At 70.8% G+C, this 56,215-nt stretch carries 52 protein-coding genes and 1 riboswitch (2 of these 53 only partly in view); of the genes, 18 read left to right on the forward strand and 34 right to left on the reverse strand.

The features are described 5' to 3' along the window. From GGQ69_RS13125 to GGQ69_RS13135, 3 genes are all read left to right on the forward strand, one after another. A protein-coding gene (locus tag GGQ69_RS13125) for an IclR family transcriptional regulator (protein ID WP_183529230.1) crosses the window boundary here: on the forward strand, positions 1–461 show its 3' portion. The gene continues 301 nt to the left of window position 1, outside the view; the window shows 461 of its 762 coding nt (coding positions 302–762); its start codon lies off the left edge, out of view; the stop codon is at positions 459–461. A gap of 64 nt (positions 462–525) precedes the next feature. After that, a complete protein-coding gene (locus GGQ69_RS13130) occupies positions 526–1,434 on the forward strand; it encodes a shikimate dehydrogenase (RefSeq protein ID WP_183529232.1) in 909 nt (302 codons plus the stop codon). A gap of 157 nt (positions 1,435–1,591) precedes the next feature. Beyond that, complete coding sequence (locus tag GGQ69_RS13135; RefSeq protein ID WP_370577187.1) at positions 1,592–2,914, forward strand: CynX/NimT family MFS transporter; 1,323 nt, start codon at positions 1,592–1,594, stop codon at positions 2,912–2,914. Positions 2,915–3,046: 132 nt separating this feature from the next. On the opposite strand, the gene GGQ69_RS13140 is transcribed toward GGQ69_RS13135, so the two are convergent. From GGQ69_RS13140 to GGQ69_RS13150, 3 genes are all read right to left on the reverse strand, one after another. Then, positions 3,047–4,768, reverse strand: a complete 1,722-nt coding sequence (locus GGQ69_RS13140) for a SulP family inorganic anion transporter (RefSeq protein WP_183529234.1) — start codon at positions 4,766–4,768, stop codon at positions 3,047–3,049. 297 nt (positions 4,769–5,065) lie between these two features. Continuing rightward, on the reverse strand, positions 5,066–6,361 hold the full coding sequence (locus tag GGQ69_RS13145) for a cation:proton antiporter (protein WP_221243766.1): 1,296 nt from the start codon (positions 6,359–6,361) through the stop codon (positions 5,066–5,068). 136 nt (positions 6,362–6,497) lie between these two features. Next, entirely contained in the window at positions 6,498–7,073 is a 576-nt protein-coding gene (locus tag GGQ69_RS13150) for a hypothetical protein (RefSeq protein WP_183529236.1), read from the reverse strand. A 217-nt stretch (positions 7,074–7,290) separates the two neighbouring features. Between GGQ69_RS13150 and GGQ69_RS13155 the strand changes: the two genes are divergently transcribed. Further along, the gene (locus GGQ69_RS13155; protein ID WP_183529238.1) at positions 7,291–7,731 is read left to right on the forward strand and encodes a hypothetical protein; all 441 of its coding nucleotides are present in this window, start codon (positions 7,291–7,293) and stop codon (positions 7,729–7,731) included. Positions 7,732–7,748: 17 nt separating this feature from the next. Continuing rightward, positions 7,749–8,081 carry a carboxymuconolactone decarboxylase family protein gene (locus GGQ69_RS13160; RefSeq protein ID WP_255459709.1) on the forward strand — a complete coding sequence of 111 codons (333 nt, stop codon included), beginning with the start codon at positions 7,749–7,751 and terminating at the stop codon, positions 8,079–8,081. Positions 8,082–8,496: 415 nt separating this feature from the next. Here GGQ69_RS13160 and GGQ69_RS13165 read toward each other — a convergent pair whose 3' ends face one another. The 4 genes from GGQ69_RS13165 to GGQ69_RS13180 all read right to left on the reverse strand — a co-directional run bounded on the left by GGQ69_RS13165 (position 8,497) and on the right by GGQ69_RS13180 (position 12,713). After that, positions 8,497–8,994 carry a hypothetical protein gene (locus GGQ69_RS13165; RefSeq protein WP_183529240.1) on the reverse strand — a complete coding sequence of 166 codons (498 nt, stop codon included), beginning with the start codon at positions 8,992–8,994 and terminating at the stop codon, positions 8,497–8,499. 407 nt (positions 8,995–9,401) lie between these two features. Next, positions 9,402–10,118 (reverse strand): alpha/beta hydrolase, encoded by a 717-nt coding sequence (locus tag GGQ69_RS13170; protein WP_324590059.1) that lies wholly within the window; start codon positions 10,116–10,118, stop codon positions 9,402–9,404. After that, on the reverse strand, positions 10,115–10,864 hold the full coding sequence (locus GGQ69_RS13175) for an alpha/beta fold hydrolase (protein WP_183529242.1): 750 nt from the start codon (positions 10,862–10,864) through the stop codon (positions 10,115–10,117). The genes GGQ69_RS13170 and GGQ69_RS13175 overlap by 4 nt, the downstream gene beginning before the upstream one ends. A gap of 679 nt (positions 10,865–11,543) precedes the next feature. After that, complete coding sequence (locus tag GGQ69_RS13180) at positions 11,544–12,713, reverse strand: glutamate--cysteine ligase (RefSeq protein WP_183529244.1); 1,170 nt, start codon at positions 12,711–12,713, stop codon at positions 11,544–11,546. 356 nt (positions 12,714–13,069) lie between these two features. On the opposite strand from GGQ69_RS13180, the gene GGQ69_RS13185 reads away from it, so the two are divergent. Beyond that, positions 13,070–13,261, forward strand: coding sequence for a CsbD family protein (locus GGQ69_RS13185; RefSeq protein ID WP_010143488.1), 192 nt, complete (start codon positions 13,070–13,072; stop codon positions 13,259–13,261). A 106-nt stretch (positions 13,262–13,367) separates the two neighbouring features. Here the strand turns inward: GGQ69_RS13185 and GGQ69_RS13190 are convergent, their stop codons facing one another. The 11 genes from GGQ69_RS13190 to GGQ69_RS13240 all read right to left on the reverse strand — a co-directional run bounded on the left by GGQ69_RS13190 (position 13,368) and on the right by GGQ69_RS13240 (position 24,599). Continuing rightward, entirely contained in the window at positions 13,368–14,486 is a 1,119-nt protein-coding gene (locus tag GGQ69_RS13190) for an NAD(P)-dependent alcohol dehydrogenase (RefSeq protein ID WP_183529246.1), read from the reverse strand. A gap of 115 nt (positions 14,487–14,601) precedes the next feature. Further along, on the reverse strand, positions 14,602–15,288 hold the full coding sequence (locus GGQ69_RS13195; protein ID WP_183529248.1) for an NUDIX hydrolase: 687 nt from the start codon (positions 15,286–15,288) through the stop codon (positions 14,602–14,604). A gap of 10 nt (positions 15,289–15,298) precedes the next feature. After that, positions 15,299–16,216: a sugar phosphate isomerase/epimerase gene (locus GGQ69_RS13200; protein ID WP_183529250.1), complete on the reverse strand. Its 918-nt coding sequence runs from the start codon at positions 16,214–16,216 to the stop codon at positions 15,299–15,301. Between the two features lie 10 nt (positions 16,217–16,226). Beyond that, entirely contained in the window at positions 16,227–17,006 is a 780-nt protein-coding gene (locus tag GGQ69_RS13205; protein ID WP_183529252.1) for an SDR family NAD(P)-dependent oxidoreductase, read from the reverse strand. A gap of 100 nt (positions 17,007–17,106) precedes the next feature. Continuing rightward, positions 17,107–17,952, reverse strand: a complete 846-nt coding sequence (locus GGQ69_RS13210) for an SDR family NAD(P)-dependent oxidoreductase (RefSeq protein WP_183529261.1) — start codon at positions 17,950–17,952, stop codon at positions 17,107–17,109. 38 nt (positions 17,953–17,990) lie between these two features. After that, positions 17,991–18,983 (reverse strand): sugar ABC transporter substrate-binding protein, encoded by a 993-nt coding sequence (locus GGQ69_RS13215; protein ID WP_183529263.1) that lies wholly within the window; start codon positions 18,981–18,983, stop codon positions 17,991–17,993. A 68-nt stretch (positions 18,984–19,051) separates the two neighbouring features. Next, positions 19,052–20,038: an ABC transporter permease gene (locus GGQ69_RS13220; protein ID WP_255459712.1), complete on the reverse strand. Its 987-nt coding sequence runs from the start codon at positions 20,036–20,038 to the stop codon at positions 19,052–19,054. Between the two features lies 1 nt (position 20,039). After that, positions 20,040–21,572: a sugar ABC transporter ATP-binding protein gene (locus GGQ69_RS13225; RefSeq protein ID WP_183529267.1), complete on the reverse strand. Its 1,533-nt coding sequence runs from the start codon at positions 21,570–21,572 to the stop codon at positions 20,040–20,042. After that, positions 21,569–22,708, reverse strand: a complete 1,140-nt coding sequence (locus GGQ69_RS13230; RefSeq protein ID WP_221243767.1) for a zinc-binding dehydrogenase — start codon at positions 22,706–22,708, stop codon at positions 21,569–21,571. The genes GGQ69_RS13225 and GGQ69_RS13230 overlap by 4 nt, the downstream gene beginning before the upstream one ends. After that, positions 22,705–23,697, reverse strand: a complete 993-nt coding sequence (locus GGQ69_RS13235) for a transketolase family protein (protein WP_183529269.1) — start codon at positions 23,695–23,697, stop codon at positions 22,705–22,707. The genes GGQ69_RS13230 and GGQ69_RS13235 overlap by 4 nt, the downstream gene beginning before the upstream one ends. A 2-nt stretch (positions 23,698–23,699) precedes the next feature. Next, positions 23,700–24,599 carry a transketolase gene (locus tag GGQ69_RS13240; RefSeq protein WP_370577188.1) on the reverse strand — a complete coding sequence of 300 codons (900 nt, stop codon included), beginning with the start codon at positions 24,597–24,599 and terminating at the stop codon, positions 23,700–23,702. A 334-nt stretch (positions 24,600–24,933) separates the two neighbouring features. Between GGQ69_RS13240 and GGQ69_RS13245 the strand changes: the two genes are divergently transcribed. Then, positions 24,934–26,463 carry an aldehyde dehydrogenase family protein gene (locus tag GGQ69_RS13245; RefSeq protein ID WP_183529273.1) on the forward strand — a complete coding sequence of 510 codons (1,530 nt, stop codon included), beginning with the start codon at positions 24,934–24,936 and terminating at the stop codon, positions 26,461–26,463. A gap of 266 nt (positions 26,464–26,729) precedes the next feature. On the opposite strand, the gene GGQ69_RS13250 is transcribed toward GGQ69_RS13245, so the two are convergent. Together GGQ69_RS13250 and GGQ69_RS13255 are read right to left on the reverse strand one after the other, a co-directional pair. Next, positions 26,730–28,058, reverse strand: a complete 1,329-nt coding sequence (locus GGQ69_RS13250; RefSeq protein WP_370577189.1) for an NAD(P)/FAD-dependent oxidoreductase — start codon at positions 28,056–28,058, stop codon at positions 26,730–26,732. Between the two features lie 3 nt (positions 28,059–28,061). Then, positions 28,062–28,391 carry a 2Fe-2S iron-sulfur cluster-binding protein gene (locus tag GGQ69_RS13255; RefSeq protein WP_183529275.1) on the reverse strand — a complete coding sequence of 110 codons (330 nt, stop codon included), beginning with the start codon at positions 28,389–28,391 and terminating at the stop codon, positions 28,062–28,064. Between the two features lie 151 nt (positions 28,392–28,542). On the opposite strand from GGQ69_RS13255, the gene GGQ69_RS13260 reads away from it, so the two are divergent. Continuing rightward, the gene (locus tag GGQ69_RS13260; RefSeq protein WP_183529277.1) at positions 28,543–29,538 is read left to right on the forward strand and encodes a LysR family transcriptional regulator; all 996 of its coding nucleotides are present in this window, start codon (positions 28,543–28,545) and stop codon (positions 29,536–29,538) included. Between the two features lie 70 nt (positions 29,539–29,608). Beyond that, positions 29,609–30,808, forward strand: coding sequence for a cytochrome P450 (locus GGQ69_RS13265; RefSeq protein WP_183529279.1), 1,200 nt, complete (start codon positions 29,609–29,611; stop codon positions 30,806–30,808). A gap of 40 nt (positions 30,809–30,848) precedes the next feature. Here the strand turns inward: GGQ69_RS13265 and dhaL are convergent, their stop codons facing one another. Next, positions 30,849–32,570: a dihydroxyacetone kinase subunit DhaL gene (gene dhaL, locus GGQ69_RS13270; RefSeq protein ID WP_183529281.1), complete on the reverse strand. Its 1,722-nt coding sequence runs from the start codon at positions 32,568–32,570 to the stop codon at positions 30,849–30,851. 48 nt (positions 32,571–32,618) lie between these two features. Here dhaL and GGQ69_RS13275 point away from each other — a divergent pair, with 48 nt between their 5' ends. From GGQ69_RS13275 to GGQ69_RS13300, 6 genes are all read left to right on the forward strand, one after another. Beyond that, complete coding sequence (locus GGQ69_RS13275; RefSeq protein WP_183529283.1) at positions 32,619–33,104, forward strand: MarR family winged helix-turn-helix transcriptional regulator; 486 nt, start codon at positions 32,619–32,621, stop codon at positions 33,102–33,104. A gap of 169 nt (positions 33,105–33,273) precedes the next feature. Continuing rightward, the gene (locus GGQ69_RS13280) at positions 33,274–34,317 is read left to right on the forward strand and encodes an ABC transporter substrate-binding protein (protein WP_183529285.1); all 1,044 of its coding nucleotides are present in this window, start codon (positions 33,274–33,276) and stop codon (positions 34,315–34,317) included. A gap of 132 nt (positions 34,318–34,449) precedes the next feature. After that, positions 34,450–35,658, forward strand: coding sequence for an MFS transporter (locus tag GGQ69_RS13285; protein ID WP_183529287.1), 1,209 nt, complete (start codon positions 34,450–34,452; stop codon positions 35,656–35,658). Positions 35,659–35,791: 133 nt separating this feature from the next. Next, the gene (locus tag GGQ69_RS13290) at positions 35,792–36,928 is read left to right on the forward strand and encodes a serine hydrolase (RefSeq protein WP_221243808.1); all 1,137 of its coding nucleotides are present in this window, start codon (positions 35,792–35,794) and stop codon (positions 36,926–36,928) included. Positions 36,929–36,932: 4 nt separating this feature from the next. Further along, on the forward strand, positions 36,933–38,036 hold the full coding sequence (locus GGQ69_RS13295; RefSeq protein WP_183529290.1) for an FAD-dependent oxidoreductase: 1,104 nt from the start codon (positions 36,933–36,935) through the stop codon (positions 38,034–38,036). A 112-nt stretch (positions 38,037–38,148) separates the two neighbouring features. After that, entirely contained in the window at positions 38,149–38,448 is a 300-nt protein-coding gene (locus GGQ69_RS13300; RefSeq protein WP_183529292.1) for a hypothetical protein, read from the forward strand. Between the two features lie 71 nt (positions 38,449–38,519). On the opposite strand, the gene cycA is transcribed toward GGQ69_RS13300, so the two are convergent. The 3 genes from cycA to GGQ69_RS13315 all read right to left on the reverse strand — a co-directional run bounded on the left by cycA (position 38,520) and on the right by GGQ69_RS13315 (position 41,681). Beyond that, positions 38,520–39,992 (reverse strand): D-serine/D-alanine/glycine transporter, encoded by a 1,473-nt coding sequence (gene cycA / locus GGQ69_RS13305; RefSeq protein ID WP_183529294.1) that lies wholly within the window; start codon positions 39,990–39,992, stop codon positions 38,520–38,522. A gap of 104 nt (positions 39,993–40,096) precedes the next feature. Beyond that, positions 40,097–41,527, reverse strand: coding sequence for an L-serine ammonia-lyase (locus GGQ69_RS13310; RefSeq protein ID WP_183529297.1), 1,431 nt, complete (start codon positions 41,525–41,527; stop codon positions 40,097–40,099). A gap of 16 nt (positions 41,528–41,543) precedes the next feature. After that, on the reverse strand, positions 41,544–41,681 hold the full coding sequence (locus GGQ69_RS13315) for a hypothetical protein (protein ID WP_183529299.1): 138 nt from the start codon (positions 41,679–41,681) through the stop codon (positions 41,544–41,546). Positions 41,682–41,830: 149 nt separating this feature from the next. Next, positions 41,831–41,930, reverse strand: a riboswitch (glycine riboswitch). Between the two features lie 135 nt (positions 41,931–42,065). Here GGQ69_RS13315 and GGQ69_RS13320 point away from each other — a divergent pair. After that, positions 42,066–42,677 (forward strand): septum formation family protein, encoded by a 612-nt coding sequence (locus GGQ69_RS13320; RefSeq protein WP_183529301.1) that lies wholly within the window; start codon positions 42,066–42,068, stop codon positions 42,675–42,677. A 102-nt stretch (positions 42,678–42,779) separates the two neighbouring features. Here GGQ69_RS13320 and GGQ69_RS13325 read toward each other — a convergent pair whose 3' ends face one another. The 10 genes from GGQ69_RS13325 to GGQ69_RS13370 all read right to left on the reverse strand — a co-directional run bounded on the left by GGQ69_RS13325 (position 42,780) and on the right by GGQ69_RS13370 (position 53,499). Next, positions 42,780–44,495, reverse strand: coding sequence for an MDR family MFS transporter (locus GGQ69_RS13325; RefSeq protein ID WP_183529303.1), 1,716 nt, complete (start codon positions 44,493–44,495; stop codon positions 42,780–42,782). Beyond that, positions 44,492–45,115: a TetR/AcrR family transcriptional regulator gene (locus GGQ69_RS16275; protein ID WP_221243768.1), complete on the reverse strand. Its 624-nt coding sequence runs from the start codon at positions 45,113–45,115 to the stop codon at positions 44,492–44,494. The genes GGQ69_RS13325 and GGQ69_RS16275 overlap by 4 nt, the downstream gene beginning before the upstream one ends. A gap of 176 nt (positions 45,116–45,291) precedes the next feature. After that, positions 45,292–46,743 carry a 2-hydroxycarboxylate transporter family protein gene (locus GGQ69_RS13335; RefSeq protein ID WP_183529305.1) on the reverse strand — a complete coding sequence of 484 codons (1,452 nt, stop codon included), beginning with the start codon at positions 46,741–46,743 and terminating at the stop codon, positions 45,292–45,294. 78 nt (positions 46,744–46,821) lie between these two features. Continuing rightward, entirely contained in the window at positions 46,822–47,697 is an 876-nt protein-coding gene (locus tag GGQ69_RS13340) for a hydroxymethylglutaryl-CoA lyase (protein WP_183529307.1), read from the reverse strand. After that, on the reverse strand, positions 47,697–48,941 hold the full coding sequence (locus GGQ69_RS13345; RefSeq protein WP_183529309.1) for a CaiB/BaiF CoA-transferase family protein: 1,245 nt from the start codon (positions 48,939–48,941) through the stop codon (positions 47,697–47,699). Before GGQ69_RS13345 ends, GGQ69_RS13340 begins: the two co-directional genes overlap by 1 nt. Before the next feature lie 272 nt (positions 48,942–49,213). Further along, positions 49,214–49,870: an IclR family transcriptional regulator gene (locus tag GGQ69_RS13350; protein WP_183529311.1), complete on the reverse strand. Its 657-nt coding sequence runs from the start codon at positions 49,868–49,870 to the stop codon at positions 49,214–49,216. A gap of 37 nt (positions 49,871–49,907) precedes the next feature. After that, positions 49,908–51,686 (reverse strand): thiamine pyrophosphate-binding protein, encoded by a 1,779-nt coding sequence (locus tag GGQ69_RS13355; RefSeq protein ID WP_183529313.1) that lies wholly within the window; start codon positions 51,684–51,686, stop codon positions 49,908–49,910. A 145-nt stretch (positions 51,687–51,831) separates the two neighbouring features. Beyond that, positions 51,832–52,311 (reverse strand): Lrp/AsnC family transcriptional regulator, encoded by a 480-nt coding sequence (locus GGQ69_RS13360; RefSeq protein WP_183529315.1) that lies wholly within the window; start codon positions 52,309–52,311, stop codon positions 51,832–51,834. Positions 52,312–52,353: 42 nt separating this feature from the next. Then, positions 52,354–52,815: a thioredoxin gene (trxA, locus tag GGQ69_RS13365; RefSeq protein WP_183529317.1), complete on the reverse strand. Its 462-nt coding sequence runs from the start codon at positions 52,813–52,815 to the stop codon at positions 52,354–52,356. A 207-nt stretch (positions 52,816–53,022) separates the two neighbouring features. After that, the gene (locus tag GGQ69_RS13370) at positions 53,023–53,499 is read right to left on the reverse strand and encodes a MarR family winged helix-turn-helix transcriptional regulator (RefSeq protein ID WP_183529319.1); all 477 of its coding nucleotides are present in this window, start codon (positions 53,497–53,499) and stop codon (positions 53,023–53,025) included. Between the two features lie 108 nt (positions 53,500–53,607). On the opposite strand from GGQ69_RS13370, the gene GGQ69_RS13375 reads away from it, so the two are divergent. Beyond that, entirely contained in the window at positions 53,608–55,554 is a 1,947-nt protein-coding gene (locus GGQ69_RS13375; protein ID WP_183529321.1) for an ABC transporter ATP-binding protein, read from the forward strand. 214 nt (positions 55,555–55,768) lie between these two features. Further along, positions 55,769–56,215, forward strand: partial view of an SDR family oxidoreductase gene (locus GGQ69_RS13380; protein WP_183529323.1) — the 5' portion only. 315 nt of this gene lie beyond the right edge of the window; only the first 447 of its 762 coding nucleotides appear in the window; its start codon is at positions 55,769–55,771; its stop codon lies off the right edge, out of view.

Consider the following 56,215-nt stretch of genomic DNA (forward strand, 5'->3'; position numbering starts at 1 on the left):
GCTCGGTGCTGCACGTCCTGGACGGCGACCGCAGCCTGACCGCCATCAAGGTGGACGGACCCCAGTTCCGCACGACCACCGACCCGGGAGACCGGGCACCGCTGCACACCATCGCCTCGGGCAAGGTCCTGCTCGCCTTCGCCGACCCCGCCACCAGGGACCACCTGCTCGAGACCATTGATCTCACCCCGCGCACCGAGCACTCGGTCACCGACCGCGAGGAATTGCGCCGCCAGATCGAACAGGTCCGCCAGCAGGGCTGGGCCGGGCAGTCCGAGGAGAACGATGTGGGCATGGCCGGCATCGCCGTGCCCGTGCTCTCCCCCGCCCACCGGCTGATCGGCGCGGTCACCCTGGCCGCCCCGATCTTCCGCACCACCCTGGACGGGCTGAAGGAACACCTGTCCGCCCTGTGCCAGGCCGCGGACCGGCTGGCCGCCGAACTGCCCGCCCGCCCCTGAACGACCCGTGGCCACAGCCACGATTCACCGACAGCCGCCTGCACCGCCCCCTCCGAGGAGTTCCATGAGCACCACGTCCGAGTCCTACCTGGTGGGTCTGATCGGGTCCGGCATCACCGCCAGCACCTCCCCCGCCCTGCACGAGGCTGAGGCCCGCCACCACGGCCTGCACTACCTCTACCGCCCCATCGACCTGGACCTCATCGGCCGCCCGGCCCAGGACGTCGGCGAGTTGCTGGCCGCCGGCCGCGACCTGGGCTTCAACGCCTTCAACATCACCCACCCCTGCAAGCAACTCGTCCTGCCCCACCTCGACGAAGTCTCCCCCGAGGCCGCCGCCCTGAAGGCGGTCAACACCGTGCTCATCCGCGACGGGCGGTTCATCGGCCACAACACCGACCAGTCCGGTTTTGCCGCCGGACTGGCCACCGAACTGTCCGACGCCCCCAAGGACACGGTGGTCCAGCTCGGCACCGGCGGGGCCGGCTCCGCGGTGGCCGCCGCGCTGTTGGGCGAGGGCGTGCAGCACCTGTACCTGATCGACGTCGCCCCCGCCCGCGCCACCGAACTCGCCCACGCCATGAGTGCCATGTTCCCCGGCCAGACCGTGGACGCCGCCACCACCGCGGACCTGCCCGGACTGGTCCGGGCCGCCGACGGCATCGTCAACGCAACCCCGGTGGGCATGCACCACCACCCCGGCGCCCCCATCGACACCGGGTTACTCGATGGCACCCAGTGGGTGGCGGAGGTGATCTACCTGCCGGTGGACACCGACCTCATCGTGGCCGCCCGCGCCGCCGGCTGCCGCGTCCTCGACGGTGGGCACATGGCCGTCGGTCAGGCCGTAGACGCCTTCCGGCTCATCACCGGCATCGAACCCGACCGGCCCCGGATGCGCGCCCATTTCCTGGAGATACTCAAGACCCGGCCCAGCGTGGCCCAGAACCGAACACTTCAAGCCCAGCCGTAGATCCCCGCGGCGCGCCAGGATCTCCTCGCCCCGCAGATCCGGCCGGCCACCATGGCCGGGCTCGCCACGCTCCCAGCGGGACAGGCGCCCGCGGACTGGCACACTGACAAGGGCACGCGCGGCGTGATGGTCCGGTTCGGGACCAGTCCAGCGCCCGGTGCCCACAGCCCCGAAGGAGACCGCCACGAACCGCTCGCCAGCACTGCGCCCCGCCCTGCCCTGGGTCATCGCGGGCATCGTCGTCCTCGCCCTGAACCTGCGCGCCCCCATCATCGCGCCGACCGCGGTGCTCGGTCCGATCCAGGCCGACACCTCACTCAACGCCGTCGGCGCCGGCCTGCTGACCGGCCTGCCGGTCCTGATCTTCGCCCTGGCCACCCCGCTGGCCACCCGATGGATCCGCCGCTTCGGCCCCGAGGCGGTCGTCCTGCTCTGCCTGTCCGGTGTGCTCGCGGGCACCGTCATCCGCTCCACGGGTCCGGCCTGGGTGGTGCTGGCCGGGACGGCGGTCATCGGCGTCGCGATCACCCTGGGCAACATCGCCGTGCCGGTGATCATCCGGCGGGACGTGCCCTGGCGCCAGGTGTCCCTGGCCACCGGCGCGTACTCGGCGGCCATGAACGTGGGTTCCATGCTCACGTTGTTGGTCACAGCGCCCCTGGCCGAGGCCGTGGGCTGGCGCTGGGCGATCGCGGCCTGGGCGGTCCTCACCGCCATCGGGCTGGTCTACTGGCTGTGGTGGTCCCGGCGCCTGCGCACCCGGGCCACCGCTGCCCCGGAGCCTGGCCCCACCGACGCCTCCCCGGTCACCTCCGCGGACGGCGTCCGGGACACCCCGACGCCGGCAGGCGCCTCCGCCACCGGTTCCACCCCGGCCACGGGGGCGGTTCCGGGCCCGGGCGCCGGCCGGCCCCGCTTCCGGCTGATCATCGTCCTGCTCACCGTGGCCTTTTGCGGGCAGTCCGGGGCCTACTACGCCACCACCACCTGGCTGCCGACCCTGCTGAGTGATGCCATGGGGTTGGCCGCGGGAGCCTCGGGGGCCACGGCGTCGCTGTTCCAGGTGGCGGCGATCGTGGGGGCCTTCGGGGTGCCGGTGCTCACGCTCCGGGCCCGTGGGCTCTGGGTCCCGGTGGCCGTGATGGGAGTGCTCTGGATCATCCTGCCACTGGGCCTGCTCCTGGCCCCGGAGGCCTACGTGCTGTGGTCCATCATCGGCGGCATCGCCCAGGGCGGTGGGTTCACCGCCATCTTCTCCATCATCGCCCGGGTGGCCGTCACCGATGCAGAGGCCGCCTCCGGTTCGGCGTGGGTGCAGACCGGTGGGTACCTGGTCGCCACGATCACCCCGCCCCTGGCCGGCTGGCTTAACGCGACCTCTGGTGGCTGGACCGCTCCCCTGCTGCTGGTGCTGGTCCTGACCGTCATGTTCTGCACCGGCGGTCTCCTGGCTGCGCGGCTGGCCCAGCGACCATCGTGAACTCGGCGGGCACACGCACACCTCCCGAGTTCCCTGCCGCCGACTCCTGACCGGCAGCGATCGTGCCAGTTCCCTAGAACTGGGACCGTCTCCGCATGAGGAACCGCAAGGCCGGAGCCGTGATGACGCCACCTAGCCGGTGCCGCCGTCGCGGTCCCGTCGTGCGGCCGCCCGCTGCGCCTCGACGGCCCGGTGGATGTTGCCGTGGATCCTGTCCGCCCCGATGGCCTCGATCACGCCGTCGCGGTCCAGGACCCCCCGGGCTGCCGGCCTGAGCCGGGTCAGCCGCAGGATGACGCCCGCGTCACGGGTGAGGGCCACGATGTCCGCCATCTTGGCCGAGCCCTGGGAGTCGACGAAATTGATCCCCCCGCAGTCGAGCACGATCCCGGTCAGGCCAGGACTCTCATGGATGATCTCGCGCAGCCGGTCCTCGAGGGCGTCGGCCGTGGCGAAGAACAGACCCCCGTCCAACCGGAGCACGGCCACGTCGGCGAGCACCTCGTCGCCGGGGTGCTCATCGGCCTCCCGGAAGACCCGCGTGCCCGGTTCACGCCCCAGGATCGGCATCGCCGGGTGCGTGGCCACCGCGATGAGCCAGATCAGTGAGAGCCCGATGCCGATGAGCACGCCCGCCAGCACGCCGACGAGCACGGTGGCGAAGATCGCCGCCACAGCGATCCAGAAGTCGACCTTCTGCACGCGGGCCAGCCGCCGCATCTCCGGCACGTCCATCATGCCCATCACGACGGCCTCGATGATCAGCGCCGCCAGCACGGGCTTGGGCAGGATCGAGAACAGCGGTGCCAGGATCAACAGCGTGAGCAGGACCGTGGCCCCCGAGGTGAGGGAGGCCAGGCCGGTCTTCGCCCCGGAATGGTCGTTCAGGGAACTCGCTGACAGGCTGGTCGAGACCGGCATGCCCCGGAACAGGCCTGCGGCCATGTTGGCCAACGACTGCGCCAAGGACTCCTGGTTGATGTTGATCTGGTAATGATGCCTGGCGGCAAAGGTCCGCGCGTCACCGGCCGTCTGGGAGAAACCGATCAGGACCAGTGCCACGGCCGCGATTGCCGTGGTGCCCGCGTGGTCCCCCATCAATCGGACGTCCGGGACCTGCAGCGAGGGCAGTCCCCGGGGAACGTCGCCGACCAACGCCACTCCCCGTGCGCCGAGGTCGAGCACCGCCGCCGCGAGCAGTCCGCCCACCACGAGCACCAGGGCGCCGGGAACCCGGGGCACGACGGCCTTGAGTCCGAAGACGACGGCGAGGGCGAGTCCGCCCACGACCACCGTCGTCGGGTGTGCCTCGCCCAGCGTGCCCACCCAGGACCGCAGTTCCTGGAGCGGGTTGGACCCGGTGACGTCCGTCCCGGTGAGCTTGGGGAGTTCTCCGATCACGACGTCGATCGCCGCGCCGAAGAGGAAACCCGTGACCACCGCCTTGGACAGGAACTGCGCGATCCAGCCGATTCGCAGCACGGCCAGGACCAGGAACACCAGTCCGGATGCCAGCGTGATACCGGCGACGAACGAGGCGGTATCGACCTCACCGGTGATGCCGGCCGCGAGCACGGCGCTGGCGGCCACCGCCGCCAGGCCTGAACTGGGACCCATCGAGATCTGCCGGCAGCTGCCGAAGATCCCGTAGACCAGCGCTCCGGCGGCGGCCGCGTACAGCCCGTTCTGCAGCGGGACCCCGGCGATGCCTGCATAGCCCAGGTTCTTGGGGACGATCAGGGCGGCGACGGTCACTCCGGCGATCAGATCGCCGCGCAGCCACGCGCGGTCGTAGGTGCGGAGTTGGCCGATGATGGGGACCCGGCCGGGGCGTTGTCCTGGTGCCCTCGCCATGGGCCAGTCTTACCGCACGTCCCACCGCCTGCGCCACAGTCCCGGTGCCGACGGTGCCTCGGTTACCACCGGCCCCTGAATCACGCCGGATGGGGTTCGTCAGGGTCCGCGCCGTGCGCCTAGAGATGGCCGGTTCGCTCCTCGCGGACTCACGGTCATCACGTTCGATCGAGAACGGATGGTGGCCAGCCGGCCGGGTCGGCCAGTGCGGTGTCCCTCTGCGGGATGGACGGTTGGTCGTCGGTGGGCGCGCAGGCTGATGAACCGTCCGCTCATCGTGCCGGTCCTTCCGCCCGTCTAGCGGTGGAGACCCAGGCGCCGTCGGGACGCGGGCGCAACCTGCACGTGTTCCGGTGCATTCGCCGACAACCCGGCGGCCCAGGTCCCGTAGCGGATCGCCAGTGGACCGGCGCTGAGGCCGTGCGCCACGATCGAGACCAGCACCGTGACCGCCGCGACGTCCAGCACATGGTCCGCCAGGCCGGTCGTCCCGAGGGACTGCAGGGCCACCAGCGCGAAGATGACCGTGGCGAGTCCACGGGGACCGAACCAGCCGACGAAGACGATCGTGGCCGGCGACCAGCGCGAGCCCACCATGGCCACGGCCACCGGCACCATGCGAGCCACCGTCAGCGCGCCCAGCGCCACCAGGACGGTTTCCGTCGTCATGCGCGCCAGCGCCGGGCCGACCATGGCGGCACCGAACAGGAGCCACACCACCTGGGAGGCCAGGACTCCGAGCGTCTCGGTGAAGGCCAGTTCCTCTTCGGCGGCCCGCATGCCGGTGGCCGTGGTGAACGCGAGCCCGCCGAGGAAGGCGGCAACGAACCCGTTGGCCTCGATCGAGGTGGCCCCGAAGTAACAGACCGACGCCAAGGTGAGCACGGCCACCTGCACGGACAGCGGTGAGGTCCACTCCCGGCGGCGGCACCACCGCAGCACCAGCCCACCACCGAACCCCACACCAGCCCCGACGGCGACGCCCACCCCCAGGGAGTAGACCGCCCGTACCTGCCAGCTCTCCCCACCGGCGATGCCGGCCTGGGAGGCGGTGACCGCGATCAGTACGGAGACGACCGGCGTGGCCAGCCCGTCGTTGAGCCCACTCTCCATGCCGAGGATCCGCCGCACCCGGACCGGCACGCGTTCATCGCTCACGACGGCGGCTCCGAGCGCGGCGTCCGTGGGGGCCAGGATCGCCGCGACCAGGGCGGCGGCCACCCAGCCCCGCTCAGGGAAGACCGTGATGACCAGCACCGTTCCCGTGATGATGGTCAGCGGCAGGCCGATGCCCAGCAAACGCAACACGGGCCCCAGATCCCCACCGACCTTCCGCGGGCTCAGGCGCGCCGCGTCACAGAACAACAGCAGGGAGAGGGTGACCTCGGCGACGACGAGGAACCAGTGTGCCTGCGGGTCCACCGCCACCAGGCCGAACCCGGCGCTGCCCACCAGCACCCCGACCGCGACGAAGACCATGGCCGCGGTGATGCCGACGCGCTCGAGCCACCGGCAGATGAGCGCATAGACCATGACCGTCCCGACCAGCAGCAGCGGAAGACCGGCGCCCGCAGCACCGGAACCATCACCCACCGCGCACCTCCGAGGCCGCTGTCGTCTGGCCTCCTGGAGGCCCTGTCGCCACCCCGTCTCCGAAGTGTTCAGCACACCCACATCTTGACCCTGAACACGCCGCGATAACAGCAACGGGGATCGACCAATGCCAGCGTTAGATGAGCCTGGAGTGGGTCCGCCTCCGGTGCAGCAGTTGGCCCCATGGCGATGATGAGGTGGCATCGGACAGGGGCCCTGGCACCGACTGGGCGAGGACGGCCCAGGCGATCTCGACGGGCACCGCCGACGGCGGGGTGAGTGACTCCAGATCGACCGTGTGGATGTGGTGCTCACGACCGTTGGTGACGGTGATCAGTGCCGTTGCTCCGGACCGTTCGATCCTTTGATAGCGCCACGGTGTCTTGGCCGGTGGATGGTTACGCGTCAGGCTGGCAAGATCGCCGCAGTACTGGCCCAGATCTCGCAACAACTGGACCCATCGGTGGTGCCTGAGGCGTTCTTGGACGTCCGCGGACCAGGGATCCGGGGATGAGAGGTCATCCGGGCAACCTGCGTGCAAGGCGTCGGCGATGGCCTGTCGAGCGGCGGGAAGCCGGAACGTGCGGACTCCGGCGGGTGTGCTCACCTGCACGTGCTCCCGGTCAAGGAAATCCACGCAGTCACACAGCGGCTTTGCCCGCGCGTCCTCAACGGCGGACAACTCGCCCAAAAAGATACCGATCTGGCCCACAGCCGCTCTTTCCGACTGGGCTCGCCACGTCACTGTGGCTGTTGGGCCCGCCGCGTGCCACGGCACCCGGCGGGCGTGAACCGCACTGTGCTCTGATGCGCGTCATTCTAGATCGCCGGGAACGGGCGAGGCCTGGTTTTCACCCGCTGGGGAGGAGGTGCCGCGCCGGCTGCGCGCCCATAGTGGACGGGACCATTCCAGCGGGCAGGAGGCCGAGATGAACACCACCACGCCGACATCGGACGCCGCGGGCACCACCTTGACCAGGCACCCTCCGGAGAGCTCAGGATGGGTGGGGTGGCTGGTCTTCGCCGCGGTCCTGATGATCCTGCTCGGGGCCTTCCATGCGATCCAGGGACTCATCGCCCTGTTCAACTCCGAGTACTACCTCGTGGGCCCCCAGGGGCTCTCGATTCACCTGGACTACACCACCTGGGGATGGGTCCACCTGATCGCCGGGACCGTGGTCCTGGTCGCCGGCATCGGAGTCCTCGCGGGACAGTTCTGGGCGCGGCTCGTCGGCATCCTGCTGGCCGTGGTCAGCGCGCTGGGCAGCTTCGCGTTCATCGCCGCCTATCCGGTGTGGAGCTGCATCCTGATCGCCCTGGACGTCCTCATCATCTACGCCCTGGCCGTGCACGGCCGGGAGATTCGCTAGTCCGTCTGAACGGAGACATGACCATGGCCAACGACGAGAACCCCGTCATCGACACCCTCGCCGAGATCACCGCCGCGTCCATCGACCACTGCGATCTCGCTCCCCGCGAGCTGATGCTGGCGCGGATCGCGGTACTCGCCGCCGTCGACGCCCCGCCCGCCTCCTACCTGCTCAATGCCGGTGAAGCCCTAGACGTGGGCATCACCCTGGAGGATGTCCAGGGGATCCTCGTCGCCGTGGCCCCGATCATCGGCACCCCGCGGGTCGTCGCGGCAGCCACCCACCTCTTCGAGGCGCTCGGTTTCGCCATCGGTCTTGAGGCGCAGGCCGAGACCGCAGGCAATGAGTAAACACCCGGGCGTCCACGGTCGGCAGACGGGACCTCACCGATCTCACCGGAGGGCCTCTTGAGGTACCCGGTCCGTCAGTTCCTTGCCGGGCGCCGTCGGAGGACGACCACTCCCCGTGAAGGGCATCGTCGTGGCACCGTCTTGCGCCGACGCGGGTACCCGGGTCCTCCTGGTCGTCCCTTGACGTCCACCACCGCGGTCCGGTGATCCGTGTCCGCCTGACGTGACCGGCTCCTGTCACACCGCACCGAGGCAGGATCCTTTCCCTGGTCGCTCGTGCAGCAGAACGGAGACGGTGGTTGCAGGGCCCGGCCGGTCCATGACGAAGACGATGAACGCGCCCAGGGCGATGACACCGATCCGCAGCGGTCGACCGGCCCCGGCCACTCCCAGCGCGGATTCTGGCCGGGTGCGGCTAGCAGGTGATATCGCGCCGAAGGTTCTGCAGCGCTGCACGCACGTCGTCTGCCTCGTCCCGGAGGGACACGATGGCCTCGGGCACGGCGCTGTCATCCGGGACCGCGGCGACCGCGGCACGGAGCTCACTGACGCTGGCCTCGAGCTCTGCCACGCGGTCCTGGGCAAGATCCCGCGCGTCCCTCACCAGGGCGTCGAAGGACGCGGTCACCTTCTCCCGCGCCATACGGATCTGCTCGAGACTGGACTCGGGCTTCAGGGTGGCCCGGAACTCGACGAGGGCATCAGCGAAACGGTCCGCGGACGCGCAGGCCTGCGAAACCCCCTCTGACGGGTCTGGGCTTTCCGGCGCGGGCGTGCTCTCCTGGGCGGTCGAACTTGCCGGTGCAGGTGTACTTTCCTGTGGGCCCCCGCCGGTACATGCCGCCACGGCCAACAACAACGTGGTAGCGCCGATAGCCACAACGCCTGTGGCCGATGAGCTCTTGAAGTGCATGGTGGCCTCCTCCAGGCCCGTCCTGGGCCGATCCGCTCCTGGGGCACCACGGGAGGGCCAGGAGTCTGGTGACTGAAGCATGCTGTGCGGTGGGCCCGCGCGCCTCACCCCCGGCAGATGAGATGTGGCTCGAGGCCCCTCCGGGCGATACACAGTCCTGGTTGACGCCAGATTCTCCGGCCTGGCCCGCACCACCGCAGCAGGCCCAGAAGGCTGACCCCCACCTTCGCCATCATCGGCGCCAGACACCGTATCGCTGGAGCCTCCGGCCAACCGCCGCGCGCAGCCGATGGACCCCACCGGCACGAATATTCACACCGCGCTCAGGGTCGGAACGCGCGGCGAGGCCCCCGTCGTCCAGTGCGGCATTCTCGTGCGACCTCGACCCTGCTGCCCGTGATTCGGCCCTAGGGACTGGAATCCTCCGGTTCAGCCAATGCCTGCAGCAGGATCTCCGGCAGCGAGGGATCGTTGAGGGTGCGGAAGTGCCCTTCCGAATCCAGCTTGATGTTCCTGGCACCGGGCAAATGACTCCCGACGGGGATATGCGGGTCGAACGTGCTGAACACCGAGGTGATGCGGTGGTTGATGGACCGGTCTTCGGACAGCGCACGCAGGCCGCGGTTGCGCGGCGAGAATGCCCGGATGCTCGGGTCCAGGAACAGTCCGGCGTAGACGGATCCGGAAAACGGGCTGTTCACGGCGACCATGTGCCGGATCCGCCCGGCCGACGTGGACGACAGCATCACGTGCTTGCCGACCAGACCGCCTTTGCTGTGCGCCACGATCGTCACGTCGCGCAGGTCGGCCTCCCGAAGGTAACCGGCGACCAGCGCGGCCATCCGACCCAGCTCGCCGCGGTTGTAGCCCAAGGTGCGGACCACGTGGACCGGGTGCCCGGCCGCATGCAGCGTCCGGGCTATCCGGTGCATGAACTGCCAATTCTCGTAGACTCCGGGGATCAGAAGCACCGGCCGGTCGGCGCGCGGTGCCTGCTGGTAGGGTGCCGGGTCGGTGCGGAACAGCACGCCATCCACCTGCCTGAGGCCCGCGTGGCAGTAGTCCAGTAGCCACCACCAACCGCGGACCGGCAGCCGGGCAGCGGCCTTTGCGACGCGCTTCACGATCTGGCTGCCAGGTCAAGGCAATGCCGGGCCACGGCTACCGGGCTGCGGTACATCACGGCATGGGCCTCGCCGGGTATCTCCGTCATGACCGCCGCCGTGCCGGCAGCCGCCAGCTCGGCCAGCCACGACCGGGGGGCGATGGGGTCGTGTTCGCCCCGCACCAGAACGATCGGGACGCATACCAGCGGTAGCCGTTCCTCCAACCGGTAGTCGATCATGTACGCCGCATTGGCGTAGTACCAGCGGCGCCCGCAGCGGAGATAGTCACCGGCCGCCGTCCAGGCCACCTGGGGCGGCTCCCAGAGGGTGTCCTGGATCAGGCGCCGTCGCTGCATGCGGAGGGTCCGCTCCCGGCTGTTGATAGAGGGCCCGAGCAGCACCAGCGACCGGACCGCGGCCGGATCCGCCAGGGCCATTTCGACTCCGGTCAGACACCCCATGGAATGTCCGACGACGATGAACCGGCCCCCGTGTAGCTGCCGCAGCGCCTGCGCGGCCAACCGGCCGGTTTCCCGGATCGGCAACGCCTGCACCGGGCGCCGTGCAGCACCGAAGCCGGGCAGGTGCATGGCGTGCACCGTTGCCGTGGCCGCTAGTTCCCGGGCCAGGGGAACAAAATACCGTGGGGACATCCCGATTCCGGGCACCAATACGAAGCAATCGGACCCCGAACCCCGGGTCTCGATCATGAATTCGGTGCCTTCCACCTGAAGGCACCGCCGTTCCACATCGCTGATGCGCACACTGCCTTCCTTTGCCTGCCGCATAGGCGAATAAGGGCCTATTTTACCGCCGCTGCCGCGAAATAGGCCTCGCCCTTTCCGCGCGATCGAGGCGCTGATATGTATCGCGTCGCGGTGAGCCAGGCACGGGGAACGACATGGCCGGATCCCTCTAGCCGACTCCAGGGTGGCCATCGCGGTTCAAGCTGGGCATGACCCCTCCCGCAGTGATCTCCGGTCACTTGAGGCGTGATGGGTGCATGTGCCGACCGGATGCCTGCACCGGCCTGTATCGAGGATCGGTGGACTCGTACCGCACGGGTGGAGCATGGGCCGGCTGGGCATCGACCCGGCCTGATTCCCGCCGCCGCGCAGGGATTCACAGCACCCCTGAACTAGAACCGCAGGGGGTTGATGTGCCCATAATCACTGACGATCCGCAGAGCGCGGAGAACGGAGGAACACCATGCGTGGTAGCAGTCTTGTCTGGACCATCGTCGGCATCCTGGTGGCCATCGCCCTGATCATCTGGATCGTCTCGGCTCTGTAGAGCCCAGTTCTCCACGCCAGCCTCCCTTGTGGGCTGCGCGGTGCCGGAGGAGCCGGAGACGATGACGCCGGCGTGCCCTCAGGGCGGTGAAGCCCGCCCCGGGGCCGGCGGTGACTTGGACGCGGACCAGCAGGCCCCGCTCCTCGGGCCCTACGACACGGCGGCCGGTGTCCCCTGTGGGGTGTCGTCCTCCGGGCGGGGCAGGACGAGCGACTCCGAGAGGCCGGGCGGGGCCTGGTGGGTCGCGGCCAGGGCGGCGGTCATGACGTCGCCGAGGCTGTGCCGTTCGGCGTAGACCTCACGTTGGTACTGGGAACCGGTGCCCTCGCGCAGGATCTTCGCGACCCCGGCCTCGATCACCGACCGCTCCCCGTACTCGGCCAGCACCGGACCCACGACGTGGAGCAGGCGGATCATGACGTCTCCGGCGGGTGCGGGGGTGCCGGTGGCCGGATCGATCAACTCTCCGGCGGTCCCGTTGCGGCTGGCCTGCCAGGACCAGGCCCGCAGCAGCGCGGCCGGCACGGGCATGGCCGGGGACCCGTCGGCCCAGGCGCGGGCGACCGTCTCCACCAGGGCACGGGTGAGGGCGGCGATCACCGCGGCATGATGCGCGTCCAGGCAGACGTCGGCCACCCGGATCGCCACGGTCGAGTGGTGCTCGGACAGGCGGGCGTCGAAGTAGAGCATGTCAGCGTCCACCGGCACCTGGGTGTCCAACAGGGCCGACCGGTAGCGGTCGTAGGCGTCCGGGGAGCCGAAGACATCGGTGGGCCCGGCGGTGGGCCACCGGGACCACACCTGGTAGCGGTACGAGGCGAACCCGGTGTCGTCCCCGTGCCAGAACGGGGAGTTCGCGCTCAGGGCCAGCAGGGTCGGCAGCCAGACGCGGATCCGGTCCAGCACCGCCACGCCCTCGGCGCGGGAGTCGACGCCCACGTGGATATGGAAGCCGTTGGTGAGCTGTTCGGCCACGGTGAGACCGAACTTGGTGGCGATCCTGCGGTGGCGCAGTCCCGGCACCGGGTGCGGGGAGACCGGACCCAGCGCCGTGGGCAGGGCCACCACGCGTCCGCCCACCCGGGCGGCGGCCCGCTCCGCCAGTGCGCGCCCGGCGCGGATGGAGGCCAGCTGCCCGGCCAGGGTGGTCTGGGGCGGGGAAATGACCTCGAGCTGTTCCTCGTGCAGTTCCTCGCTCACCTGGTGACCGGTAGGCGCCGGCTCGTCCTGCAGGGCGGCGGCCCAGTCCCCGGCCGGCAACGGTTCGCCGGTGCCGGCATCCACCAGCAAGAGTTCTTCTTCCACCCCGAAGGTGCGCATGAGGGTCTCCTCGTCCGTCCTGCCCCTCGTCCCTCACTACGGAGGGTGCGGAGCAAGCGGCACACCCACGGGCGAACCCAGCACTCTACGTGTACTAACTACATGTTCACTGGGAGGACCAGGCCTCCATGCCGGGCCCTGGGGATCAGGGAGAACTGGGCGCCGCGCCTGTTCCCCGCTCCGCCCCCGCTGCATCGCCTGACGGCGGGCCGGCCGTGCGTGACCCCGGGTCGAGCGGGCCCCAGCCGTCCAGGCGTGTGTGTTCGCCATGGAGGAAACCACCGGCCGGAGGGTTCCCCGTGGACACGCAGGGACATAGGGTGAGAGGACTTGATCGCCGACAGAAGGGAGTGCCCATGGGACTCGGAGACAAGATCAGCAACGCGACCGACAAGGTTGTTGGAGGTGCCAAGGACAAGATTGGCGATGCCACCGACAACCCCGACCTGCAGGCAGAGGGCAAGGCCCAGAACGCCGAGGGCCACGCCAAGCAGGCTGGCGAGAACGTCAAGGACGCCGCCAAGGACCTCAAGGACGGCCTGAAGTAGACCGGCACACCCTCTGAACCAGCGGCTGCGGCCCCGGAACCCGTCATGGGTCCGGGGCCGCAGTGCGTTCTGGCGGAGGAGTCCTCCGTGGGCGGTCCCTCCCCTGTCAGGCCTGGCCGATACGCAGCACGGGCTTGATGGTGGTGCCGGACTTGCTGTCCGCGAAGGCGTCCTCCACCTGGTCGAAGCCGTAGAACTGCACGAGCTCGTCGAACGGGAACCGGCCCTGCTGGTAGAGCGCGATCAGTGCGGGGATGAGTTCCTGGGAGGTGCCCGAGCCGCCGAGCGTGCCGACCACGCGCTTGCCCCACAGCGCGCCGAGGTGGTCCAGGCTGAAGCGGGCCCCGGCCGGGGCGCCACCGATGAGGATGAGCGTGCCGAGCATGCCCACGGCCTCGGCGGCCTCCTCGATGACGGGGATGACACCCGTGCAGTCCAGGGCGTAGTCGGCCGGGCCGCCGCAGATCTCCCGGACGCGCTCCAGGGCGTTCTCGTGCAACGAGTTGATGACGTGGGTGGCACCGTAGCGGGTGGCCAGCTCGAGCCGGGAGTCGTGCAGGTCGATCGCGATGATGGTGGTGGCCGGGGTGTTCCGGGCGGCCATGACGGCGGCCAGCCCGACGGCGCCTGCCCCGTAGACCACGAGCGACTCCCCCGCCCGCGGCCGGGCGGTGTTCAGGACGGCCCCGGCACCAGTGGTGATGCCGCAGGCCAGCACCCCGACCAGGTCCAGCGGCACGTCCTTGTCCACCGTCACCAGGGCGTTGGCGTTGGCCAGTGAGTAGGTGGCGAAGGAGGACTGGCCGAAGAAGTGACCGGAGAGCGAGGAGCCGTCCGCGCGGGTGTAGGCGGAGGTGCCGGCCTGGGGCCCGACGAACCGCCGGCCGCTGACCACGGCCGGGCCGAGCAGCTCGCAATAGCGGTGCTCGCCGCGGCGGCAGTTGCGGCACTGCCCGCAGTAGGGCCAGCCCATGATGACGTGGTCACCCACCGCCACGGAGGTGACGCCCTCGCCCACAGCCTCCACCACGCCGGATCCCTCGTGGCCGAGGACGCCCGGCAGTGGCAGCGGCATGTCACCGGCCTGGGTGATCGCGTCCGTGTGGCAGACGCCCGAGGCCACCACCCGCACCAGGGCCTCGCCCGGACCGGGCTGCTGCAGCTCCAGTTCCTCCTTGGTGAAGGGGGCATTGGTCTCCTCGACGACGAGGGCTTCGATCTTCATGGGGAACTCCTGTGTTCTCGTGGGTCGCAGGGCGCCGCAGCCGAGAGCTGCGGGGTCATGGGGCCGGGACCGTCCGCGTCCGGGATGGACGTCTCCGCTCCGTACCGTAGGCCGTTCAGGCCATGATGGGCACGGGATGGTAGCCGTCCGGACGCCGGCGGTAGACGCGGGCCGGCCGGCCCAGCCCGCTGCCGCCGGGCGGCATGGCCCGGATGTCCAGGGCCTCCAGCTGGGGTTCCATGGCCCGGCGGAAGGTGTCCTTCTGGTGCGGGGCCCCCGCGACGGCGTCGTGGACCTGACGCAGCTGGGTCATGGTGAACTCGTCGTCCAGCAGGCACCACGGGTCCGGTGTCTGGCCGTACTCCCACCGCACCATCCGCACGCCCCAGCCGATGATCTCGTCGTGGCTGAACGGCAGCCCGTGCACCTGGTCCACCGCCCGCAACTGTCCGTGGCCGTGCTCCAGGGCCAGTTCCAGGGCGGCCAGCGGCACCACGTCCAGGTGGGTGACCGTCAGGACCCAGCCCCGGTCATCGCGCTCCGGATCGTCGAAGACGTGCAACTGCCGCGGCGAGCGCCCCCGGACGTGCATCCTGGTCTCCAGGCACCTCAGCACGGCATCGCCCAGGCGTTCGCGCTCGCGCAGCATGGTGCCCGGCAGCATCCACTCCCCGGCATGGCGGCCCTCGTCCCGGCGGCGCAGGACGACCTTGAGCTCCCCGTCGGCCACCGTCAGCAGGACCACGTCCGCGGCCACCGAGGGCCGGGGGTAGGACAGCAGGTCATCACGCTCGGGCACCATGCCTCCCAATCTAGCCAGAGCGGTGGCAATTCCCGGTCCCGGTACGGGCGGCGTCGCGGGCGAAGAGAACAGCGGCATCATGGACGAACTCCTCTCCCGTGGCGAACGTGGTGTCCCAGATCCTCAGTGCGTCGGCCACCGGTTCCTGCATGAGGGACCGGCTGAACCCCTCCACCCCGAAACGCCCGGTGTAGCCCAGGGACAGGGTGTCCTCGAGCACGCGGGCCAGGTCCAGGCTGCCGGTCGAGAGCAGTCCGCGGGAGGACTGGCCGAACTCCAGGTACCCCAGGTACGGCAGGGCGTGGGCGACGGCCCCCACCAGGTCGGCCTCCTCGATGGCCATGTGGAAGGTGTCCAGGTGGATCCTCAGGTGGCGCGAACCGGACAGCTCCACGAAGCGCACGGCCTGGGCGGCGGTGTTGAGCACGGAGGTCTCGTAGCGGTTCACGACCTCGAAGGTCATCATGATCCCCGCGGCGGCGGCCTCCTCCGCCACGTCCCCGACGAGTTCGGCGACGCGCGCCACGTCGGCCCCGGAGGGCCGGGACGCCGCGTCCCCGTGCACCCCGTAGGGCACCCCGTTCAGCTGGTCCCCGCCCATCCTCGCGGTCAGGTCCACGAAGCGCCGCAACTGCTCGAAACCCCGGCGCCGGACGTGCGGGTCCTCGGACCCGACGTTCGCCTCCGGGGACTGGACGGCCATGGTGATGGGGGCCAGTCCGGCGTCGCCGATCCGCCGGGCCAGGTCCGCCACGCCCCGGCTGGACGGGTCCACCGGGCCCAGCACCACGCGCCGGTAGCCGGCGTCGCGCAGCACCGGCAGGCTGCGGGCGAACTCGGGGCTGAACGGGTCCGTGGTGAAGGCCGCACTCTGGCAGGCCAGGTCCACCGCCAGTCCCGGGCGGCCCTGGACCTCGGCCGTGGCCATGGCCGACACCTCAGAACACCGGGAGTTCGAAGCGGTGCTTGAACACGGAGTAGCCGTCGTCCACGTGCACCACGGTGCCGTTCATGGCGTTGGAGTCCTCCGAGAACAGGAACGCCACCACGTTGGCGATCTCCTCCGGTTCCGTCATCGTGTCCCGGAGCTGCTCCGAGGCGAACAGCTCCCGCAGGTGCTGCGGGAACTGCTGGATGATGGCGGTGTTGGCACGCCCGGGGGTGATGGCCAGGACGCGGGTGCCGTGCTCGGCCAGCTCGTAGGCGGCGGAGCGGGTGAAGGAGATGACCGCCGCCTTGGCCGCGCTGTAGGAGAAGGAGAGCTCGGCGGCCTGCTCACCGTAGATGGAGGACGTGTTGACGATGACCCCGCCGCCGCCCTGTCTCACGAACTGGCGGGCCGCGGCGAGGATCCCGTAGTAGACCCCGTCCTGGTCGATCCGGATCATCGGGTGGTAGTCCCGTTCCGGGTCATGGTCCAGCAGCGGCCTACCGCCGGCGATGCCCGCGTTGTTGAAGATCCCGTCCAGGCGGCCGAAGGCGTCCACCGCGGACTGGACCGCCTGCTCGACGGCGGCGAAGTCCGAGACGTCCACCGCCACGGCGCGGGCCCGGCCGCCCTTGGCCGTGACCTCGTCGGCCACCTGCTGGGCACCCTCCAGGTTCAGGTCGGCCACGATCACGCTGGCGCCCTTCTCGGCGCAGCGGAGGACGGTGGCCCGCCCGATGCCGCTGGCGCCGCCGGTGATCAGCAGGACTTTGTCGTGCAGGGTGGTCATGGGTTCTCCTTGGATGGCGAGGGGTGGATGCGTTGGGTCCGGTGGGAGTGCCGCCGTGGCAGGGCACCCCCACCGGTGTCAGGGGTCGCGCCGGGCGCGATCAGAACATGGTGTGGGACAGGGCCAGCGCCCCGCCGTCCACGGCCAGGACGGCGCCGGTGACGAAGGAGTTGCCGGGGGCCACGAGGAACAGCATCGGGGCCTGGATCTCCCCCATGGTGCCCATGCGGGCCAGCGGGATGGTCTCCTCCCACATCCGCTCCCCGGCCTCGTCCAGGACGGCGTCCCCGCCGATCCGGGTCCCCTTGAAGGGGCCGGGGGCGATCACGTTCACGCGGATGCCCCGCGGGGCCAGTTCCAGTGCCGCCTGACGGGCCAGGTTGATGATCCCGGCCTTCGTGGCCCCGTAGGCGTAGGAGACCATGGGGTCCGTCCGCAGTCCCGCGGTGGAGGACGTCACCAGGATCCGGCCGCCCTCGGGCAGCACGCGGGCCGCGGCCCGGACGGTCTCGAACGTGCCGTGGAGGTTGGTGGCCACCACGTTGCGCCACTCCTCGTCCGTGTACCGGCCGATGGCTCCCTCCTCGGTCCGGTAGCTGCCGCCCCCGGCGATGCCGGCATTGGCCACCACCACGGTCGGCCGGCCCACCTCGGCCACGACCCGCTCCAGGACCTGTTCGAAGGCCCCGGCCTCGGCCAGGTCGGCCGCGTAGGCGTGGGCGGTCCCCCCGGTGGCGGTGATCGCCTCCCGGACCTCGTCCAGCCGGGACTGGTCCCGGCCCAGCACGACCACCGTGGCGCCCGCGTCCGCGTAGATCTCGGCGGCCGCCCGCCCGATGCCGCTCGAGGCTCCGGTGACCACGACGACGTCGTCGTGCATCGAGAACAGCTCGAGGATCCGGTCGGTCCCGGTGGCGGGGCGTGAACCCTGGTCAGTGGTGGTCATGAGAGGCCTTTCTCGTCGGAGGTGGTGGTTGGCGGGGTTCACATGGACGGGGTGAAGTCGTCCGCGTTGCCACGGTCGATCAGCTCGCCCTCGACCTCCACGAAGTTCTCCTGCGGCAGGGTGCCGTCGGCGCGGTAGGCCTCGATGTCCTCCACCACGCGGTCCACCACGGAGAACCAGTCCTGGTGCACGGAGGCGTAGAACGGCCCGTCCTTCTTGATCTCCTCGACGGCCACGCCGAGGGCGTCCACCCCGGTGACGTAGATGTCGTCCCGGCCGGCCTCGCTGATGGCCTGCGCGGCGCCGAGGGCGGCGTGGTCCCAGCCGACCCAGACGCCGTCCAGGCCCTCCGGGTTGGCCTGGAGGAAGTCGGTGACGAACTTCAGGGCCTCCTCCTGGGAGGTGGCCGGGTTCAGTGCCTGCTTCATCTCGCCGCCGGCGATGTTGGCGCCGGCCTCCTCGAGCATGTCCATGGCCAGGTTGCTGCGGGTCATGATCCCGATGTGCGGGTCATGGCCGATGACCATGACGTCCTTGCCCTGCAGACCGCCCATGGCCTCGTCCAGGGCGCCCACCGTGAGTTCGGCGAGCTGGTCCTGGTCGAAGGTCACGTCCTCCACGAAGTCCTCGTTGGGCTCCACGCCGCCGTCGATCGAGAAGATCGGGATCTCGGCGCCCTCGGCGGCGTTGACGAGCGGGGCGATCTGCCGGGGGTCGGGGAACCCGGCCAGGATGACGTCCGCCCCCTGGGTGATGGCGGACTGCATGTCCGAGTTGATCTTGTCGTAGTCGAAATCGCTGGTGTACAGGGTGACGTCCCAGCCCTTGGCCTTGCCCTCCTCGACGAACTTGTCGAGGGTCAGCTTGCCGCCCGGGGTGCCGTAGCCGGCGGTGAAGGCGGCGACCTTGAAGACGCCGTCGTCAGCGGCGCCGCCGGTGCCGGCAGCGGCGTTGGGGTCGTCGGAGCATCCGGTCAGCGCCAGCAGGCCGGCGGCGAGGAGTCCTGCAGTGATCGTCAGTCGGGTACGCATGGTGTTCTCCGTGGGGATGGGGCCGCGCGGGAGCGGCCGGTGGGGGGTGGGGATGGGGAGGGGCCCGGTCAGGCGTTCTTGGACTTCAGCGAGGACGTGAGCACCGCGGCGATGATGATGATGCCGGTGAGGACCTGCTGGATGTAGGTGTTGACGCCCACGATGTTCAGGCCGTTCTGCAGGACGCCGATGATCCCGACACCCACGAGGGTGCCGCCGATGTTGGCCTGCCCGGACTTGAGCAGGGTCATGCCGAGGAAGGCCGCCGCGACCGCGAGCATCATGTAGTCGTTGGCGCTGGTGGAGCTGGCGCTGGAGAGCCGGCTCACCAGGATGATGCCACCCAGGGCCGAGGCGAAACCGGCGACGGTGAAGGCCAGCAGGACGTTGAGGCGGACGTTCACGCCGGACAGCCTGGCCACCTCGGAGTTGCCGCCCACGGCGTACCAGCGCCGGCCCACCGTGGTGTACCGGAGGATGACCCAGATGACGGCGGCCACGATCAGGGCGAAGAACACGGGCATCGGGATGCCGGCGAGACGGGTCTGGCCGATCCAGTTGAAGGACTCGGGCATGCCGTACAGCGTGGTGCCGTCCGTGACGATGAACGCCAGCCCGCCCACCGTGGTCATCGTGGCCAGCGTGGCCACGATCGCCGAGATCCCCAGGTAGGCGACGAGGATGCCGTTGACGATGCCGACCAGGGTCCCGACGAGGACGCCCACGACGATCGCCATGGAGACGGGCATCCCGTTGATCATCAGTGCGGACGCCGTGGCGCCCGCGAGCGTGGCCGTGGTGCCCACGGACAGGTCGAAGTGGCCGGTGACCATCACGACCGTCTGGGCCGCGGCGATGATCGTCAGGATGGCCACCTGGGCGAGGATGTTCGTCATGTTCCCGAAGCTCAGGAACGCGGCGGGGCGCAGGATGCCGAAGACGACGATGAGCGCGACCAGGGCGATGATCGTCCCGCCCTGCCACAGCATCTGGGACATCTGCGTCTTGTCCTGCGGGACCTCGACGGCGGGGACGGTGTCAGTGGTCTGGGCCATCTCAGGCCTTCCTTCCATAGCAATAGGAGAGGAGGAGTTCCTCGTCGGCGCCCGCTGCGGGCACCTCTCCGGAGACCCGCCCCTCGTGCATGATGAGGATCCGGTCGGACAGCCCGATGAGTTCGGGCAGTTCGGAGCTCACCGCGATGATGGTGGTGCCGGCCGCCGCGAGGGCGCGGATGAGCCGGTAGATCTCCGCCTTGGTCCCCACGTCGATGCCTCGCGTGGGTTCGTCCAGGAGCAGGACCCTCGGATGGCGGGCCAGCATCTTGGCCAGGACGACCTTCTGCTGGTTCCCGCCGGAGAGCAGGCCGACCTGCTGGCGCGGACCGCGGGTCTTGATGCGCAGGTCGGCGATGCCCTCGCGGGCCAGCCTGGCGATGCCGCTGGCGGAGACCCAGCCGGCGTTGCTGACCCGGGAGAGGTTCGCGATGGCGATGTTGTCCTGGATCGTGGCCCCCAGCGAGACGCCCTGGCTGCGCCGTTCCTCCGGCACCAGGGCGATGCCGTGCTCCAGGGCCCGGCCCACGCCCCGCGAACCGGCAAGCTCCCGGCCCTCCACGGCGATGGTTCCTTCCGTGCGCCTCTGGTCTCCGGCGAGCAACCGCATCAGCTCGCTGCGGCCGGAGCCGGCCAGCCCGCCGATGCCGAGCACCTCACCCGCGTGGGCCGAGAAGGACAGGTCCTTCACCTTGTTCCCGTGCAGCCCGGTCACCTCGAGGACCACGCGGTCCGTGGCCGTGCCCCGCTCGGGGAACAGGTCCTCGGCCGAGCGGCCGACCATGGTGGAGATGACCTCGTCGATCGTCATCTCCGCCACGTCCCTGGTCACGATGGTCTGACCGTTGCGCATGATGGTCACGCGGTCGCAGAGCTCGAAGACCTCCTCGAGGCGGTGGGAGACGTAGACGATCCCCACGCCGTCCGCGCGCAGGGCGCGGAGTACGGCGAAGAGGTCCCTGATCTCGGTGTCCGTCAGGGCGGCGGTCGGCTCGTCGAGGATCAGCACGCGGGCGTCCGCGGCCAGGGCCCGGGCCACCGAGACCATGGTCTGCTGCACCGGGGAGAGCCGCCCGGCCAGCCGGCGCAACGGGATGTGCCCCTGGTTGAGGCGGTCCAACTGCCGGCGGGCCTCCCGGTAGAGCCGGTTCCAGCTGATGAGGCCGCCGGAGCTCGGGGTCCGTTCGCCCAGCAGGATGTTCTCGGCCACGCTGATGGTCGGCACGATCGAGGTCTCCTGGTACAGGGCGACCACGCCGGAGTGGTGAGCGTCCCGGACCCCGGAGAACCGGACCTCCTCACCGGCGGACTCGATCCGGCCGTCATCGGGCTGGTGCACCCCGGTCAGGACCTTGATCAGCGTGGACTTGCCGGCCCCGTTCTCGCCCAGCAGGGCGTGGATCTCCCCGGGCCGAACCTCCAGGCGGGCCTCCGTGAGCGCGGCGACGCCCTCGAAGTGCTTGGAGATCCCCTCCGCGCGCAGGGCCAGTCGCTCCGCCTGGGGGACGACGGGGTCTGCCGTGGCGGTGCTCATCGGCCCTCCACCTGGTCGTCGGAGGGATCGGCGAGGTCGTTGCAGCGGATGACGACCTTCGGATACCGGCCGCTCAGGTGCACCTGGAAGGCCTCGGCGGCCTGCTCGAGATCGATCACGGACTCCAGGAAGGGGTCCAGGTCCAGTTCGTCCAGCAGGCGCACGGCCCGGGGGAACGTGTACGGGGAGACGAACACCCCGGTCAGGGTGAGCTCCTTGCGGTACAGGTGGTCGGAGAGGTTCAGGGGCAGCTCGTAGTCCTCGGGGTACATGGCCCCGTAGACCACCGTCCCGCCCGGTGCGGCGATGTCCAGGAGCCCGGCCACCGCGTGGCGGGAGCCCGAGGCGTCGATCACGACGTCGAACCCCGCCCCCGCGGTGATCTCCCGGGCGCGCTCGGGGAGGGACTCGGCGGTCGGGTCGACCACGTGGCGCGCCCCGAAGCGCCCGGCGAGCTCGCGCCGCTCGGCGATCGGCTCGATCATCGTCAGCGAGGTGGCCCCGTAGCGGTGCATCAGCTGCAGGGCCAGCTGGCCGATCGGCCCGCCCCCGCAGATCGCCACGCGGTCCCCCGGGCGGATCCGGGTCTTGTCCGCGATCCGCACGGCCACCGACGTCGGCTCCAGCAGGCAGCCCTTCAGCAGCGAGACCCCGTCCGGCAGCCGGTAGACCTGGGACTCGTGCCAGACGACCGATCGGGCCATGCCCGGGCGGTTGTACTCGCCGAGGTTCTCGCAGAACTGCTGGCGTCCGTCCTGGCAGGGCGGGCAGGTCCCGCAGAACCGGATGAAGTTGCCGGACACCCGGTCCCCCACGGCCAGGTCCGTGCGGCGCACCGCAGAACCGATCTCGGCGATGACGCCGGAGATCTCGTGGCCCAGTCCGATCGGCACCTCGGTGCCGAAGAACCCCTCGGCCAGGTGGGGGTCCGAACCGCAGATCGCCGCGTAGGCGACGGTGATGCGCACGTCCTCCGGGCCGACCTCGTCCGCGGGGAAGGCGACGACGCCGATCTCCCCGCGCCGGCCGGCGTCGGGATCCCGCAGGCTGCCGATCCTCGTGACGGCGACCGTCTCCACCTCCCGCGGCGCGGTGGCCGCCCCGGCGGCGCCGGTCATGCTCGAGGTGGTGGTCATGACGCCCCGCCCTTCGCACCGGCGACCGCGAGGGCCGCGTCCACCGTGGCCGTCAGGCCGTAGCCGTGCTTGTCCCGCAGCTCGGTGTCCTCACCGAAGCCGGCGAACACCTGCGGGATGCCGAGCCGCCGGAAGCCCTCGAGCCGGACGCCGCGGTCCACGAGGACGTCGGAGATCCGCGAGGCCAGGCCGCCGTAGGCCAGGTGGTCCTCGACCACCACGAACCGGCCAGTCTCCTCTGCGCAGCGCAGGACGAGGTCCTCGTCGATCGGCTTGAGGGTGAACATGTCCACCACGCGGGCGTCGAGCCCGTGCTCGGCGGCGAGGACCTCGGCCGCCTCCAGGGCCTGGGACACGGTCTCACCGTGGGCGAAGATCGTCAGGTCGCCACCCTCCCGGGCCGTGATGCCCTTGCCGATCTCGATCCGCACGCTGCCGGGCTCGTAGACCACCTTGTCCTTCTTGCCGACGGCGAGGCGGATGTACAGGGGGCCGGTCATGTCCATGGACTGGCGCAGCACCTCGCCGACCATGAGCGGGTCGCCGATGGAGGTGACGGTCATGTTCACCAGGGAGGTCATCAGGCCCAGGTCCTCCACGGCGTAGTGCGTGGAGCCGCCGTTGCCGACGAGGCCGCCGTGCGTGCCGACGATCTTCACCGGCAGGTTGGGATAGCAGATGTCCGAGCGCACCTGTTCGAGGGCGCGCATGCTCAGGAACGGGAGCATGCCGGAGACCACGGGGATGTTGCCCTCCGCGGCCAGGCCCGCCGCGATGCCGACGCAGGCCTGCTCGGACAGCCCGACGTCCACGAACCGGTCCGGGTAGGTGTCCCGGAACTCCACGAGGGTGGCCCCGATGTCCGGGGTGAGCACCCACAGGTTGTCATGGTCCTGCCCGAGCTCCTTGAGCGTCTGGCCGATGACCGTGCGCGAGGAGAGCAGGTCCCCGAAGGTGAACGAGGTTATCTGTTCGGTGGTGGCCGCCATGGTCATGCCGCCTTTCGTCCGTCGGCCAGCGAGGCCAGGGCCCGCTGCAGGTCCTTGTCGTTGAGCGAGCCGGCATGCCAGGCCAGGTTCCGCTCCATGAAGTCCACGCCCTTGCCCTTGACGGTCTCGCAGATGACCACCGTGGGGGTGTCCGAGTCCGGGTCCGGGAGGGCGTCGAAGGCCTCGACCAGTGCGCCCATGTCATGCCCGTCGACCTCGATCACGTTCCAGCCGAAGGCCCGCCACTTGTCCGGGTACGGCTCGAGCCTCACGCGCTCCTCGGAGAAGCTGGTCATCAGCTGGCGGTTGCGGTCGATGAAGGCCACGAGGTTGCCCAGGTCGTTGCTGCGCGCGGCCAGGGCGGCCTCCCACACGGACCCCTCCCCGGTCTCGCCGTCCCCCATCAGGGTGAAGACCCGGTGCGCCATGGCGTTGCGCCGCCCGTGCAGGGCCATCCCGGTGGCCAGCGGCAGGCCGTGGCCCAGGGAGCCGGTGGAGACCTCCACCCCCGGCAACTGCACCTTGCAGGGGTGCATGCCGTAGGCGGAGTCGAGCCGGCCGTAGGTCCGGACGATCTCCTCGTAGTCGAAGAAGCCGCGGATGGCCATGGCGATGTACATGCAGACGGCGGCATGGCCCTTGCTCAGCACGAACCGGTCGCGCTCCGGGTTCCGCAGGTCCTGCGGGTCGACGTGCATGCCGTACTGGAACAACAACGTGAATATGTCCGCCGAGGAAAGGTCTCCTCCGATGTGGACGGCACCGTCGTATTCTCCGCAGAGAAGAAGCAATTTCTCCCGCAGCTCATACGCCTTGTCTTCGAGTTCGGTGACGCTGAGAGCAGGACGAGTGATCGTCTGTGGCATTTGATCCCCCAAGGGAATTCGATATTCCAGCGACATCGCTGAAACGTGATCTATGTCACCGAGGAGACTACGGGCCGCGCACTCCTGAGACAAGAGGCAATTCACTCAATTCTGCGCAATCTCTCTGACCGCCGTCCGACCAGCGAATTCACGCGCTTCGTCGTGAGCACCCCCGCAGCACGCCGGCCTCCCGCCCTCCCGCCCTTGACGTGACCCAGCTCACCTTGGTTCACTATCGAGAGAGTGATTTAGCCGCTGCCTGCGCGCACCGCTCCGCCGGGACGTTGTCTCATGAGGAATCCCGGTTCTGATCAGTAACTATTCGTTTATCGCCAGTCCCCCTGCCTATTCCTGTCCCGAAAGAGGCGCCATGACCGACACCAGCACCAGCCCTCATCCCGCGGCATCGACCGAGGCCCCGGTCCGCACCCCGCTGTTCTACGGCGGCCGGGAGCATCCGGCGGAGCGCACGCTGACGATCACCAACCCGGCCCGTCCGTCCGAGGTGGTCGGCGAGGCCGCCGCCGCCACCCGGGAGCAGGCCCTGGAGGCCGTGGCCGCGGCGAAGGCCGCCTTCCCGGCCTGGGCCGGTCTCTCCGCCGAAGAACGCGCGGCACACCTGGCCGGGGCCGCGGACGCGATCATGCAGGACTCCGAGACCGAGGCCGCGATCCTGTCCGCCGAGAACGGCAAGGTCGTCGGCGAGTCCACCTTCGACCTGATGGGACTGGTCCAGCGCACCGAGCTCGCCTGCGGCCTGGTCGAGGAGGTCGACGCCGTCGAGACCCTGCCCGGCCCGCCCACCGAGGTGCTCGTCTCCCACAAGCCCATGGGCGTGGTGACCATCATCGTCCCGTTCAACTGGCCCATCGCCATCCTCGGCGCCTCGCTGCCTTACGCCCTGATGGCCGGGAACACCGTGGTGGTCAAGCCGCCGCCCTCCTGCCCGCTGGCCACCACCCGCGCCGTGCAGCGCATGGCCGAGCGGTTGCCGGCCGGGGTGCTCAACGTGGTCACCGGCGAGGACGCCGAGATCGGCGAGGCCCTGGTCTCCAACGAGGACGTGGCCAAGGTCTGCTTCACCGGCTCCGTGCGCGGCGGCAAGCGCATCATGGCCATGGCCGCCGAGTCCCTGACCAATGTCACCCTGGAGCTGGGCGGCAACGACGCGGTGCTGATCCTGCCCGACGCCGAGTTCACCGAGCAGGGCCTGGACCTGCTGTTCATGGGGATCTTCGGCACCACGGGCCAGGTGTGCATGAACGCCAAGCGCATCTACGTCCACTCCTCCAAGCGGGACGAGTTGGTCGCCGAGCTCACCCGGCGCCTGGAGCAGGTGCAGATCGGGCCGGCCTCGGACCCGGCCACCACCATGGGCCCGTTCCACCAGAGGGCCCAGCTGCAGTTCGTCACCGAGCTGGTCCAGGAGGCCAAGGACGCCGGCGCCGACGTCCGCGAGTTCGGGCAGCTGCCCGGGGGCGACTGGGCGGAGGGCAACTTCATGCGCCCCTCGCTCGTCCTGGACCCGGACCCGTCCCTGCGCGTGGTCACCGAGGAGCAGTTCGGCCCGACCATCCCGATCATCACCTTCGAGGACGTGGAGGAGGGCATCCGGATGGTCAACGACACGCAGTACGGCCTGTGCAACTCCGTGTGGACCTCCAACGAGGACACCGCCCGCGAGGTCGGCGCCCGGCTGCAGGCCGGCTACGTCTTCCACAACACCCACGGGCCGGCCCTGCTGGACCAGCGCGCCCCCTTCGGCGGCATCAAGCAGTCCGGCATCGGCCGCGAGATGGGCACCATCGGACTCCGCAACTTCCAGGAACCGCACGCCCTCGGGCTCCTCAAGGCCGGCGGCCCTGCCCCGGACGCGGACGAGGCCCCGCCGGCCGCCTGAGGCCAGAGGCCCTACGGCACACACGTGCGGCGCCGGTCATCGCCCCTCGCCGGGGGCAGTGGCCGGCGCCGCCGTGTGTGCCAGAGCAGCGAAACGTACCCGGAGCGTTCTCTCGGCTTCCCGATGAAGCCTCTGTCATCGCTGAGAGGACATCGCACCTTGCGCACCCGCCCGGACCAGTCCTCTCAGTGATGACGGATGGGTACACGATGCCGTACCGCGTCCGGGCCTCGGGGTGCTCATGACCAGGTGCCCGCATCCGGGGCTCAGGCGGGAACCGGTGCGGTGGCGTGTTCCTTCCAGGCGGCCCGGAGGCTGAATCCCTCGGCCAGGGCCTGCTCACGGGTGATCGTGATGCCCCGGGCGAGGATCTTGCGGGCCGCGAGGTGGTCGCCGGGCATGTTCACCGACTCCACCGCGGCCAGGATCCCGTCCCGGAAACAGAACACCGAGAACGTCGCGGCCTCGGGGTCCCCGACCACCACGGTCTCGTCTTCCGGGCGGACGATGTTGGCCATCTGCAACCGGAACGGCCCCTGGGTGGACCAGAACCACGGCAGTTCGGTGTACGGGCTCTCCTCGCCGAGGATGACCCGGGCCACGTGCCGGGCCTGGTCGGTGGCGTTCTGCACCGACTCCAGCCTGAACGGGCTCCCGGCCTGCACGCAGGGGAAGTTCGCACAGTCCCCGATCGCGTACACATCCCGGTCCCGGGTGCGCAGGTGTGCATCGACCACGATCCCGTTGTCGGTCTCCAGCCCGGCCGCCGCCGCCAGCCCGTCGTTGGGCTGGACCCCGACGCCGGCCACCACCAGGTCGGCCGGGTACCGGTCCCCCGTGGTCGAGACGGCGACGGCCACCCGGCCATCGCCCCCGGCCTCGAAGGACTCGATGCCCTCCCCCAGACGCAGGTCGATACCCAGGCCCCGGTGCGCGCCGGCGAACCAGTCCCCGAGCACGGGGGTGAGCGCCCGGCCCATCGGACGCGGGGCGAACTCCAGGACGGTGACGTGACAGCCGCGCTCCAGGGCCGCCGTCGCGAACTCCAGGCCGATGAACCCGGCGCCGATCACCACGACGTCCCGCGCGGCGCCCAGGGCTGCCCCCAGGGCCTGGGCATCGGCCACGGTGCGCAGCCCGTGAATCCCCGGCAGCTCAACACCCGGCGTGGTCAACTGACGATTGCGGGCACCAGTGGCGAACACCAGGGACTGGTAGCGCAGCTCGGTGCCGTCCGCCATGTGCACGGTCTTGGTCACCCGGTCCACGGCCGTGGCGGTGACCCCGGCGAGCAGGGTGATCCCCCGCTCCGCGCAGAACCCCGGGCCACGCAGCGGCAACGGCTCCGCCGGCGTACCCTCCGGGCGGGGCCTGAGGTAGTCCTTGGACAGCGGCGGCCGCTGATAGGGCAGTCCCGGCTCCTCCGCCACGATCGTCACCGAGCCTTCGAACCCCTCGTCCCGCAGCGACGCCGCGGCCTGCAGGCCGGCCTGGCCACCGCCGATGATGACCACACCGGGGGTGTCCGCAGCGGTGCCGACCCGGGGGGCGGCCGAGGAGGTCTCGTTCACGTGTCCGTTCAGCGTCTCGGTCACGGCTCAGACCTGCTCGTCCGGAACGTCGACCTCAATACACTCCAGGCCAGGGGTGCCGACCTCGATCTGGCACCCCAGCCGGCTACGCCGGGCATCGCGCTCGGCGGCCGTGACCTCGAGCATCTCCTCCTCGTCCTCCCCGATCTCCGGGAGCGCGTCCACGTAGTCCTCGTGGACGTAGACGTGACAGGTGGCGCACATCGCCTGGCCGCCGCACTCCCCCACGATCCCGGGCACATCGTTCCTCAAGGCCGCCTGCATGATGCGGGCCGGCTTCTCCAGCTCGACGACCTGGGTCTGGCCGTCGGCCTGGTGATACGTGATGGTGGGCATGCCGCCTCCTGGAGGGCGCGGACCCGTCCGGGCAGTGCACGGGCGGCCGCGGGGATTGATGGGCCTTTCGCTCCATCGTCCGCTGGACAGCACATCGCGACAACAGGAAAGATCAGGGAATCATCATCGGTTGAGTCGATAAAGGATGACCGTGCCCCTCCCCTTCACCCTGCGACAGCTCGAGGTCTTCGACGCCGTCGTCCGCGCCGGTTCGCTGTCCGCGGCCGCACGGGAGCTGACGACGGCCCAGTCGTCGGTGTCCGCCGCCGTCGACGAGCTCGAGCGGCAGATCGGCCAGCACCTGCTGGTCCGCCGCAGGGCCCACGGCGTGTGGCCGACGGCGGCCGGGCGTCAACTGCATCGTGAGGCCCGCGCCATCCTGCGGGCGGCAGACGAGGCCGGCCGCGTCCTGCAGGAGAGGGACGGCCACCTGCGCGGTCCCCTCACCGTGGGCATCTACCAGACCCTGGCGCCCTACATCCTGCCGACGATCCTGGGGGACTTCGCGGCGGAACATCCCGGTGTGGAGCTGTCCTTCGAGGAGGTGCGACACGCAGACCTCCTGGCGGGCCTGACGGCGGGGACCATCGACGTGGGTTTCACCTACCTTCTGGAGACACCCGAGGGCATCAGCCACCAACCGGTGCTCACCCGACCCACCCATGTCCTGCTCCCGGCAGGGCACCGGTTGGCGGGCCGGCAGGAACTGACGAAGGCCGACATCGCCGAGGAACCGCTGATCCTGCTCGGCGATGCCCCGAGCATGCTCAACACCCGGCGCGTCCTGGAACTGACGGAGAACGACCCGAGGATCGCCTGGGTGACCTCGTCCCTGCCGCTGACCCGGGCACTGGTCGGCAAGGGGCTCGGTATCTCCGTCCTCGTCCAACCCGACGCCTCACCGTGGACCGTGGACGGTCACGAGGTCGTGGAGATCCCCCTCGTCGACGCGGAACGGGTCACGGTGTACATGACCTGGCTCGCCCCGGCGGAACGCCGCCGCCCGCCACGCCGCGTCACCGAACTGGTGAACTTCCTGCACGCCTCCCTCGAGCCCCGCATCCAGGCGATCGCCACCCGGCGTGAGGCCGCGACGACGCTCCTGCGAGCGGACGCGGCTCCCACGGAGCCCGAAGACGTTGCCTGACGGAGTGAGCCGTGCAACACTGAGTTGCAATTGCAACTTGAAGTGATCGCCCGGCTGAAAGAGAAGACCCATGACCGCCATCGCGGGAGGCACCCCGACCCTGGACGTGGACCCGTTCTCCGTCGCCTCGCTGAAGGACCCCTTCCCCGTGGAGGACGTCATTCGGGAGGCCGGCCCCCTGGTGTGGCTGGAGTCCCACGGCGTCTGGGCCACGGGACGGGCCGAACTGGTGCAGGAGATCTTCGAGAACCACGAGGTCTTCATCTCCTCCCACGGCACCGGGCTGACCAATACCGCGCGGGAACAGAACTGGCGTACCGCGAGCGCGATCCTGGAACAGGACCGGCCCCAGCACACCGTGACCCGCAAGGTCATGAACTCCGTGCTGTCCCTGAAGGTGGTGAAGCAGCTCCAGGAGGAGTTCCAGGCCGCCGCCTTCGACGTGGTGGACGAGGTCTGCAGCCGCGGTGAGTTCGATGCCGTCACGGACCTGGCAGAGGCGTACCCCCTCCGGGTGCTGCCGGACGCCGTCGGGCTGGCACCGGAGGGGCGGCAGCACCTGCTGACGTACGCCAACCTCAACTTCCAGGCCATGGGACCGAAGGATGCCCTGTACGAGGAGGCCGTGGCCCAGGCCAGCGAGGCGAAGGAGTACGTCGACTGGCAGATGCGCCGGGAGAACATCGACGAGTCCAGGCTCGCCGGCAGGATCTTCGCCGCCGCCGACGCGGGCACGATCACCGAGGAGTCGGCCGGGCTGCTGGTCCGCACCTTCCTGTCCGCGGGGCTGGACACCACGATGCTCGGGATCGGCAACGCCCTGCTGGCCCTGTCCCGCACCCCGGCGGCGTGGGAGGCCTTCTCGGCGGACCCGTCGAAGGCTCGCGCAGTCTTCGAGGAGACCCTGCGCTATCACGCCCCCAGCCCCTACATCGGTCGCACGGTGGGCATCCGCACGGAGCTCGGCGGCGTGGTGCTCGAGCCGGAGCAGAAGGTCATCAACTGCGTCAGCGCGGCCAACCGGGATCCCCGCGCGTGGGACCGGCCCACCGAGTTCGACATCACCCGGGACGTCCGGGGCCACGCGGCCTTCGGATACGGGATCCACGCGTGCGTGGGCCAGATGATGGCCCGGATGGAGGCCGAGAGCCTGCTGAGGGCCTTCGCCACACGAGTCCGGTCCTTCGAGCTCACCGGTGAACCGGTGCCGAAGGTCAACCACTGGCTGCGCGGTTACACCTCTCTCCCGATGCGCGCGACGCTGAGGTGACCCGCACCCACCGGACTCCATAGACGGGTCCGGTGGGCGGTCATGAGGGACGCGCGGAGGGCTCCACGTCCACCGTCGCGTCCACCGTCGCGGCGGCCTGCGCCGCGGCCGCCAGCCAGAGGTGCACGGCCCAGGCGCCCGGGTCCACGTGTCCCCTGACCCGGTCCCCCGCATAACTGGACCGACCCATCCGCGGCGCCATGTCCGCCGTCGCCTCGGCCCCGGACCGGGCAGCCTCCGCGGACGCCCGGAGCGCCGTCGCCAGCGGCTGGTCGGCGGCATCGGCCAGGGCCCCGGCCGCCGGCGCCAGGGCATCCAGCATGGTCCGGTCCCCGGGCCTCGCCCCACCGAGGTCCTGGATCCCCTCCAGCCCCCGGGTCAGCGCCCGGGCCCAGTCCCCGGCCTGCGGTTCCTCGATGCCGTGCAGCGCCTCGGAGGCTTTGAGCAGGAAGACCGCGTACAGGGGTCCCGACGTGCCCCCGATGCTCCTACGGGCCAGTGCTGAGATCCGGCGCAACAATCGGTCCGGACGGGCCGGCAGGGCCGCGCCCTCCTCACGCACCGTCCGGGCGCCACGCTCGAGGCTATGGCCGAGGTCGCCGTCGCCCACCTGCTGGTCCATGGCGGTCAGTTCGGGTTCCGCACGCTCGAGCGCCTCCAGGACCGCCTCCAGGATGAAGCGCCCCGGACCGGACAGCTCCGACCCCTCGCGGGCAGCGGACTCCGCCACCGGTGCCGCGAGGCTCGGGGACTGGTTGATCTCGCCCGATCCCGTGGGCCAGGCAGCGGTCCGGACGGGTGCGTCCAGGTACCCCAGCAGGTCCTCGTCCACGGCCACCACGGACAGTGAGACCCCGGGCATCTCCATGGCAGTGAGGAACGCCCCGGACCAGGCCCTGGCCACGGTGACACCCCGGGCCTGGAGCCAGGACAGCGCGGCGTCGGTGACCACGGACACCTCCATGGCCGAGCTGCCGCCCAGGTTGTTGACCAGCAGGGCCACGGGCTGCCCCTCGGCCGCCCGCCCGGCGGCCAGGCAGGCCGTCAGCAGGCGGTCCACGGTTTCCGAGGCGGAGGACACCCCGGACCGCTCCACGCCCTGCTCACCGTGGATGCCGAGGCCCCACTCGACCTCCTCCCCGCCGAGCTCGAAACTGGGCGTGCCGGCGGCCGGGACCGTACACGAGCCGAGGGCCACGCCCATGGTGGCGAGGCCCCCAGAGGCCCTCTGCGCGGCGTCGGCCACGGCGTCCAGGCCCAGTCCCGCCGCGGCGGCCGCCCCGGCGACCTTGTGCACGAGGACCGTGCCGGCGATCCCGCGGTGACCCGCATGGTCCACCGACTCGCCCAGTGCCACGTCGTCGGCCACGACCACCATCCGGACGTCGATGCCGTCGGCCCGGGCGATCTCCGCCGCCAGACCGAAGTTCAACCGGTCCCCGGTGTAGTTCTTGACCACGAGCAGGACCCCGGCGCCGGAATCCACGGCGCGGATTCCCACGAGGACGTCGTCCACCGAAGGTGACGTGAACACCTCGCCGGACACGGCCCCGGTGAGCATGCCGGGACCCACGAACCCGGCGTGGGCCGGTTCGTGGCCCGCCCCGCCGCCGGAGAGGACCGCCACGGTCCCACGCCCGGCAGCCCCCGCGTCCACCACGGTCCGGGTGCCCTCCAGGAGGCGCAGGTGCGGGTTCAACCGCACCAGCCCGGACAGCGACTCGACGACGACGGAGCGCGGATTGTTGATGAGCTTCTTCATGGTGCCCTTCGGTCTGGAACGGTTCTCACTGGTGGTTGGATGGGCCACATGCCCTCCGAACCGATTCGCACCCCTCTCGATCACACGATCGACCGGGAGACGTTCACCCCGGCCTACCTGTCCCTGGTGGACAACGCCCACGTCTGGGGTGGATCCCGCATCTACAACGAGCGCTTCGGTGTCACCTCCCCGGACTTCGCCATCCTGTCCACCCTGTCCAACCGCCCGGGGTGCCAGGCAGTGGACGTCTCGGAACAGGTCGCCCTGGACAAGTCGGTGGTCAGCCGTCGGCTCCAGCGACTGAGGGACAAGGACCTCATCTGCTGGGAGCAGGATGGCCCCCGCCGCCGCCTGTACCTGACCGCCAAGGGCGCGGAGGTCCATGACGCGGTCCTGCCCGTCGCCCTCGAGCGGGCCGACCTGATGGTCCACGGGTTCACCACCGAGGAACGGGCACAACTGCAGTCGTTCCTGCGCCGGATGTACGAGAACATCCCGCTCATGAACAACCCGCCGTCGCTGCACGGTTCCTGAACTGCGCCTCCTTCCCTGAACAGGCTTCCTCCTCGCCCCCGCAGCCAAGGCCCGCGGAGCCGACGTCACGGTGAGGGGTACTTGTCGAATCGTATGTGAGGTGCGACACTCGTTGCAATTGCAACTCAAGTTGTGACGCCCCTTGCTGTGACCCTGAAGGCAGGTAGCCATGAAGAGAACCCACGTCGCGCTCGCCACGGTGGCCGCGTCCATGCTGTTGCTCACCGGTTGCGGTTCCGGCAGCCCCTCCGGGGCAGCGACGTCCTCCAGCGCCGCGGCCGGGGCGGACGCTCCTACCGCCTCCCAGGCCGGTTCATCGGACACCCCCGACGGCGACCTGCAGACCGTCCACGTGGCCGCCGTCCCCGTGGTCGACGTGGCGGCCATCTATTTGGGCGAGGAGAAGGGCTTCTTCGCCGAGAAGGGGATGACGATCGACATCCAGTTCACCCCGGGCAGCTCGGTCTCCATCCCGGCCCTGCTGCAGGATCAGTACGACGTCGTCTACACCGGCAGCGTCAATGCCTTCCAGGCCCGGGAGAAGGGCCTGCCCGTCATCGCCGTCGCCGAGGGCGGGCGGACCACGGGTGAGCCCGGAGCAGACCACGGGGGCATCGTCGTCCCCGAGGACTCCACGATCGAGGACGCCGGGGACCTGGAGGGCAGGTCCGTGGCCGTGAACGCCGTGAAGGGCCTGCACGAGGCGGCCATCAGGCAGTCCGTCAAGAAGGCCGGTGGCGACCCGGACACGGTGAACTTCCTGGAGCTCCCGCTGCCGGACATGCAACCGGCCATGGAACGCGGCGACGTGGACGCCATCTCGACCTCGGAGCCCTTCCTCGGCAACGCCAAGGATGCCGGCCACCGATTGATCGCCGACCCGTACATCGACGTGGACCCCGAGTTCGTGACGGCGGTCTACCTCACCTCGGAGCAGAAGTGGGCGGAGGACCCCCAGTTCGTCAAGGATTTCGTTGAGGTCGTCAAGAGATCCCAGGAGTACGCCACCGAGAACCCGGAGGAGTTCCGCACCGAGCTGTCCAACTTCACGGAGATCGATCCGGCCACGGCGAAGACGATGATCCTGACGAAGTTCGGCTGGGGTTTCCCGGACCAGGCCATGGAACGCGGCGCCCAGGCCACCGAGGAGGCCGGGATCATCGCCGATGCGGACAAGGGCCTGGAGGGACTCGTGGTGGACGTGCAGGAGTAGGCCCCACCTGGTCGAAGCCATGGAACTGCACGAGCTCATCGAAGGAGAACCAGCCCTGTTGGTAGAGCGTGGTCCACGCCGGGACGAGATCCTGCGAGGTGCCCGAACGGCCATCGCGTACCTTGGCCTGTTGTGACCCCTCCCCTTCCGCGCTCCGCACCGCAGCCCGGCCCGGCGGACCACGACGCCGGCCCCCGCCCCATCCGGCCGCCGGCCGGCGTCGCCCTGGCCTCCTTCACCTCCAGCTTCGACCGCTTCGCGGTCTCCCCGCTGCTGGTGGTGCTCGCCACGGACCTGGGCGCCTCCCTCGCCCAGGCCCTGGCGGTGGCCGGCGTCTACTTCCTGGCCTACGGGTTCACGCAACCGGTGTGGGGCACCCTGTCCGACCGGTTCGGCCGGATGCGGCTGATGCGCGTGGCGCTGCTCGGCGCCGCGGTCACCGGGATCCTCTCGGCCCTGGCGCCGAACCTCGCCCTGCTGATCATGGCCCGCGCCCTGACCGGGGTCTTCTTCGGCGGGATCATCCCCACCGCCATCACGTACATCGGGGACACCGTCCCCGGCCCGCACCGGCACGGCGCGCTGGCGGACAACATGTCCGCGGTCGCCGTCGGCACCGCGCTGGCCACCGCCGCGGCCGGCTTCATCGGCGAGACCGTGGGCTGGCGGCTGATGTTCGCGATCCCGCCCGTGCTCGCGCTGTTCTGCCTGCTCGCGCTGCGCGGCCGGCCCGACCCCGGCCTCGCGGAACCCACCGGGCTGTGGCGCGCGATCACCACGGCGCTGTCCGACCGGTGGATGCTGCTGATCATGGTCCTGGTGTTCACCGAGGGCGCCGTGGTGCTCGGCATCCTCACCCTGCTCGCCCCCGCCCTGCAGGACCAGGGCCTGGACGCGACCACCGCCGGACTGGCCGTGGCCAGCTACGGCCTGTCCACCCTGGTCTCGAGCCGGCTCGTCCGCCCGTTGGCCCGGCGCCTGTCCCGGCCGGTGATCATGGCCCTCGGCGGGGCGGGGCTGGTGGCCGGGTACGCCGCCGTCGCCGTCCACGTCTCGGTGGGCACCGTGGTGACCGCCGCCCTGCTGCTCGGCTGGACGTGGGCGCTGCTGCACACCTCCCTGCAGGCCTGGGCCACCGAGGTGCTGCCCGCCCTGCGCGGCACCGCCGTCGCGTTGTTCGCCGCCTCCCTGTTCGCCGGCAGCGCCGTGGGCACCCTGGCCGCCGGTCCCTTCGCGGACGCGGGCCAGTGGTCCGGGCTGTTCGGCGTCACCGCTTCCGTCGCCGCGGTGCTCGTGGTGGCCGCCGTGACCGGGCGGCGAGCACACCTGCGCTCGCCCTGAGGCCTTCCGGCCCGTCCGCGGCGGTCGGTACGCTCCTCGGACGCGGAGCGCACGTCAAAAGCGCGCGGGGACGGAGGAGACCATAACCGGGACCACCGACACGGCCGGGACCGCCGCACCCCTCGAGGAGTTCCTGCAACGGCTCGTCGAGGACGGAACGGTGCCCGGGGCCCTCCTCGTCGTCAGCGGCGCCGGCACATCCTGGGAGGGCTCCACGGTGGTGTGCGCCGGATCCATGGCCGAGGACGGCCCACCCATGCGCCCGGATGCGCTCATGCGCATCCAGTCCATGACCAAGCCCCTCACCGCCGCGGCGACCCTCATCGCGGTGCAGGAGGGCGAGCTCTCCCTGGAGGACCCCGTCCTGCGGTGGCTGCCCGAACTGGCCGAGCGCACGGTGCTGCGGGCCCACGATGCCGAGCTGTCCGACGTCGTGCCCGCGGACCGCGAGATCACCGTGCGGGACCTGCTGGTCAACGGCGGCGGTTACGGCATGGAGATGACGGACTCTCCCCTGGCCCGGCGCATGGTGGACCTGGGGGTCTCCGCCAGCCCGGACCAGACGGTGGACGTGGGCGCCGACGAATGGCTGCGGTGCCTGGCCACCCTGCCGCTGGCGCACCAGCCCGGGGAGGGCTTCCGCTACCACCACGGCTTCAGCGTGCTCGGCATCCTGCTGCAGCGGATGGCCGGCGTGGCACTCCAGGACCACCTGGACCGCGTGCTCTTCTCACCCCTGGGGATGGAGGACACCTCCCTGTGGGTGCCGCCGGAGAAGGCCTCCCGCCTGCCGGCCGCCTTCCGCCGCGTGGACGGGGAGCTGCGGGAGACCGAACCGCTCGGCGGGGGTTTCTACGTGGGCGAGCCGGCCTTCGACACCGCCCACGGCGAGCTCGTCTCCACGGCCCGGGACTACCTGCGGTTCGCGCGCATGCTCGCCGACGGTGGACGGCATGCGGGACACCGGTTCCTGGACGCCGCGCTCGTGGCCGAGATGACCCGCGACCAGGTGGCCCCGCAGGCCAAGACCCCCGAGAGCATGATCACCGGGTTCTGGGACACGACCGGGTGGGGATACGGCATCTCCGTGGAGACCTCCGGGGACCATCCCGGGCGCCTGGGCTGGTCCGGCGGCCAGGGCACGACCTTCCTCATCGATCCGGACGGCACGATCGTCATCTTCCTCAGCCAGGTCGAGGCAGACGCGAGGATGGGCGCCGTGTTCCAGGCGGTGCACGGACTGGCGGCGGGTCCGGGACTGCCACACTGAGCGCATGAACACCGCCACGATCGTCGGCGCGGGCATCGCCGGACTGGCCACCGCCACCGCCCTGCACCACGCCGGGTGGCACGTCACCGTCCTGGAACGCGAACGGTCCCTCTCCACGGCCGGGACCCAGCTGGGCATCTGGCCCGGCGCCTGGCGCACCCTGGTCTCCCTCGGCGTCGCCGAGCGGCTGGCCCCGGCGGCCGGCAGCGGCCCGGCGGGCCCCGGCGTCGGGACCTCCGGCGAGGCGACCGACGGGATCTCCAGCGGCGTCTCCGGCGGCCGGATCCTGCGTCCCGACGGCACCGTCCTGGCCCAGGTCAGTCTCCGCGGCCGGGGCCCCGGCCTGCACCTGGTCCCGCGGATGACCCTCCTCGAGGCACTGCTCGCCGGGCTGCCCAAGGGCACCGTGCGCTTCTCCACCCCCGTGGGCCCTGACGCCCCCGCCCCGCCGGCGGACGTCGTCGTGGGCGCGGACGGGATCAACAGCGCCGTGCGCGCCGCGGCGTTCCCGGCAGCCCGCGTGTCCGACGCCGGCCTGGTCGCCTTCCGCGGCGTGGCTCCGGTGCCCAGCGGGGGCGCCGACGAGACGTGGGGTGCGGAACTGCTGTTCGGGACCAGCCCGTTCCCCGGCGGCGGCACCAACTGGTACGCGTGCCTGCCGCTGGAGCGGGCCGGCTCCCGGGCCCAGGACCCGCTGACCGTGCTGCGCCGGGAGTTCGCCGGCTGGCACGCCGGCGTGCAACGGGTGCTCGACGCCGTCTCCCCCGCGTCGATCGACCGCCGCCGGCTGAAGTGGTCGCAACCGATGCCCTCCTACGTCTCGGCCGGCACGGTGCTGGTGGGCGACGCCGCGCACGCGATGCTGCCGCACCTGGGCCGCGGGGGTGGGGAGGCGCTGACCGACGGACTGGTGCTGGCCGAGTCCCTGGTGGACGCCCAGACCGTCGCCGAGGGCCTGCGCCGCTATGACACCGCCCGGCGCGCACCGACCCAGCGGATCGTGCGGGCCTCGGCACTGATGGCCCGGGTCAGCAACCGGACCCGCCACACCGGGGCCCGGGACCTGGCCGTGCGGGCGTTGGGCACCCTGGTGACGCTGCGCGGCTGAGCCCTGTCCCGCGTGGCGTGCGTCCCTGGGTTCGGTGACGCCTCCCCTGTTGCGAGAGCGCCCGGAGCGGGACACTGGAGGCGTCCCTGTGCCCTGCGGACGAAAGAGGCCGATGTTTCCCGCGCTCGTGGTCCTTCTGCTGATCCTGTTCGTCGCCGTGGGCGCCTCGCTGCTGACGTGGTCGAGCATGCGCGACGTCCGGGAGGAGAGGGCCGCGATCGAGCGGCGCGGCCAGCTGGACCGGCGTGAACGCACCCTGGCCGCCGTCGCCCTCTACGAGCAGGCCGATCGCATGGAGGCGGAGGCCAGGGCCCTGGAGGAGGCCGGGTTCAGCGCGGCCCGGCAGGCCCTGGACAGCGCCGCCGAGATGCGGGCCCTGGCCCGGCGCCTGGAACCGGGTCCCGAGGACTGACGGCCGAACGCCCCCGGGGGCGTCCCGGGGGCGTTCGGTCTCCGCCGGCCGTCGCGGGCCGTCGTGCGGGCTCAGCGCATCGGGGTGGGTTCCCGCGTGGCCTGCTCCTTCAGGAAGGCCTCCCGGTGCTCCTTCTCCAGCATGACCTTGGCGTCGTGCTCGGCGCGCAGCTCGCCGTGCTTGGGGTTGCGGCGCAGGACGAGGTACCCGATGCCCAGGGCGATGAACCATATAGGCGTGAAGAGCAGCGCGGCCAGGGTGTCCGGCTGGGTGGTCAGGGCCCAGATCACGAAGCCGAAGAACGCCAGCACCACGAAGGGCATGAACGATGCCCCCGGCATCTTGAACGAGCTCGCCTGGTGCAGGTGGGGGCGGCGGAACCGGTACACGATGTAGCTGACCATGATGATGGACCACACGAACATGAAGCACAGCGCGGAGATCGTCGTGACCAGGGTGAAGGCCTCCGACACGCCGGCTCCGGCATAGAGCAGGACCACGCCCCCGAGCAGGAACACGCAGGAGAACAGCAGGGCGTTGCGCGGCACGTGCCGCTTGGAGAGCCGGCCGAACTGCCGGGGTGCCTCGCCGGTCTGCGCCAGGCCGTAGACCATGCGGGACGTGGAGTAGATGCCGGCGTTGGCCGAGGAGGCGGCGGAGGTCAGCACGATGAAGTTCACCACGCCGGCGGCACCGGCCAGTCCGGCCAGGGCGAACATGGCCACGAAGGGAGACTCGTCGGCGCTGTAGGTGGTCCAGGGCCGGACGGCCATGAAGATGATCAGCGCGCCGACGTAGAACAGCAGGATGCGGATCGGGATGGAGTTGATCGCCCGGGGCAGGTTCTTCTCCGGGTCCTTGGTCTCGGCGGCCGCGGTCCCCACGAGCTCGATGCCGACGAAGGCGAAGACGGCGATCTGGAACCCGGCGACGAAGCCCATGAAGCCGGTGGGGAACATGCCGCCGTGCGTCCAGATGTTGTCGAAGCTGGCCTGGACGCCATCGTTCTCGAACCCGGTGATGATCATGACCAGGCCGATGACGATCAGGGCCACGATCGCCACGATCTTGATCAGGGCGAACCAGAACTCGGTCTCGCCGAAGGCCTTCACCGTGGGCAGGTTCAGGCCCAGCAGCAACGCGATGCAGGCGATCGCGGGGATCCACAGGGGCAGGTCGGGCCACCAGAAGGAGACGTAGTAGGCGATGGCGACGACGTCCGCGATCCCGGTGACGACCCAGCAGAACCAGTAGGTCCACCCGGTGAAGAACGCGGCCCAGGGCCCGAGAAGGTCACCGGCGAAGTCGGCGAAGTTCTTGTAGTCCGTGTTGCTCAGCAGCAGCTCGCCCATGGCGCGCATGACGAAGAACAGCATGAAGCCGATGATCATGTAGACGAAGATCACCGAGGGCCCGGCCACCGAGATGGTCTTCCCCGAGCCCATGAACAGGCCGGTGCCGATGGCTCCGCCGATGGCGATCAGCTGGATGTGCCGGTTGGACAGTGCCCGTTCGAGATGGGGCGACTGAGGGGTTTCGCTCATGATGGAGCCTCTTCCCAGGTGTGATCTGCGGGTGGGGTTGGGATGGCTCCGGGTCGGTGATCCGGAGTCGTGACCGGCGCGCGAGGCCCCGGACGTGTGACGCGTCAGCAGGCGACGACGTTGACGGCCAGTCCTCCGAGGGCCGTCTCCTTGTACTTGTGACTCATGTCCTTACCAGTCTCGCGCATGGTGACGATGACCTCGTCCAGGCTGACCCGGTGGGTGCCGTCACCCCACATCGCCATCTTGGCCGCGTTGATCGCCTTGGCCGCGGCGATCGCGTTGCGCTCGATGCAGGGGATCTGCACGAGTCCGCCGATGGGGTCACAGGTCAGGCCCAGGTTGTGCTCCATGGCGATCTCCGCGGCGTTCTCCACGTGGGCGGGCGAACCGCCGAGGACCTCCGCCAGGCCGGCGGCCGCCATGGAGGAGGCCGAACCGACCTCACCCTGGCAGCCCACCTCGGCGCCCGAGATGGAGGCCTGCTCCTTGTACAGCACGCCCACCGCCGCGGCGGCCAGGAGGAACCGGGTGACGATCTGCTCCCGCGCGACGCGGAGCGCCTCGGGCCCCTGGGCGGCCGCGTCGAGGGCCGCCGGGGAGTAGTGGGTGGCGTAGAACAGCACCGCCGGGATGATGCCGGCGGCCCCGTTGGTGGGGGCGGTGACGACCCGGCCGCCCGAGGCGTTCTCCTCGTTGACCGCCAGCGCGACCAGGTTGACCCACTCCTGCCAGAACTTCGGGTCCCGGTCCGGGTCCTCTTCACGCAGGCGACGGTGCCACTCCGGGGCCCGGCGTGCGACGTTCAGTCCGCCCGGCAGCAGGCCGGTGCGCCGCAGGCTCGAGTCCTTGCACTCCTCCATCACGGTCCAGATGTGCAGCAGCCCGGCGCGGATCTCGTCCTCGGTGCGCCGGGTCCGCTCGTTGGCCAGCATCACCTCGCTGATGTCCATCCCGGTGGCGTGGCAGTGCTCGAGCAGTTGCTGGGCGGTGCTGAACGGGTGGGGCACCGTGGCCCCGGACCCATCCTGCTGGTCCCCGCCGGCGTCCTCCTCACCCTCCTGGACGATGAAGCCGCCACCCACGGAGAACCAGGTCTCGTCCGCCAGGACGGAGCCCTCGGCGTCCAGCGCCTGGAACCGCATGCCGTTGGTGTGCCGGTCGAGCACGGTCAGCGGGTGCTGCACCATGTCCTTCACCCCGTAGGGCAGGTCCTTGCCCGCCCCGAGGGCGGAGCACAGGCGCAGGGTGCCGGTGGAGTCGATGTCGGCCAGACGCTCCTCAACCTGGTCGGGCAGGATGAGCTCCGGGTCGTAGCCCTCCAGCCCGAGCAGGATCGCGGTGAAGGTGCCGTGTCCGCGACCGGTGGCCGCGAGGGATCCGTAGATGTCCAACCGCAGGTCGGCGGTGCGTTCCAGGAGATCCCCGGCGACCAGGGTCTCGGCGAACCGGCGCGCGGCCCGCATGGGGCCGACGGTGTGCGAACTGGAGGGACCGATGCCGACGGTGAACAGGTCGAAGACGCTGATGCTCATGGTGTTGTCCCGGGCCTCAGCGCCCGGCTCCGATCGGGTCGAGGTCCGGGTGGGCGGCAGTCACGGCCGCGTACCGGCCCGGACCGACCGCACGGTCGGTGAGGGTGGCGTCGGGCAGGTCGAGGGCATCCGGAAGAACGGGGGTGATCGGCATGAGGGAACTCCAGGCTTCTGCGCGGTGTCCCCGCGCGGTCCGTGTGTTCCTCCCCGATCTGTAGCTCGGCCTGAGAGTTTCCATCCCACCCGGGCGGGACTTGCTCCTTCGGCGAACGCGGAGGATGCCGCGCTACTTTCCAGATGTGCCTCGATGCGGCGGTACGGGGGCCTGAGAGTTTCCTGGGGAGGATTTGCTCCTACGGCGCCCGACCGGTGCTGCTGGACGGGACTCTCCCGCCGCACTCAACGGCTCTTCGGTTGTGACTGCGCTCACACCTTAGCGGTGTGCCGCGTTCCTGGCAACACGGCCGTGACGTTCACCCACGACGTCACCGTACCGCGATCCGGCATCCGGGCCCTGATCTGGCCGTATGCTCCCTCCATGACATCGCCGCGGCGTGGGCCGCTTCCGTGGCCCGGCCTGGCCGCCCTCGCCGCCGGACTGGCTGCTGCATCACTGGCCCTCACCGGCTGTACCGCCGTTCCCGACGAGGTGGACGAGTTCGCCCGCGGGTTCGGCGTGGAGATCAACCCGGATCGCACCGACATCACCGGCCTGGCCGTCGGGGACTGCTTCAACGGGTTCGAGGACGTGGGCAACGCCGTGACCACCGTGGACTGCGCCGAGGAACACGACTCCGAGTTGCTCCACGTGGTCACCGTGCCCGAGTCCGTGGCCGAGTTCCCCGGCGAGGACCGGGAACACCTCTGGCTCGAGCCCGAGGATGAGTGCCTGGGGACGGTGTTCGAGGACTACGTCGGGGAGCCGTACGAGTCCTCAGGCTGGGACGTGTACACGTTCCGGCCCACGGAGCGGGCCTGGGCCGAGGGTGACCGCACCGTCCAGTGCGTGGTCTACAGCCTGGAGGGCGGGTCCTGGACGGGCAGCCCCTCCACGGGTGACGCCGAGGTCATCCCCTTCGTGGGGCCGGACGATGCGCCCTTCGAGGCACCGGACGCCACGCCCCCGGACGCCGACCCCGTCGAGGGCTGACCCGCTCACCGCACGGCGACCGGAGCCGGCCCACCGACCGCGCGAGCGGTCGACGGTTGCGCGGCCGGCGGACGACGTCGCGGGCGGTCGCCGACGGCGGTACTACCGGGACCGCAGGGCGGGCGCGTGGCTCCGTTCGGGCGCGGAGTCGCCCGCGGGCTCATGGCTCGAGCCGGGCATGACGATCGAGAGGCTGCCCGTGGCCAGCGGTTCGGACTCCACCGTCCGCTCGATCCGGGTGGCCAGCGGCTTCTCCGTGACGAACACCAGCAGGACGGCGGCGATCAGGCCCAGCGGCGCGATCCACAGGAAGATCGGGGTCAGGGCGTCCGAGTATGCGGTGATCACCAGGTCGTGCAGCGGATCCGGCAGCGCGGACACCGCGGCCGGGGTCAATGACTCCGCACTGCCCATCTGGCCCGCGCCCGCCGAGGGCAGCCGCTCGACCAGCAGTCCGGCCAGCCGCGAGGCGAACAGGCTGCCGACCAGGGAGGAGCCCAGGGTGGCGCCGATCTGGCGGAAGTAGTTGTTGGAGGCCGTGGCGGTGCCCACCATGGTGACCGGGAAGGTGTTCTGCACGATCAGCACGAGGTTCTGCATGGACAGGCCGAGGCCCATCCCCAGCAGTGCCATGTAACCGCACGCCATCCAGAGGGGCTGGTGCGGGTCCATCAGGGACAGCAGGACCAGGGCGACGGCGATGACCAGCGCACCCACCACGGGGTACCACTTGTACTTGCCGTACCGGGAGATCAGCGCCCCGGACGCCGTCGAGGTGAGCAGCATGGCGCCCATCATGGGGATCATCGCCAGGCCGGCGACGGAGGCGTCCAGGCCGAAGGACATCTGCAGGTACGTGGGCATGTACCCGAGGGCGCCGAACATGGCCACGCCGATGAACAGGCCGGCCACGGTGGTCAGCACGAAGTTGGTCTCGCGGAACAGGGACATCGGGATCAGGGGCTCGGCGGTGCGCCGTTCGACCAGCACGAAGACGACACCGGCCACGACCGTCACGGCGATCAGGCCCAGGATGACCGGGTCGGACCACGCGTAGGTGCCGCCGCCCCAGGTGGTGACCAGCACAAGGGCGGTGGTGGCGACGGCGATCAGAGACATCCCGTACCAGTCCAGGGTCGGGCGACCGTGCCGGTGGCGGGGCAGCTTGAGGAAGAAGATCGCGGCCAGCAGGGCCAGCACGCCGATCGGGATGTTGATCCAGAAGGCCCAGCGCCAGCCGGGTCCGTCCGTGAACCACCCGCCGAGCAGGGGTCCCACCACGGAGGCCAGGGCGAACACCCCGCCCATGACGCCCATGTACTTGCCGCGTTCCCGGGCGGGGACCACGTCGGCGATGGCCGCCTGGGCCAGGATCATCAGTCCACCGCCGCCGATGCCCTGGATGACGCGGGACAGGATCAGCATGCCCATGTCCCCGGCCAGGCCGCCGACCACGGAGCCGAGCATGAACAGGCTGATCGCGGCGATGAGCAGCGGCCTGCGGCCGATCTGGTCACCGACCTTGCCGTAGATGGGCATGACGATGGTGGTGGCCAGGATGTAGGCGGTGATGACCCACACCATCTGGCTCACCCCGTTGAGCTCGCCCACGATCGTGGGCAGGGCCGTGGCGAAGACCGTCTGGTTCAGGGCGGCCAGCAGCATCGCCAGCATGAGGCCGACGAAGAGCGGGACGAGCGTCCCCGGGGGGATCGTCGAACCGGCCTCGGCCCGGTTCGGGGCCGCACCGGAGGCGCTGGCCTCCGTCGGAGCGGTGGCGGTGGGACTTCGACGGCGGTCGCGGGGGGTCTGGGTCATGAAAGCTTCCTGTAGAGGTCTTGGAACAGTTCGATCGCGTCGAGGACGGCCTCCGGCTCCAGCTGTCCGGTGGGCAGCGGGCCCTGGGCCATGATCGCGTAGCGCAACGGGGTGCCCGCCGCGGTGGTCAGCATCCGGGCGGTGTCCTCGACCCCGTGCCCGTGCAGTCCCTGCGACCACTCGGGATGGCCGGCCATCGCCGCGGCGAGCGCGCGCTGGACGAGGTCCTCACACTCCAGGGACAGCTCCCGGCGCCGGATGAGCAGGTGCGGGAACTTGGCGAACAACCGGCCCCGGCGCTCGACGTCCCCCTCGGCGTAGGCGCTGCGGCTGACGCCGAGCATCAGCTCCGTGGTGCGGCGCAACAGGCCGTCCCCGTCCAGGAATCCCTCGGGCAGTTCCGGGGGCTGGGGGCTGCGGACGCCGAGGATGGCGTCCTCCTTGGTGGGGAAGTAGTTGAAGAAGGTCCGCTGGGACACTCCGGCCTCGCTGGCGATGGCCTCGACGGTCACGCAGGGGATGTCCTCGTCCAGGGCCAGTCCGGCGGCCGCGTCGTGGATGAGATTCCACGTCTCGAGCTTTTTGCGCTCGCGCAGGGAGAGGGTATCCGCAGGGGTCATGGATCATATTTTTGCACGACTGCATGTTGTGCACAACTGCAGTGACCTGGCCCACGCTGCCCGCCACGGTGCGCACGCGGACCCCTCCGACGGCCGAACGCCAAAGGATGACCCGGAACACCCCGCATCGGGGCGTTCCGGGTCATCCTTTGACCTCTGGACACTCGGGGTGAGGGTCAGCCGACCAGCAGCGGCACCATCAGCGAAGTGACGAACAGCACCAGGGTGCCGCCGATGCGGTTGGTGATGGCCGCGAACGGCATGAGGTGCATGCGCTCGGAGGCGCTGAGGACGGAGACGTCGCCGGATCCGCCGGTGTCCGCCATGACCAGGCCGGGCACGATCGCCGACTCCACGAAGTTGAACTTCACCAGCCAGCCGATGACGCCGGCGGAGAGCCCGGCCACGAGCACGCACAGGAACGTCAGGACGATGAAGGACGGGTCGGCCAGGGAGACGAGGACCTCGTCGATCTTGATGTAGGTCAGGGAGACGCCCACGAGCAGGGCCGGGACCAGGACAGCGTTGATCAGCTCTCCCCAGTCGGTGGCGGAGGCCTCGAGGTCCTTCGGCAGCCACCCGGTCAGCTTCAGGACCACCATGATGATGATCGCCCAGGCGTAGGGATGCAGGAACTCCAGGTACGCGCCCAGCAATTCACCGACCACGAAGATCACGGCGGCGAACAGCAGGCCCTTGCCGAGCGCGATGTACGTGGAGGTATCGGCCTTCTTCGGCATCGTCAGCTCGCCGCGCGGGCCCTGGACGCGCATCAGGTCACCGTTGCCGGTGAAGCCGACGAAGAGGGTGGGCCGGTTCTTGCCGATGCCGTTGAGCAGCCCTGCGATGATGATGCAGAAGACATTGGCCAGCACGACGGCGGACATCAGGTCGCCCATGAACGCGGAGGCGTCCTGGCCGGTGCGGGAGGCGTACATCTCGGACATGGGCAGGGCGCCCAGGCCCAGGCCGCCGGCCATGATCGGCGCGGCCACCAGCAGGATGCCCTCGATGAACCCCTTGCCGAACAGCAGGGACACCAGCCCGATCACCACGAACGTGGCCACCATAGTGCCCACCACGGGCACGGCGAACCGCGGGCCGGCCTTGACCAGCAGTGCGCGCGGCATGCCGAGGATGGAACCGGCGATGATCGCCATGACGAAGAAGTCCAGGAAACCCTGCTCGTCGATGAAGGTGCTGGCCACGGTGATGATCGGTTCCGGGATGGCGCCGAGGTAGGCCAGCGTGGCGGGGGCGAAGGTGCAGAGGATGGTCGGCAGGCCGTAGTCCCGGATCAGGGGGACCCGGTTGCCGAGCCAGATGAACAGCCCGCCCAGCAGGATGGTCACCGCGAAGCCGGAGAGCATGGACGGTGCCAGTACCCCGGTGGTGGCGGCCGTGAGCACGACGCCGGCCATCACCAGGTAGACCGCGATCGGCACGCTGGCGATCCGCTTCCACCCGGCGCCCGTGTAGTGGACGCCCGGGCGGCCGTCGACGTCCTTGGCGACAGGGTGGCCCAGGCCGCCCTCGGACGCGGGATCGGTCCCGGCAGTGAGCTCCTGCTCGATCGCCTCGCGATCGCCGTGAGACCCCGTGGTCTCGTCGGTGGAGGTGGTGGACATGGCAGTCCCTTTCGTCAGGTGGGGGTGAGAATAGCGGGCCCCTGAGAGCCCGGGGGCCCGGGATGCCCGGGGTGAAGGTCAGGCGTGGGAGGGCTCGGCGAGCCGGGGGGCCGTGGCGAGAAGGTTCCGGGCCAGGGCGGTCGCCTCGGCCAGCGCGGCCTCGTCGATCCCGGTCAGGTGCCCGGCGGCGTGCAGGTGGCGGACCAGCTCCCCCGTGGAGAGGTTGCCGGCCGCGCCCGGGGCGAAGGGGCAGCCGCCGTACCCTCCGAGGGCGGCGTCGAAGCGGGTGATCCCGCGCTCGATCGCGGCGTCCACGGTGGCCAGGGCCTGGCCGTGGGCGTTGTGCAGGTGCAGGTAGTAGGTCAGTTCGGGCTCGGCCGCCAGCACGTGGTCGAGGCTGGCGATCAGCTCATCCGTGGGCGTGGTGCCCAGGGTGTCCGCCAGGCCGATGTCCGTCACGCCCATGGCCTTGAAGGACCGGACCATCCACAGCAGGTGCTCCGGATCGATCGCCCCCTCGAACGGGCAGGTGAACGCGGTCGAGATGCCGGCGAAGAAGTCGACGCCCGGGTGGGCCGCCACCTGTTCCCCCAGTCCCGCCAGGGCCTCCTCGATGCCCTGCCCGGCGTTGGCCGAGGAATGCGCCTGGCTGGCGGAGGTGACGATCTGCACGTGCCGCGCGCCGGCCGCCACCGCCCGCTCCACGCCCCGGCCGTTGAGCGCCAGGACGGTGAGCTCCGCCGTCGTGCCCTCCTGCAGGGACTGCAGGACCCCCTCGGCGCCGGCCATCTGCGGGACGCGCCGGGGGTTGACGAAGGAGGCGACCTCCATCCGCCGCACGCCGGCGGCCGCGATGGCCTCGCCGATCTCGACGCGCCGTGCGGGAGTCAGGGTGACGGGCTCGTCCTGGAGGCCGTCGCGCAGGAAGACGTCCGTGACCTGGATGGCGGTCATCAGCGCACCGCCTCGGCACCGGAGGCGGACACGGCGGCGATCTGGTCGTCGTCGAACCCTGCGACCTCGCGCAGCACCTGCTCGGTGTGCTCACCCAGGTCCGGGCCGATCCAGGCCACCCGCCCGTCGTGACCCGGGATCTTGGGGACCACGCCGGGGAAGCGGATCAGCTCGGGCTCGTCCTCAATGACGACTTCGTGCGTCTCGATCATCCCGCGGGCGATGTAGTGCTCGTCCTGGGCGATGGACGGGGCGTCGTAGACCGGGCCGGCCGGCACGCCCTGCTCGCTCAGCACGTCCAGGACCTCCTTGAGCGGGCGGGCGCCGGTCCACTCGGAGATGACGCCGTTGAGCTCCTCCTCGCGGTCGCCGCGGGCCTCGGTGGTCGTCAGGGACGCGTCCTCGGCCAGGTCCTCGCGGCCCACGGCACGCATGAGGCGCTTGAACACGGAGTTGGAGTTGCCGCCGATGACCACCTCGAGACCGTCCCCGGTCGGGTAGGAACCGGTCGGCACCACACCGGGGAGGCGCCCGCCGGTGCGCTGGCGGACCATGCCGTAGGCGTCGTAGTCCGGAACGAGGGATTCCAGCAGGCTGAACACGCCCTCATACAGGGCCACGTCCACGACCTGCCGGCCACGGGTGTCCCCACCGCGGGCCTTCTGGAGCATGAGCATCAGGGCGCCGATGACACCGTAGAGTCCGGCGACGGTGTCCCCCATGGAGGCGGCGGCACGGCCGGCCGGGCGGTCCGGCTCCCCGGTGATGTAGCGCAGGCCGGCGAAGGACTCGGCCGAGCTGCCGAAGCCGGCCCGGTCCTTGTAGGGACCGGTCTGGCCGTAGCCGGAGATCCGGACCATCACCAGGTCCGGGTTCCTGGCCATCAGCTCGTCCGGGCCCAGCCCCCACTTCTCCAGGGTGCCCGGGCGGAAGTTCTCGATCACGACATCGGCGCTCGCCGCCATCCTCAGCACGGCCTCGCGGCCGAGCTCGCTGCGCAGGTCCAGGGCGACGGACTTCTTGTTGCGGCCCATGGTGCGGAACAGCATGGACGTCTGCCCGCGGGTCTTGCGCCAGTCGCGCAGCTCGTCGCCGCCGGCGGGGCGCTCGATCTTGATGACCTCGGCCCCGAAGTCGCCGAAGAGGCGGGCGGCGAACGGGGCGGCGATGAAGCTGCCGAGTTCGAGGACGCGCACGCCCTCCAGGGGCAGGGTGTTCGTCCCGGTGTTGATGGCTTCGCTCACGCGATATCCTCCCGCTGAATTTCCCATCAGATGGGAAATGTTTGCTGTTTAGTGGGAAGACAGTAGCAATGAGTGATCGGGCTCACAACACCCCGTGTCCATGTTCTTCGGCGCCGCAGGTCAGGCCCGGCCTCCGGGCGTGGGGACCCGGGACGTCCACGGTCCGGGGCCGGTGCTCCGCGGCACCGTCCACGAGCGCGGGGCCACGCAGGACGGGCGCCACCGGGGGCGGGCGTCGCGGGGGGCGCCATCGGGGGTGGGCGCCCCCGGCCTCAGCTGAGACGCAGGGTCTCCATGACCTCCGCGAGATGATCCGCCGCCTCGACGGTCAGGGGCCCGAAGTCCTCTCCGGGGCTGCCCACCACCCGGGCCAGCGGCACGGCGACGCAGACGGCCCCGAGCAGTTCGCCCCGGACGGTCACCGGCGCGCTGACGGAGCCCAGTCCCGGGGTGCGCATCCCCACGGACTCCACCCAGCCCCGCGCCCGGACCGAGGCCAGGGCCTCGTCCTCGGCGGCGAGCAACCGCCCCGCCGATCCCGCGGGCAGGGGTTGACGGGTCCCCGGGGGCAGGGTGGCCCGCAGCGTGTGCGTGCTGTCCACGCTGGCCAGGCACAACCGGTCCCCGCCCCGCCGCACCCATAACTGGGAGGTCTCACCGGTCCGGTCACGGAGCGCGGTGAGGATGGGCAGTGCGGCGTTCTCGAGTGCGGACCGGACGAAGCGGCCACCGCGGCGGAACCGGCCGTCCGGATCACGGCGCAGGAACTCCAGTTCGGCCATCGACAGGGCGAGCCGGTGCACCGTGGACACGGACAGCTCCGTGCGGCGGGCGATGTCGCTCGCGGAGGCCGGGCCGGCCTCCACCGCGTCGAGGATGGCGGCCACCCTCTCCAGCATGCGGTTGCCACCGCCCTCGTTCGCCGTCATAGCGCCCATCCTGCCACCCCGGGGGCAGCGGACCGGCTCAGTCCACGGGCAGCGGCCGCGGTGCGGGCTGGGCACCGGCCATGGACTCCACCATGTACTCGGCCACCACGTTGCGCGAGATCGGCAGGTCCAGCACGAACACGCCCTCGGCACCCCGGGCCACCCAGTCCTTCAGGGCATCCAGGTCGGCCAGGCTGCGGGCCTTGACGCCCTCGGCCCCGAAGGCGCGCCCGACGGCGGCGAAGTCCACCTCCTCGATGAGCATCGCCTCCTCGTCCAGGCCCCGGACGGCGTACTGGTGCAGTTCGGCCCCGTAGGCGGCGTCGTTGAACACGACCACCACGCCGGAGCGGGCCTGGCGCACGAAGCTCTCGAGATCGGCCAGGGCCATCAGCCCGCCACCGTCACCGGTGACGAGCACCGTGGTGCGCTCCGGCCGGGCCGCGGCGGCGCCCACGGCGGACGGGAAGCCCAGCCCGATCGACTGGAACGCGGTGCCGACGAACGTGTGGGAGCGCGCGTCCGGCACCGAGCACATCAGGGGCACCCAGCCGATGAAGTGGCCGCCGTCCTGCACGAAGGTCCGCTCGGCCGGCAGGATCTCCTCCAGCGCGAGGGCCATGGACCGCGGGTTCAGCCGGCCGTCCTCGGCGAGCCCGTCCTCCACGGACCCGTCGGCCCTCACCGTCTCCAGCCGCGGGGCCGCCGGGATGGCCTGCCGGGCGCGCCAGCCGCCGTCGGGACGGCCGTTCTCGTCCGGCGTAGCACCCAGCGCCGCCGCCAGGGCTCCCAGGGCGGCCCCGGCGTCGGACACCAGGAAGTGATCGGTGCGCTCGTGGCGCTTCCAGTCCCGCGTGTCGACCTGCAGCACGGTCGCCCCGGCTCCGAGGAGGGTGCCGTAACGCAACTGGAACGGGTTCATCCCGGCACCGACGACGAGCACGACGTCGGCCTGGCGCATGATCTCCGCGCGGTCCAGCCGGGCGAAGCCGCCGGCGATGCCCAGGTCGCCCTCGAGCCCGGCCACGTTGCGGGCCATCACGGAGGTCGCGATGAAGGCGCCCAGTCCGTCGGCCAGCCGGCGCAGGGCCTCCGGCGCCCCGGGGGAGTCCACGACGCCGCGGCCGGCGATGATCAAGGGGCGCTTGGCGCCGCGCAGGGCGGCCAGGAAGGGGGCGATCCCGGCACCGGTCGGGGCCGGCAGGGACCCGTGGAGGGGTGCCTCGCCCGTCAGCCCGTCCGCCCCGGTGGAGCCGCGCACCGGCGCCTCGACCAGGTCGTAGGGGATGGCGACCACGACGGGCCGGGACTCGGCACGGGCGCGGGCGTAGGCATCGCGCACCTGGGCGGCGGGGTCGTGGTCGTTCAGCCGGACGGTCTCGACGCCGGCCGCGGCGGCCATGCCGACCTGGTCCACGTCGAAGAAGCGCGGACCGGTGGTGGGGGCGTCCCCGATGATCAGCACCAGCGGGATGCGCGCCAGGGCGGCCTCGGCCAGGGCGGTCAGGGTGTTCGTGAAGCCGGCGCCATAGGTGACCGTGGCGGTGGCGAGCCGTCCCGACGCGCGGAAGGCGGCGTCCGCGGCCGCGACGGCGCCCGCCTCGTGCCGGACGGTGACGAAGGGGAAGCCCGTGCTGGTCAGCTCGCTGATCAGGTGGGCGTTGCCGTTGCCCATCAGCCCGAACAGGAGGGTGTCCTGCTCGCGCACGACCCGCGCGACGGCCTGGGGGACGGTGGGGACGCGGGTCTCACCGGCGGCGCCGGACTCCTGCACGGCGTGGGCGGTGGTCGGGCGGGCATCGGCGACTGCGGTCATGGCGGCGTTCCTCGTCTCGGGGCATCAGGACTCTCGAGAAGGAGTGTGACCGGCCCTTCGACGTTGTGCAATCAGCCGGCGAACGGCTGGCCAGTCTGTGCAATCTGACCGGTATCGCGCGGCCGCGGGTGGACAGTCTGACCAGTCATTCGCCGGAAGCCGCCACCGCGTGCAGCAGCGGCAGCGTCCGGCCCTGCTCGTGGGTGCGCAACGCCAGCGCGGAGGAGGTCCGCGCGACACCGGGGACCTGCGAGATCCGGTCCAGCACGTCCTGCAGGTCCTGGCCGTTGCGGGCCACCACGCGCAGGTGCAGGTCATGGTCGCCGGTGACCGTGTAGAGGTCGGTGACCTCGGGGATGGCGGAGAGGATCGCCTCGGTGACCGGTTCGTGGCCGACATGCTGGTTGATGTCCACGGAGCAGAACGCCACCAGGTCGTAGCCGAAACCCGCCGGGTCCACCTGGGGGACGATCGCGCTGATCACGCCGGCCGCCTGCAACCGCGCCAACCGGCTGGTGACCGTCCCCCGGGCCACGCCGAGGCGCCGCGCGCACTCGAGCACGGGCAGCTGCGGCGAGTCGGTCAGCAGCTGGATGAGACGGGCGTCGAGGTCATCGGGGCGCATGCCCTCATCCTGCCACCGTCCCCGGGCGAAACGGCCGCCGGGTCAGCGGCCGTGCAGCGCGTTGAGCTGGTCCGCGGCGGACTGGACGGCCTCCTGGGCGGAGGGCTCGTCGTCGTGCTGGCCACCCTGACCATCGCCCTGCTCACCGGCCTGCTCCTCGGCCAGCCGCCGCACCTCGGCGATGTCCAGGCCCTTGACCTGGTCCAGCAGCTGGTCGAGCGCGGAACCGGGCAGGGCACCGGCCTGGGAGAACACCAGCACGCCGCCGCGGAAGGCCATCAGCGTGGGGATGGAGGTGATGCCGGCCATGGCGGCCAGCTGCTGCTCCGCCTCGGTGTCCACCTTGGCGAAGACGACGTCCGGGTGCTGCTCCGAGGCGGCGTCGAACACGGGGGCGAACTGGCGGCAGGGGCCGCACCAGGCGGCCCAGAAGTCCACGAGGACGGTGTCATTCTCGGCAACGGTGGTGCCGAAGCTGTCGACGGTGAGGTCTACGGTGGCCATGGGGGTCCTTCCGGATCGAATCGGGGCTCCCAGTCTCAGCGGCTCGCGCACCCCGGATATTCCCCCACGCCGCCTCACTCATCCCGGGATGGACATCTCCCCGGTCCCTGCCGGGATGATGCGTCCATCCTGATAGGAGAAACCGGCAACCAGCCGCTCCAGCCATGACAAACGCCGTCGGATCGCTCCCGACGCCGGTCGGCCGCCTCAGGGGTGCGAGCGCACCAGCTCGGAGAGGATGCGCGCCAGCTCGGCCCGGTCCCCCTCGGACAGCACGGAGAAGTAGTCCCCGGCCTGCCGGCGCCGTTCCTCACGGACCTGCTCGCGCACCCGGGCGCCGTCCCCGGTGAGCACGATGCGCGTGGCCCGCCGGTCGGCGGGGTCGGGCCGCCGCTCGACGAGCCCCCGGTCCTGCAACTGGTCGACCACCTCGGTGGCCGAGCGCGGGGCGATCCGCAGCCTCTCGGCCAGGTCCTTCAGGCGCAGCCCCTCGGCGGCGGCGTCCGCGGTGGCCACTCCCCCGGCCGCTCCCCCGGCCACGGCCTGCAGCGCCCGGAACTGGTACGGCGTCAGGCCGAACGGCGCCAGCTGCTCGCCCCAGCCGCGGCGCAGTCGCCGGAAGGCCACGTGCATGAGGTCACCGAGCTCGGGCGGAGAGGCGGGGGAATCAGCGGGGACCGGCATGCGTTGCATCCTACGCGAGATTGACCTGCAACCTCTTAGTGAGGTAACCTCACTACATTCCCACCCCCGACCTCGCCACGGAGGCCCCTCACGAAGGAGCGCCCACCCATGAGTTCCCCCACCACGCTCACGGCCCCCGCCACCCCGGGCACAGCCCCCGGTCGCGGCGGCGGCCGGGGTCCGGCCCGGCCCGACCCGGCGGACCGGGCCCAGCTGCAGCGCCACCCCGTCTCCCTGCGCCGCATCGCGGCCCTCTTCGTCCCGCACCGGGCGACCATCGCCGTCGTGGTCCTGCTGATCACCGTCTCCTCCGTCGTCAACCTGGCCCAGCCGTTCCTGGTGCGCGGCGTCATCGACGACGCCCTGCCGCACCAGGACGTCCCCCTGCTCTCGGCCCTCACCGCCGCCATGGTGCTGGTCGCCGCCCTCACCGCGGCCATCGGCGTGGTCCAGACCTGGATGGCCACGAGGATGGGCCAGCGGGTCATGCACACCCTGCGCGTGGACCTCTTCACCCACCTGCAGAGGCAGTCGCTGTCCTTCTTCACCCGGACCCGTGGCGGTGAGGTCCAGTCCCGGCTCACCAACGACATCGCGGGCATGCAGTCCGTGGTCACCTCCACGGCCACCGGCATCGCCACCAACGTCACCACCACCGTCGCCACCGCGGTCGCCATGGTCGCCCTGTCCCCGCAGTTGTCCCTGATCTCGCTGCTGGTGCTGCCCCCGGCCATCTGGCTCTCCCGCAAGGTCGCGCTGATCCGCCGCAAGGTCACCGACGAACGCCAGCAGACCCTGGCCGCCCTGCACACCCAGGTCGAGGAGGGCCTGTCCGTCTCCGGCGTGCGGCTGGCGAAGACCCTGGGCACCACCGCCCGCGACGCCGCCCGCTTCACCGACCGCTCCGCGGCCCTGATCGACCTGGAGATGCGCTCGCAGCTGGCCGGCCGCTGGCGCATGGCGACCATGCAGGTCGTCTTCGCCGCGATCCCCGCGGTCATCTACCTCGCGGCCGGCTTCCCCGCGACCTCCGGGGGGATGACCATCGGCACGCTCGTGGCGTTCACGGCACTGCAGGGCACCGTGTTCCGCCCCGTGATGGGCCTGCTGAACATCGGCGTCCAGTGGGTCACCGCCCTGGCCTTCTTCTCCCGCATCTTCGAGTACCTGGACCTGGACCCGCAGGTCAGGCCACCGGCCGATCCGGTCCCGCTGGAACCGGAGCGGGTGCGCGGCGAGGTCCGCTTCGAACAGGCCTCCTTCACCTACGACGACGGCGCCGCCCCCGCCGCGGGTGCCTCACCCACCGGGGGGCGCCCGGTGCTGGACCGCATCGACCTGGTGATGCCCGCGGGGACCACGACCGCCGTCGTCGGCCCGACCGGTTCCGGCAAGTCCACCCTGGCCTCCCTGCTGCCCCGGTTGCACGACGCCACCGCGGGGCGGGTCACGATCGACGGGGTCGACGTGCGCGAGATCGATCCGGAGGTGCTGGCGAGGATCGTCGGGGTGGTCTCCCAGGAGACGTACCTGATCCACGCCACCGTGCGGGAGAACCTGCTGCTGGCCGACCCGGACGCCACCGACGCCAGGCTCTGGGAGGTGCTCGGCGCCGCGTCCCTCGCGGACACCGTCGCCGCCCTGCCCGAAGGACTGGACACGGTGGTGGGTGCCCGCGGCCACCGCTTCTCCGGGGGTGAGCAGCAACGGCTGGCGATCGCCCGGACCATCCTGCGCAATCCGCCGGTGCTGGTGCTGGACGAGGCCACCTCCGCCCTGGACAACACCACCGAGGCCCGCGTGCAGGCCGCACTGGACCGGCTGGCGGTGGGACGGACCACGCTGATGATCGCCCACCGGCTGTCCACCGTGACCGGGGCCGGCCAGGTGGTGGTGCTGGAGGGCGGACGGATCGTGGAACAGGGCGGCCCCGCCGAACTGCTGGCCGCCGGCGGGCCGTTCGCCACCCTGGCCGCCCACCGCGAGGACGGGCGCACTCCCGGCACGAGCGCCGGTCCCGCCCACGGCCGGGACCGGGTCGAGGCCCTGGCCTGAGTCCATCCGCAGTCGCGCGGAGGCCGGCCGGACGGCGCGCTCCCCCATTCCCCGGTGCGGAATCCTGCCTCCTGACGTTGCCGGATCCCGGCGTCCGGCGTAGATCTGGTCCCAGAACATCCACCGCACATCCACCGTGAGGACCTCCGGGGGGCCAGCTCCCTCCAGGACCTGGTCCCCGGAGCCGGCCTCCGCCGTGAACGAGGAGATCCCCATGTCCCAGCGCGTACTCGTCACCGCCGGCGCCTCCGGCATCGGACTGGCCATCGCCCGGGCCTTCGTCGCCAACGGTGACCGCGTCCACATCGCGGACATCGACCCGGACGCCGTCCAGGCCGCCCTGGCCGAGCACCCGGGCCTCACCGCCTCCGTGGGCGACGTGTCCCGGGCCGCCGACGTCGACGCCATGATGGCCGACGTCCGCGCGGAGCTCGGCGGGCTGGACGTACTGGTCTCCAACGCCGGCATCGCCGGACCCACCGCGCCCGTGGAGGACTACGACCCGGACGCCTGGGCCGCCGTCGTGGACGTCAACCTCAACGGCACCTTCGAGGTGGCCCGCAAGGCCGTTCCGCTGCTGAAGGAGAACGGGCGCGGTTCGATCATCGTCATGTCCTCCCTGGCCGGGCGTTTCGGCTACCCGAACCGGATCGCCTACGCC

The organism is Micrococcus sp. TA1 (assembly GCF_014199555.1).
Taxonomy (GTDB): Bacteria; Actinomycetota; Actinomycetes; order Actinomycetales; family Micrococcaceae; genus Citricoccus.

What these genes read in the sequence shown, in the direction of transcription:
- GGQ69_RS13130 (WP_183529232.1), top strand. Translation starts at nt 526, where the DNA reads ATGAGCACCACGTCCGAGTCCTACCTGGTGGGTCTGATCGGGTCCGGC.
- GGQ69_RS13140 (WP_183529234.1), bottom strand. Translation starts at nt 4,768, where the DNA reads ATGGCGAGGGCACCAGGACAACGCCCCGGCCGGGTCCCCATCATCGGC.
- GGQ69_RS13155 (WP_183529238.1), top strand. Translation starts at nt 7,291, where the DNA reads ATGAACACCACCACGCCGACATCGGACGCCGCGGGCACCACCTTGACC.
- GGQ69_RS13160 (WP_255459709.1), top strand. Translation starts at nt 7,749, where the DNA reads ATGACCATGGCCAACGACGAGAACCCCGTCATCGACACCCTCGCCGAG.
- GGQ69_RS13165 (WP_183529240.1), bottom strand. Translation starts at nt 8,994, where the DNA reads ATGCACTTCAAGAGCTCATCGGCCACAGGCGTTGTGGCTATCGGCGCT.
- GGQ69_RS13180 (WP_183529244.1), bottom strand. Translation starts at nt 12,713, where the DNA reads ATGCGCACCTTCGGGGTGGAAGAAGAACTCTTGCTGGTGGATGCCGGC.
- GGQ69_RS13185 (WP_010143488.1), top strand. Translation starts at nt 13,070, where the DNA reads ATGGGACTCGGAGACAAGATCAGCAACGCGACCGACAAGGTTGTTGGA.
- GGQ69_RS13190 (WP_183529246.1), bottom strand. Translation starts at nt 14,486, where the DNA reads ATGAAGATCGAAGCCCTCGTCGTCGAGGAGACCAATGCCCCCTTCACC.
- GGQ69_RS13195 (WP_183529248.1), bottom strand. Translation starts at nt 15,288, where the DNA reads ATGGTGCCCGAGCGTGATGACCTGCTGTCCTACCCCCGGCCCTCGGTG.
- GGQ69_RS13200 (WP_183529250.1), bottom strand. Translation starts at nt 16,216, where the DNA reads ATGGCCACGGCCGAGGTCCAGGGCCGCCCGGGACTGGCGGTGGACCTG.
- GGQ69_RS13205 (WP_183529252.1), bottom strand. Translation starts at nt 17,006, where the DNA reads ATGACCACCCTGCACGACAAAGTCCTGCTGATCACCGGCGGCGCCAGC.
- GGQ69_RS13210 (WP_183529261.1), bottom strand. Translation starts at nt 17,952, where the DNA reads ATGACCACCACTGACCAGGGTTCACGCCCCGCCACCGGGACCGACCGG.
- GGQ69_RS13215 (WP_183529263.1), bottom strand. Translation starts at nt 18,983, where the DNA reads ATGCGTACCCGACTGACGATCACTGCAGGACTCCTCGCCGCCGGCCTG.
- GGQ69_RS13220 (WP_255459712.1), bottom strand. Translation starts at nt 20,038, where the DNA reads ATGGCCCAGACCACTGACACCGTCCCCGCCGTCGAGGTCCCGCAGGAC.
- GGQ69_RS13225 (WP_183529267.1), bottom strand. Translation starts at nt 21,572, where the DNA reads ATGAGCACCGCCACGGCAGACCCCGTCGTCCCCCAGGCGGAGCGACTG.
- GGQ69_RS13230 (WP_221243767.1), bottom strand. Translation starts at nt 22,708, where the DNA reads ATGACCACCACCTCGAGCATGACCGGCGCCGCCGGGGCGGCCACCGCG.
- GGQ69_RS13235 (WP_183529269.1), bottom strand. Translation starts at nt 23,697, where the DNA reads ATGGCGGCCACCACCGAACAGATAACCTCGTTCACCTTCGGGGACCTG.
- GGQ69_RS13240 (WP_370577188.1), bottom strand. Translation starts at nt 24,599, where the DNA reads ATGTCGCTGGAATATCGAATTCCCTTGGGGGATCAAATGCCACAGACG.
- GGQ69_RS13245 (WP_183529273.1), top strand. Translation starts at nt 24,934, where the DNA reads ATGACCGACACCAGCACCAGCCCTCATCCCGCGGCATCGACCGAGGCC.
- GGQ69_RS13255 (WP_183529275.1), bottom strand. Translation starts at nt 28,391, where the DNA reads ATGCCCACCATCACGTATCACCAGGCCGACGGCCAGACCCAGGTCGTC.
- GGQ69_RS13265 (WP_183529279.1), top strand. Translation starts at nt 29,609, where the DNA reads ATGACCGCCATCGCGGGAGGCACCCCGACCCTGGACGTGGACCCGTTC.
- dhaL (WP_183529281.1), bottom strand. Translation starts at nt 32,570, where the DNA reads ATGAAGAAGCTCATCAACAATCCGCGCTCCGTCGTCGTCGAGTCGCTG.
- GGQ69_RS13275 (WP_183529283.1), top strand. Translation starts at nt 32,619, where the DNA reads ATGCCCTCCGAACCGATTCGCACCCCTCTCGATCACACGATCGACCGG.
- GGQ69_RS13280 (WP_183529285.1), top strand. Translation starts at nt 33,274, where the DNA reads ATGAAGAGAACCCACGTCGCGCTCGCCACGGTGGCCGCGTCCATGCTG.
- GGQ69_RS13295 (WP_183529290.1), top strand. Translation starts at nt 36,933, where the DNA reads ATGAACACCGCCACGATCGTCGGCGCGGGCATCGCCGGACTGGCCACC.
- GGQ69_RS13300 (WP_183529292.1), top strand. Translation starts at nt 38,149, where the DNA reads ATGTTTCCCGCGCTCGTGGTCCTTCTGCTGATCCTGTTCGTCGCCGTG.
- cycA (WP_183529294.1), bottom strand. Translation starts at nt 39,992, where the DNA reads ATGAGCGAAACCCCTCAGTCGCCCCATCTCGAACGGGCACTGTCCAAC.
- GGQ69_RS13310 (WP_183529297.1), bottom strand. Translation starts at nt 41,527, where the DNA reads ATGAGCATCAGCGTCTTCGACCTGTTCACCGTCGGCATCGGTCCCTCC.
- GGQ69_RS13315 (WP_183529299.1), bottom strand. Translation starts at nt 41,681, where the DNA reads ATGCCGATCACCCCCGTTCTTCCGGATGCCCTCGACCTGCCCGACGCC.
- GGQ69_RS13320 (WP_183529301.1), top strand. Translation starts at nt 42,066, where the DNA reads ATGACATCGCCGCGGCGTGGGCCGCTTCCGTGGCCCGGCCTGGCCGCC.
- GGQ69_RS13325 (WP_183529303.1), bottom strand. Translation starts at nt 44,495, where the DNA reads ATGACCCAGACCCCCCGCGACCGCCGTCGAAGTCCCACCGCCACCGCT.
- GGQ69_RS16275 (WP_221243768.1), bottom strand. Translation starts at nt 45,115, where the DNA reads ATGACCCCTGCGGATACCCTCTCCCTGCGCGAGCGCAAAAAGCTCGAG.
- GGQ69_RS13335 (WP_183529305.1), bottom strand. Translation starts at nt 46,743, where the DNA reads ATGTCCACCACCTCCACCGACGAGACCACGGGGTCTCACGGCGATCGC.
- GGQ69_RS13340 (WP_183529307.1), bottom strand. Translation starts at nt 47,697, where the DNA reads ATGACCGCCATCCAGGTCACGGACGTCTTCCTGCGCGACGGCCTCCAG.
- GGQ69_RS13350 (WP_183529311.1), bottom strand. Translation starts at nt 49,870, where the DNA reads ATGACGGCGAACGAGGGCGGTGGCAACCGCATGCTGGAGAGGGTGGCC.
- GGQ69_RS13355 (WP_183529313.1), bottom strand. Translation starts at nt 51,686, where the DNA reads ATGACCGCAGTCGCCGATGCCCGCCCGACCACCGCCCACGCCGTGCAG.
- GGQ69_RS13360 (WP_183529315.1), bottom strand. Translation starts at nt 52,311, where the DNA reads ATGCGCCCCGATGACCTCGACGCCCGTCTCATCCAGCTGCTGACCGAC.
- trxA (WP_183529317.1), bottom strand. Translation starts at nt 52,815, where the DNA reads ATGGCCACCGTAGACCTCACCGTCGACAGCTTCGGCACCACCGTTGCC.
- GGQ69_RS13370 (WP_183529319.1), bottom strand. Translation starts at nt 53,499, where the DNA reads ATGCCGGTCCCCGCTGATTCCCCCGCCTCTCCGCCCGAGCTCGGTGAC.
- GGQ69_RS13375 (WP_183529321.1), top strand. Translation starts at nt 53,608, where the DNA reads ATGAGTTCCCCCACCACGCTCACGGCCCCCGCCACCCCGGGCACAGCC.